The sequence below is a fragment of the Chryseobacterium sp. JM1 genome (genome assembly GCF_000737715.1).
Classification (GTDB): domain Bacteria; phylum Bacteroidota; class Bacteroidia; order Flavobacteriales; family Weeksellaceae; genus Chryseobacterium.
This window is the reverse complement of sequence record NZ_JPRN01000023.1, coordinates 1-46,976: the sequence shown is the minus strand read 5'-3', so window position 1 is coordinate 46,976 and position 46,976 is coordinate 1. Positions and strand designations below refer to the sequence as shown.

Genomic DNA, 46,976 nt, shown 5'->3' with positions numbered 1-46,976 from the left:
ATAAGCAATAAGCAATAAGCAATGAGTAATGAGGGAGCAGAAACTACTACTACTACTACTACTACTACTACTACTACTACCACAGAATATCAATCATCTTTCATCAATCATCATTTATCTTTACCATAAGCCATAAGCGATAAGCCATAAGCTATGGGCAATAAACGGGTCGTTGATCCACTTCATCATTTATAGCCCATACCTAAATACTCATAACTTACTGGTTTAGCTTTTGTCCTAAATCTGTAAACTGATCTCCGATATTTTTCCTATAATATTCAATAGGAGCGGGTTTTAGCCCGCTTGCATTGTATATCCATTGCAAAGGCTTTAGCCCAAACCTAGACACCAGGATTTTCCATCTGTTCTCTTTCCACAATTAAAAGGTATCCGCTCAATCTGAAAGATCTGCGTGAGACATTTCACTGTAATTAAAAAAAATATACAGAATGTACATCCTTTTAATTGGGGCCTATGGTGAAAACGAGTTGAGAGCTATATGACGTGGCAGGAATAACTACAGAAACACCGGTTATCTGCAACTGCACATTTATTCCAGAGTAGGATACACTGTTACCCAACCCTAAAATTCCGGAAAAATTGATGGTACAAAATGCTGTATCAGTAGCCTGAAGGATTTCTAGATAAGTTGTTCCGCCATTGACAGTAGCGGTACAGCCAAGACAAAGCCCACTAATAGTAGCCGTTCCACCACTTCTTTTTGCATAGAGATGCAGCGCATTATTCCATGCCGTGGGGGTATAACGTACGCTTATTCTGGCTGCTCCATTAGAGAGAAGATTAAGAAAAGATCCTGGCATTGTCCCTGATAATATAATTGCATTAGTGGCACTTGCATAAGTTCCTGCATAGTTGTTCCCTGCTTCGGTAATAGCAGGCACACTTACAGTCCAGCCACTTCCGCTGGGAACCACTGTTTGAGCCTGCAGGCAACTACCCATTATTAATGGAAAGAGATAAAGATATCTTTTTAAAAGTATATTCCTGAGAAGGCGACTATTGATTTTCATTTTCCAATTTTATTCTGTGATGGTATAGGTGATGATAACAGGGGTGTTGGTACGGGCTGAAAGATTAGCATAAGAACTTACCGAAAGACTGATCGTAAGCATATGTCCGTTATTTGCACCATTTCCGGTAAATGCACCTCCTATTCCTGTAATAATAGTAGCAGCTGTTGTACTGAGAGTAACAAGGCCTGATGACGTTCCTAATGTTCCCCCGCCAGCTCCCGAAGCAGCAGCAGCCTGCACCCTTATATTAACTCCGGCAATGGGTGTATTGATAGAAGCCGTAATTCTTCTTGTCAGTCCTCCAGGTGCAATTGCCGATGTATAATTGACCCACTTTGTTGTATTGGCTGCCGGAAGACTTAAAGCCTGTCCGGCTTCTGTAGGAGCTGTAAAATTCAACGTAAAGTTTCCTGCAGGTTCTATATCCATCAGAGTGACTACAGGAAGGGTCATCGGGACTGTGGTTTGTGAAAATGTTGTTCCGGATATGAGACCAAAAACCAAGTATAAGATATGTTGCTTCAGTTTCATTTTTTCTTTTTTAATTCATTATATCCAACTTTGATCATTTCCTGCTGGTATTTGATTTCACTCTGCTGTTTTACAATATGAATCGCTACATTCTGTGTTTCCGATGGTTTAAGGCTAAATTGAAAAGAATCCGTTGCTATTTTATACCGTTTGTCAAGACCATTTCTGTACAGTTTAATTTTCCATTCTCCGGGACGCAGATACATGAAATCAAAAGTTTCACCGATGAATGCTATTTTCCGGTAGGTCTGTTCGCCGTTGGATGCTTCGATGATGATGCTTTGTCTTTTCTTCTTTTCTGTTTTTGGCTGATAATGAGCGAAACTGTATTGGTCCTTATCATCATTTTCAGCAAGTTCGATACTTCCTTTAATAGTGGATGCTGTAGTTAATCCGAAATTGAACGTATTCTCTTTGCCGGTAAGATGTAATGAAGCCGGTAAAGAAATATTGGTAATATCATTAATGCCGGCGGTCGACCGGTCTATCTCCAGAAAATAGTCGCCGGGAACAATATTTTTAAATTGATAATTCCCATCCTTGTCCGTAATAGATAAATGGTTGCCGAGCATCAACCTGATACCTTCTGTCTTTTTTACACCCAAATTACTTATGTTTCCTGATAATGAAGTGTACTCCGCGGTTTTCTGCACAGGAACATTTAGGCGAAGTGTGTAGCGTAAAGAAAATATAAAATCCTTATTACCCAGCTCACCGCGTTGTAAAGAATATCTTCCCGACAGATCAAGTTCGCTGCCGGGAAATAGTTGCTGATGGAACAAAACCTCAAAAAGATTCCGGTCTCTGAAATATTCCTCAGGCATATAATTATTCTGATAAAAAAGACTCAGACTGGTCTTATCCGAAAACCTGCTGAAGATTCTCGCTCCGTAATACACCTGTTTATCATTCTGAAGCTGATACCGTGATGTAATGGCATAACTGGCATAAACATTAAACGAAGTTTTAAATTTTTCAAAAGATATATTCGTCGTATAGAAACTGGAATTTCCGTTAAATCCACTCAGGTAGTTATTGGTTTTTCCAAACTGTCCCTGAAGATTCACCTGAAACATTCCGATCTGCTGATCAATACTGACTTTAAAATACTTTTCATAATAATCAAACTGTTTCGGTTCCAGACGGTCCTGGTACTTCTGAAATCCATTATACAAAGTAATCAGGCCACTCGGAATATATTTGTACTGAATTCCATACTGCAAAAAACTTCTGTAAGGAGCTGCATAGAACAATGTATCCCGCTGGAAATTCTTGGCATCCTGGATATAATTTCCAAATACATTCAGCTTTTTAGAGAGTCTGTATTGAATACTTCCGTTAAATGTGCTGGTATTGGTGAAATATCCCGCAAATTTTGGACTTGCACGCATATACATCAGATTTCCATTAAACCGCTCAAAAGTGGCCTGCGCCTGCGCCATATAAGCCGTTCCTTCCATCTGCTCAGTCTTACTGAACGCAGCCTCTCCCGAAAGAACTATATTTTTTGAAATCCTGAATTTTCCTGTCGTGTAAGGAAGATGAGCCTCAGAATCCAGCCTGATATTGCCGAAATTCATTTCTCCTTTTCTCGGAATTTTATAAAGATATCCCGCAGTGATTTCTGACTCTTTTCTGATTTTAAACGTTGAATAGATATTAAATTCATCTTTAATATCCCTGAAGAACCGGGGATGATTGTAAAAACCACCCAAACTGATTTTCTTGAAATCATAGCGGATTTCTGCTCCACGGCCATATCGTGCAAACTCCGTTAAATAAGAAGCAGAATAGGTTTTATCACCGAGATGAACAAAGAAATTCTCTCTTTTATAATTAATGAAATACTCTTCGTATTGAGTGAAAGAATTGAATTCAACAGGGTTTTTTGATACTGCATGGAATTCAATCTGATTTTTATTGTTTTTGTCCAAAGTTCCTTTACCGTATACTTCCCCCTGAAATCCGTCCTGATAAACACCCATATTCTTCATTCCTATAAAAGACAGGGATGCCGAAACAGGAAGCCGGTGATAAATATCGTCTTCCACAGGTTTTACCGATATAATTTTTACACTTACATAAGCCGTTTGATTTTCTTTTGGATTATCCTGAGAATATACAGACAGGTTTAGATTCTGAAATTCATTCTGGCCTAGTTCAGCATTGGTAACTTTATAAATGCCGATCACTTTAGATTCGTTCGGACCTAATGTGATGGAAGCATCGTGATCTACCACGGCATTTTTACTTTCCAAAATAAGTGTTTCGGTAACATTTCCATTATTTTTTAAAAGAAAAGAAGCCTGGATAGTTTCGCCAGCCCGGATAAACTCCGGTGAATTTAATGACGTAAGGCTGAGTTTTCTGCTTCCGGAAATAATCACCTTCGAAGTTTTGGTGAAAGTCGTACCGTCATAACGGTCGGTTCCATGCAGGATGACAGAATAAAGTCCCTGTGCTGCTTCCGCTGAAATACGGATGGGAACAAGATAAACTGTTTTCTCGTGCGCAGAAATTTTAAACTCTGCTTTTGCTAAAATAGGGGTAAGAAAAGGACTTGAAGCTGTAACGGTAAGATGATAGGTTTTATTTTCATCCGAATTATTTTCCAGCGCAAAGGAAATAGAAGTAGACATTCCCGGCATTAGACTATCTTTTTTACTGGCCAATGGACCTGGCTGCTGTTGAGAAAAAATAAGTACCGGGAATAGTGATAATAGGACGATATATAAAATCCAAGTTTTAATCATTCTTTACTTCTAATTCCACATTGAGCGCAAAGGCATTTTCTTCTTCATCCGTGGCTATAATGACCGCTTTGTACTGATCTGCCGGAACTTTGCTGATATCAATGTAGAATGATTTGGAGGTCTGTGGTAATAATCCCATCGCAATGCTCGTATAGCTTCCGATGCGTTGTCCGGTTTTCCGGTTGTAGATTTCTATAGAGGCTGTAGGTTTACAATACAGATTGCCGTTGTTGGCGATGGCTATTTTTGCGATCTGTTTGCCTTCTTCTTTCTCTATTTTTACACTTTCAAATTTAAGGTCCGGTTTTGCTTTTTCCGTTGCATAATCAGTGATGACCTGAATAGCATACCGTACAATAGAAGTGATGTTCACTCCCGCTTTATCATCGCTTGGTTTTATATCCTCTACAGGCTCAACAATAATCACACTCCAATAACTTCCCGGGTCTACCGGTTGATTGGGAACTGTGATTTCATAGAAGACTTCGGTCTTTTCTTTACCTTTGAGGGTGATCAGGTTTGTATTCAGTTTGATCCAGTCACCATTGGTTCTGTTATTCGTACGGATCGCCGTATAATTGATTGAACCATCCGCGTGATAGGTAAAGTCCTGTAAAAATAATTTTACATTCTGAGGTTTGCTTCCTGTATTTTCAATCTCTACTTTCCCTTTGTATACTTTTCCGTTTTCTACTTTATAGGCATGGGTAAGACCGTTCAGAACGACAATACCGGCATATAAAAAGCTAAACTGCAGCATCAAAAACATCAAAAGGAACATACGCTTCATCATAATCATGTAAAGTTTGAAATTAAATCACAGGCCATATACAACCTGGAAGAAACTGACGGGCGGTTTCTTCTTATAATATTTAAAATTGAGAATTAAGACTAGTTATCCGAGATCGTGTAGGTAACCGTTGCCACCGTAGTCGCTGTTGCCTGTAAATCTGCATAAGCTGCTACACCTCCGGGGCCGCTTCCTGCTGCCAGAGCATACGTAAGATTGTGTCCGTTGTTCGCTCCGTTGCCGGTATAAGCACTTCCGATCCCTGAAATAATGGTTTGATCCGCTGCACTTAAGGTAATCTGAGCTGCTGGTGTACCCAATGTACCGGCCCCACTTCCTGTAGCCGCCGCTGCCGTTACGTGAATATCAATTCCGGGAATAAGCGCACCTACTTTTACAGAGACATTACGGGTAGGATCTGCTACAGATTTGATGGACGAATAATTCAGCCAAAGTGTATTGTTGGACGCACTCGCTGTCACAGGGTTACCTGCTTCTGTAGGTGCCGTAAATCCTAATGTGATGTTTTTGGTTGCAGCAGGTTCAATATCTACCAGTGCAACTTCGGGAATAGAAATGGTGATGGTGTGATTGTCAGTATTCGTATCCTGTGCTTGTAATCCTCCGGAAAATGCGGCGGAAAGAAAGCATACTGCAAGGCTAAGGTTTAATTTTTTCATGATGTTTGTTAATTAGTTACGTGAATTTAATAAAAATCAACATATAATAGTAAAAAAATCTTCTTTTTTACATATTATTAACTATTCGTTTACAATATTGCATTATGGGTTGTGATATTTACATGTGAATTCTGTAAAATCTGCGTATTGATGCATGATTGGCACCCTATATAAAAAGCCTCGCATAATACTATGCAAGGCTTTGGTTTTTAATGTTTTCCGGGTTATCATACCCAGTGCGGATCTGAAATGGAAACTTTTCCGGTTTCCACTCTTCCTGCAAAATGCCAGATATGACCGTCCAGGCTTACTTTTATATCATACCAGCCCTTATTTTTACTGAGATCAAGTTTTATTTTTTCTTCAGATTGATGCAAAGAAACGGTCTTCTTCGTTTTATCATAGAGATCTTCTACAATAACCGAAACGTTGCCTTTTTTCTTTTTGAAAACCAGTTCTGCTTCATTTTTTTTGCCGTCGTTCATCAGCTGCACGTCTATTTCAGGTGTATTATTTCCACTGAATTTGCGGAAGAAACCATTAGGCCCGAAAACTTCATGATCATAGGTTCCGGGATTCACTGTATGCGACAGTTCCTGCTTTGAGTAGAGAGCATATGAAAAGTGATAATCATTACCGTTGAATTTTGTTCTGTCATAGACTAATAAAGGAACTCCGGCTTCTTTTACATTCGTCATTCTGATCTTTCCGTTGTCCAGATTGACATGGAAATGATAAGGAAGCGGGTTGGAAGGCTTACTTCCTCTCTCCTGAATTTCAAGCAGACCGTCATTGATCTCACTTTCAGCATACCATTTCAAATTGGGAACAGGTTTGCTTTTGGCAGCATTAATAGTCTTCGTATACTCTTTCTGATTCAGATAATCCATTTGGGGAGCTTTGGTAGGAGAAGAATTAAAGGCAGAAGTAAGATCTCCGCAAACCGCTCTTCGCCAGTCACTGATGTTGTCAACCTTGACGTCTTTACTGAATTTTTTCTGAATAAATTTCTCCAGGAACTGCAGCACGGAAGTATGGTCCGAAACTTCAGAATTCACAAAACCTCCCTTCGTCCAGGGCGATGCAATGATCATCGGAACTCTGTAGCCTAAGCCTACTGTTCCTTCTATTCTTTCATAGTCTTTCAATGAAGGCTGGGACATATATTCCTGCGATTGATCTACGTATTCCACTCCATCTTTACCGTTCATATCAACCGGCTGGCTTGGATTAACGGGTGGAGCAAACGGAAGAACATGATCGAAATAACCATCGTTCTCATCATAATTAATAATGAAAATGGTTTTCTTCCAGGTTTCCGGATCTTTGGTCAGAATATTTAAGACCTCTGAAATATACCATGCCCCATACCACGGCGATCCCGGATGATCTGAAAAATGTTCAGGAGCCACGAGCCATGAAACCAGCGGAAGTTTTTTCTCTTCCACATCTTTCCGGAACTGGAAAAGGACATCGCCCTTAGGAACAACTAATTTTTCTCCGTTTTCATCCTGCCCGATTTCAAGATTCCAATAGTCGGGATCATTGATATTGGTGGTGAATGCTTTTTCGTGAAGATTTTTTTCCTTCTGCGAAAGTTTCGCGTAATTTTCAGGCGAATATAGGATCTGATCTTCTTCAAGTTCAGCGATCAGCGTTTCAAACCTTTTCTTCTGATCCGGTTTTTTGGCCATCTCTTCTTTCAGATAAGCAATGATCTTAGGAATATTCTGATGATAACCTTTTGAAAATTTCACATTGAATTTGGAGAACCATTCAATAGGATTATCGGTAAAATTGCTCAGCCAGGCTTCCTGTTCACCGGACATTCCCTTTGGAAGACTGATTTCGTTCTGATACATCTTCCAGGATACGTTCTGTTCTTCTAAAATTTCAGGAAAACTTTTCCAATGGGCCTGTTTTGCTTTGTCGTAGTCAATATTTTCATTGTAAACATTGGCTTTTACTTTTCCGTTTTGCTGTTCTCTTAACGTTCCGGACCAATGGAAAAGTCTGTTCGGAGTTGTTCCTGTCAGTGATGAGCAAAAGTATTGATCAAAAATAGTGAACGCATCCGCCAGCTGGTAATAAAAAGGAAGATCTTCTCTGTTGTAGTAGCCCAATGTGAGCGGAATATTTTTATAGTCTTTGTTTCCGGAGGCCTTAAACTGAAGCCACTGATCATATTTTCTTTTGTTTAAAGCTTTCTGCTGATCAGACCATGAATGAGGCAGAGAACTCATCCACGTGGATTTCGTATTTCTTAGATCCAGTCGGGCAGGTGAAGCATATTTTCCGGCATTATCTTTTTGAAAGAAAACCGAATGTCCGTCCTGTTTCACGAAAGCTCTTTGGTCTAAAAATCCCCTTACGCCTTTTAATGCTCCGAAAGCATGGTCAAAAGAACGGTTTTCCTGCATCAGGATCACGACATGTTCTGCATCATAAAAAGTAGACAGTGCTGCAGGCTCTATCGCCAGTGCTTTTAAAATAGCAGGATGAAGGACACTTGAAGTTCCCAGTCCGGCCAGCAAAAGGCTTGATTTTTCTAAAAATTCTCTTCTGTTCATGTTCAATCAAAATAAGAAATAAACCGCAAGTTAAAAAGGATTTTCCTGCGGTTTATCTGTTTTTTTATATAAATTTCAATTTCTTACTGAAGCCACCATGGTTTGGAACGGATGTCATCATTTCCTCCGTACTGGGCTGCCAGTGCTGCTTTCAGGTTGGAGCTGTTATAGTTGTACTCAGCTTGTGGGTATCTGAACCTGAATGGTGCAGAAACTCCGTCTTTCAGCGGATACTGAGGATATCCTGTTCTCAGATAATCATAATACGAAGTCCACTGGCTCTGGTGAAACATCGTCATATATTTCTGAGTCATGATTTTTTCCAGACGTTTTTCCAGCAGATCAGAATCACTGTAAACTACCAGCGGCGATGCAAGATATTGATTCACATCAAATCCTGAAAAATACTGTCCCGGATTTTTTACATACGTCTGATAAAAGCTGAAACTGGCTTTAATGGCATTGTCATAATGCGTTTTTGCAGATCCGGAAATCCATCCTCTGCTGGCCGCTTCTGCAAGAATAAACTCAAGTTCCGGATAGCTTAAGATGGAAGAAGGTTCATTGGTAGGATCTTTATAGAAACGGTCGTTGACTTTTGAAATATTTTTTGCCGTGATCAAAGCGGCATTATCCAAATAAGAAGAATTAGGATCTCCTCCATTATAACCTGTAAAATCGGTAACAGGTTTTCCCGCTTCTTTGGCACCTGTAGTCTGCGCTGCAAAAGTGAAAAGACGAGGATCCTGTCTCAGTTTAAACAGATTGATAAAATAATTCGCCATATATAAACTCGACCCGTAACCGCTGTTGTTGAACATGGTATATCGGCTGTCCGCAGCATCGGCAAACTTAAGTTCTCCGTTATCTGAAATGGAAGTCATTAAAGGTTGGTTATTGGCAATAGAAGCAAATTCAGAAGTTACGCTATAACTTCCTAATGTCATTTTTTTAGACATGGTGATCAAAATCTTGAGTCTAAAAGAATTGATAAGCTTTTTCCATTTGGCAGCATCCCCGTTGAAAACGATATCTCCTTCAATTTTATCTGTGGTATTGATCAGATCATTGGCGTCTTTCAGTTCTGATAAAATTCCGGCCATTACCGTTTCCTGGCTATCATATTTAGGCTGGGTAATTCCTGATTCACCTTTTACAGCTTCTGTGTAAGGAATGCTTCCGAATTTTAAACTTAAATTAAAAAAATGATACGCTCTGTAGAATTTACCGATGGCCTGATAGTTCTTATTGTTGATCTTTGCGGCTTCGTCCATCATTTTTCCTACATTGAGAAGATTCTTGGTATAGGCTTCAAAAGAGGCATCATTCCATTTCATGTACTGATAGGAATTTTCACCGTCTGTCCCGATCATCATTCTGGAAGCATACATATTGTCACCATTGACCTGGAAGGTGTTTTTAGATACGTACGTTAAAAGAACTTTAGGATCTACGCTGGCCTGATCATTAGGATTTTCATTGATTTTGTCGAGATCAGTTTCACATGAAGCCAACAGCATGAGGCCTGCAAAAGCAACCGATTTTATGCTGAATCTTCTGAGCCATTTTGCCGTTGTACCATTCTGAGATTTCGATATAGTATTGATGTTGTTTTTCATTGTTCAGGATACTTATTGATTAAAATTTAAGATTAAATCCGATTCCGATCCATCTGCTGGAAGGATCCTGGATGTCATTCACATCTTTTGAACCGATCTGATAATCGGGATCAGAATACAGATTCTTAGACTTTTTCCACATGGCCAGATTGTAAGCTGAAATATTGGCAGTGAAATTTTTGATCATTCCTTTCGGATTAAGAAGATAAGAGAAGTCATATTCCAGTACCACAGACCTCAGTTTGATGAAAGTCCTGTCGAAAACATTCGCAAACAATTCGCTTTCGTCCTGTGTTACCCTGGCCTGATACGGATAATTCTGTGCCCATTCCTGGAAGTTGATTGGTTTTGTATGAGGAGTGTAGGTTCCTGTAGATGCGTTGTAATTCACCCCGTCCGGTACAAAATAATAAGTTCCCGGATTGGCATATTCAAGATCTCTGTACTCCGTTGAGTTCGGATGTTTTCCGCCCCACCACATTTTTTCTACCACCTGGGATCTCATGACACCGCCTATGCTTCCGTCTATTCCGATATTCAGGGTGAATTTTTTATATTTGAATGTGTTGTTGAAGCCAAACGTCCAGTCCGGATTGAAATGACCCAGATTGCTTGGTGCATCTGCTCTGGTCGGCATTCCTGTTTTGGCATCCAGAATGACCTTTCCGTCCGGAGATTTCTTCCAGGTATAATCATAGAAGCTGTCCATTCTTTCACCGAGCTTGATGTTGTTGTAGTTCGGCATATTGTCGTAGATCGAAGTCAGTTTCTGTTCGTAAGTACTCCAGTTGATTAAAGATTTCCACGTGAAATTGGCTGTTTTTACGGGAACCAGACCCAGGGAAATCTCCAGACCTTTCGTTGTATACTCGTTGCCGTTTACATATTGAGACGTAAAACCTGATGATGATGCAGTCGGAAACTGAAGAATATTATTATAGTCGAGTGTTCTGAAATAAGTAACATCCAAAGTAAGCCTGTTCTTAAATAATCCCGCACTCATTCCAAGTTCATAAGATTTGGTCTGTTCAGGTTTTAAAGAGTTTTCAATATTCAGGATCGTAGGATAATTGAACATCGGGTTTCCGTTGAAAGTAGCGCCCTCATTGTTAAAGTAATAGTTTCTGGTTGAATACGGCTTAAAATCATAAGCTACCTTAGCCCACGAAGCTGAAAGTTTTAAAAGACTTACCGCTTCCGGCATTTTTACCAGATTTGAAATCACTGCACTTACTGATGCAGAAGGATAGAAGTAAGATCTGTTGGCTTTCGGAAGGGTGGAAGACCAGTCATTACGTCCGGAGACGTTGATGAAAAAGGCATTATACAAACCGATATCAATTGTTGAGTACGCACTGTAGATCAGTTTTTCTTTAAGGTAATCAAAGTATTTTACGGCACCTGTAGAGTTTTCTAGTGAATACAGCTCAGGAATCTTCAATCCGTCTGTTGAAGCATTGTCTACGTTGTTTTTATAGTAAAAGGTAGAACCTCCTGCATTGATGGTAAAATCGAAATTATCAGAAATCTTTTTCTTGTAGGTAGCCAGTACATCGGAATTCAGATTCCAGGTTTTGGTGTCATTCAGAAGATAACCGCCGCTTCTTGGAGCACTGTAATTGAAGTAAGAATATGGACTGAAAATTTCCTGCTTATTGTGATTTTCCACTAGGGAGATCTTACCTTTTACAGAGAAATCTTCCGTGGCTTTATATTCCAGACCGGTCTGTGCATTGATGACATTGGTTCTGTTCTTATTTTTATAATACTCAGCTCCGAACCATGGGTTATTGTACCATGCATAATTCCAGTTGGCCTGTGCAGTGCCCTGTTTTCCCGGAACCCACATATGGTTTTTAAGATCTCTTCCGTCTACATCTGCTCCCATCCAGATCAGAATGGTGTACATATGTCCGCTTGGATTGTAGTCATAGTTGGGAATATTGGGTGTAAAGGTTTGATTAAAATTGAATTTGGTTTCAAAAGTCAGCTTTTCACCTAAATGATTCTCAGAAGAGAAATTGACCCCATAACGCTGAAGATAAGATCCGGGAACCCTGTCATCATAATTCATGAAGTTTCCGGAAACCCTGTAGATATCTTTGTTGTTTTTATAACTGATCGCAAAACTGTTGTTGTTAATGACAGCCGGCTTTAAAAATGTATTTAAGTTATCGTGGTATTTCCAGTCGATTGGAACTCTTTCGTATCTTGACTTATCATTGTACTGCGTTCCGGTTACCGCACCATACCAAGGCGTTACCTGTCCTGTCAACTTATCTCTGATCGGGCTGTTCCACTGGGCAATTTGCCGTCCCGGAATAAATTTTGGTCCCCAGATCATATCACCGTCATTCACACCACCGTCAGCCCCGTCCCAGAATTCATATTTTCCCTGTGAACCGTTTCCGTATTCAGTCTGGGTTTTGGGAAGGTTGGTAAATCCTGTGGTCACCATTGTATTTTGAGAGAACTCTACCGAGAAACCATTCTTTTTAGCACTTTTTGTGGTGATCAAAACAGCTCCGTATCTTCCTCTTGATCCGTATAATGCAGAAGCGGTTGCTCCCTTCAAAACGTTGATATTAGCAATATTATTAGGATCCAGATTCTGGAAAACTTCTTTTTCTACAATCACCCCGTCGATAACGAAAACCAGATTGGAATTTCCTCTCAATGTAAACTGGGGAGCCTGCTGCATTCCGGTAGGGTTGGAAACATTCAGACCCGCCACCTGTCCTGAGAATAAGTTTCCTATACTCGGTGTGGTGATGGTTTCAAACTGCTTTGTACCCACTTCCTGTGTAGAATACCCGATTTTTTCTTTCTTCTTGGCAATACCCAAAGCTGTAATGACAACACCTTCAATCTGTTTTTCATTGGCTTTGGTCAAAACAACAGAATATTGTCTTTTAGTAGAAACTTCCACCGTATACATGGAAAAATCAGGAGCATAAAACTCAAGGATGTCTTTGGGATTGGCAGAGATGGTAAAATTACCACTTTCGTCGGTCACCGTGGTTTTTCCGGTGTTTTTGTCGGTAATACTTACGCCGGAGACACTGGAGCCGTTTTCGGATTTTACATTTCCGGTAATGTTAATTTCCTGGGCAGTAAGATAAAGGGGGAGTAAAAAAACAGCAAAAGTAGCTAAAGTCTTCTTCATTTTTTTTGAGAACAAATTTAGCGGGGCAGTGTTACCAGTATTTTAATGTGGTATTAAAATAAAAATACGATTTTAATATTTTTTAACAGAAACATTTAACATAATAATAAAACGGAAAAAGCTCTCATGTCTTAAGATTTGCTTTTATTTTACTATGTATTATATTCTCCAAAAACCTGAATTTTTATCGATGAATGAACAAACTTTTTTAAACACAAAGTTTTAAGAATACAAAGAAGAAAATCAATTCGATGAAGCGTACGGATAAAACGTCTGCTTATTCAGTGGCGCAGCCACATCTCTTTGCCCACCTTGAAACTAAGGTACATAGTATTAAAACTTTGCGTTAAAATAAACGTTATCAGGCTTGTATATAAGTTAAAAAAATAATAAAGAAAATTTCCCCTAGAATCTACTCAGGATACCCCAGTGAATCTTAATATCATTAAATTTAAAAGGATTCCCAAACTCATTACCATTAGAAAGCTGGAAACTCATCAGCCCGATCGGGATGAAGAAGTTAAAACCAAGTCCAACACTATAAAGCTTAGGCTTGACATTTAACGATTTATTATTAAGCTGGCCGTATTGCCCAAAGAAGTCAAAGAATGCTTGGTTACCAATGAGATAACGGTATTCCAGACCTGCGTAGTAATAAAAATCAGCGGCAAGAGATTTCTCATTGAAACCCCGCATGGAATTCCATCCTCCGAACCGGTACAATTCATTCGCGGAGAACTCAACCTTGGAATCCATCATCGCACCTTCCGCTTTTATATTGAGGAAATGATTGCCGGAAATATGATAATTATGTTCCCCGAAGAAATAGAACTGGTTCTGATTGGCTTTAATATTATCTTTACTATAAGTCGTTGTAAGGTAGTCGTAGCCGGCATTGATCCTGGTTTTGTAAAGGAAAAGGTCAATATCTGTCGGATCCGTCATTTCAAACCAGATTCCGAGACCTTTTTTGTTATAATCTTTCCCCTGAACATACAGCGTATCAATGATGCTCGATGTTTCCAGAGTTCCTCTAAGTCCGATTTTATTACGGTTGTTGATGTGATAATAGAAAGCCGGAAGGAATTTTACATTGGCGAAAGTGGAATCCTGTCTGAAAATATTGACTTTGAGATTCATTCCGACATTGGATTTAAGCAGGTACGGAATATCGGTCTGAAGATCGAAAGTCTGTCCTTTATCCGGGTTTCTCTGCCAGTAGAGATTGACTGTTTCAAAACCATTGAACATATTCCTGAAATTCACGTTCAGGGTTCCGTTCAGGGTAAATTTTTCCGTTTTATCGTTTCCAAAACCAATTACCCCATCGAAAGTATTCGTTTTTTTCTTCTCCATAAACAGGTAAATGCTTGTGGAATCTTTGGTGAATAAGGTTTGTGGAGGTCGCTCCAGCGTAACGAAAGCATGGCTCTGGAAGTTTTTGCTGATGGCCAGAAGGTTTTTTTCGTCGTACGTTTTTCCTTTGAATTCCTTTTCCAGATTTTTCATAAACCTTCTCGGAACCCTTTCGTAGCCTTTAACGACAAAACCATTGATCGTACGTTTGTCATTTTTGTTGATATCCAGTTCTATCACCGGATAGCCGTTTTTCTGACCTTTGTATTTAGATTTAAGCCGGCTGAAAGAATAACCGTCATCAATATATTTTTTGTTGATGCTTTTCTTTGTTGAATCTAAATTTTTTGTGAAAAAATCTTTCTGAATTTTTAGTTTCTGTGTAATGGAATCCGAAAGTTCCACATACGTTTCATTGAAATTTTTTCCTTTGTCGTAGAAAATTTCTGTGCTGTCCCCTTTTGCTTTTACGTCCTTCAGTTTGGTGAAGAAATAATTGCTTTGAGATAGAGAATCAAGAAATTTAGCTGCAGAAACGGAATCTTTTACTTTTTTTCTGACTTTAGTTTCCGTGTCGATGAGCCAATATTGTTTCTTCTGCGCTTTAAAAAAAGAGCAAAAACAAAGGAATAATATGAAATATAAGCGAATCAAATAAAGGGGTTCAAAGGTTATTTGCTTTTATGTTCTTTTCCAGCCTCATCGATGTAAAACTCTTCTCCATCACGCTCTACCACCATCATTCCGTTTGAAAAGGTATTTAAAACTTTGTCGTATGTTTTATCGTTGATATATTTCTGATACGTTAAATTATATATTTTTATTTTTCTGTTTTTACCCGAAACCTTAACAAAACTTCCACTCATAGATGCTACAGAAAAAGGAGAATAACTTTCAATAAGAAACTTTCCATCCCGTAAGTAATATCTGTCAGGTAGCGGTTTCAAATTAACTCCTACAAAATATAAATCATATTTGCCTGCTGTAGTGGTTTCATACACATGTCCTTCTATAAAATCATTAACCAGAGGAACAATGATTCTTCCTGTATTGTCGATGATACCGCTCTTCTCATTATTTTTAACCAAAAATAAAAGTGAACTATTTTGAAACGCTTCTATTTTTTGATATTTATTCCGGATATCCTGAGGAATCTGGCTGATGCTCTCAAGATTTTTATCATCAGTTCTTTTACGTTGTTTTGTATAGTCATCTTGAGAAATTTCATAAAAGGAAGTTTCAATGGATGTCGACAGATCTTCTAAACTTGCACAATTTATTTCAGTGTTGTCCTCCAAAATACATTTAGACTTTTTTTCGAGCTTTACATTGGCAGACATTACATTTTTGTATGTTTTTTGCTGAGAATCGTAAATTTTATATTCTACAAATGGGCTGGCAAAATCATACTGAGGAGCGATGATAAATTTTTGTTTTTCGTCCGCAAACCCCCATTTATCTCCTTTTTTTAATGGGAAAAGCGTTGCTTTCTGGGCTAAAACAAAACAAGATGCAAATAAGAATAAATATTTTACCATGATATAATCTATTAAACTTAAATCATTTCAAATTATTATACTTCTTCATCAGATTTTCATACGTTCCCTGAGGAAGAATCCATTTCAACGGTACTCCGATCTTCTGCCCGAATTTACCAAAATAATAATGGGCCTTCCATTTATTCTTATTCAAAAGATTTTCAACGTAAGCAGCTACCTCAAGAGGTTCGGTTCCGTCGCCCACATGAGAATTCATTAAAGCATAGACTTTATCGAATACACTTTTATAGGGTGCGGAAACTTCAGTTCTTACCCTGTTCTCTGCAATATTCGTTTTAATGTCACCAAGGTGTAGCGAGCAAACATCGATATTCCATGGATAGACTTCATACCTCATCGCTTCCGTTACTTTGTCCAGTGCCGATTTTGATGCAGAATAAAAGCCGCGGAACGGAAGTCCCATTTCGCTTCCGATACTCGAAACATTGATGATTTTTCCGAATTTATTTTCACGCATTTTTGGAAGAACGGCGCTCATCATCTGCACAGAGCCTACAAGATTCAGGTTGAAGAGTTTTAAAATATCTTCCTTGGTAGAATCTTCCACAGCGCCCACCATTCCCATTCCGGCATTGTTGATCAGGACATCAATCCTCGATTCTGTTTTTAAAACTTCTGCGATGGCATTCTGAACGGCAACATTGTCGGTAACATCCGTCGGGATAGACCTGAAATACTGGCTATCCGTATGTTTTCGGCTTAAACCGTATACTTTATGGCCTTTCTTTCCAAAATATTCTGCCAGTACAAAACCTATTCCTGATGAGGTTCCAGTGATGATGATCGTCATTGAATTGTTTATAATTTTTTAGACTTTTTAATTTTTGTTCCGGATGCCGGTGAACCGTTTTTTACCAAGTGTCACAACGTAAACCGTATTTCCAGCAAATGTAAAAAAAGAAAAGTGAACTCTCTTATTTATTTACAGCTTAAAATCAGTCAGTGTGAATATTATAGAATATCGTCTCTCTAAATGAAGATGAATGATAAAATGGAATGATAAAGGTGGTATTTTTTTAAACTAAATTATTAGTTTTATAATGATAGGTCTTACAATCAGATGATTATATTTTCCTTCTAATAAATGCAGATTACGATACTGTTTTTTAATAAAAAGATAAGAAAACCTTAATGAAGCGGGCTGAGTAGCTTTCCTAATTTTGCCCGAACATATGATTACATTATCAAAAAACATAGCAGCGGTACTGGCTTTTGGTCTGTTTACCCAAAATCAGGCTCAGAATTATCTGAAATATACTGTGGGAAATGCCCATTCACATAATGATTATCGGCAGGAAATTCCTTTCTGGCAGGCGTATTATGCCAATTTTGGATCTGTTGAGGCGGATGTTTTCCTTGTAAAAGGAAAGTTGTGGGTAGCACATACTGAAAAAGAATTGTTACCAGAGCGAACATTGGAAAGTCTGTACCTTGATCCGATATCGAAACAGATCAAATTGAACAAAGGAAATATTTATTCTGATGCTATTAAAAAGCTGCAGCTGCTCATCGATATCAAACAGGATTATAAAACATCTCTCAGTGCCTTGGTGAGTATTTTGAAGAAATATCCTGAAATTACAGGCTGTCCGGGAGTTAAAATTGTGATCACTGGCGGAAGACCTCAGCCGGGTGATTTTAGAAACTATCCAAATTATCTCTGGTTTGACGGGAATCTTGATACAAACTATACCGCAGATCAGTTGAAAAGAGTCGGTTTGTTCAGTGCAGACTTTCAGGAACTGGTTAAATGGAACGGAAAAGGGATTCCAAGAGATGAAGAAACAGAAAAGATCCGACAGTCTGTAGCAAAAGCCCATGCTCAGCAAAAGCCTGTCCGATTCTATGGAGCCCCTGATTTTACGAATGCCTGGGTGAATCTGATGGATCTTGATGTGGATTATATCAATACAGACCATATTCCTGATCTAAAAAAGTTCATCAATACCATTCCTAAGAATTTTTATAAGAATACAAAGGAGTATGAGGTCTACCAACCAACGTACAAAACAGATAAAACCGATAAGAAGGTTAAAAACGTTATTCTTCTGATTCCGGACGGAACTTCTCTTCCTCAATACTATGCTGCTTTTACGGCTAATAAAGGAAAGCTGAATGTTTTTAATATGAAATCCACCGGATTATCCAAAACCAATTCATCGAATGCCTACATTACAGATTCCGCGCCGGGATCAACCGCATTTGCTACAGGCGTTAAAACCAAAAATACATTTGTAGGGGTAGATGACCAAGGAAAAGCTCTGGCTCAGATTCCGGATATCATTGCTGCTAAAGGAATGGTTTCGGGATTGATTTCCACGGGAGATGTGACGGATGCAACACCTGCAGATTTCTATGCCCATTCAGACAACAGGAACAGCTCGGAGTCTATCCTTAAAGATTTTGTCAGTTCTAAAACGAAAATTTTAATAGGAGGACCTACAAACGGATTGAGTCAGGAGAATGTGCAAAAGATCAAAGATGCCAAGATTGATTTCTACCAGGATCTGAAATCAGTCAGTAGAATAAATAACCGAACATTGATCATTGATCCTTTGGCTTCACAGAGAATAAGTAATAGAAGAGGAAACTGGCTGGCTGATGCTTTTGATCTTACCTTAAATGATTTAAAGGAAAACAAAAAAGGTTTCTTTATGATGATAGAAGCTTCGCAGACAGATGGCGGCGGGCACAGCAATAATCTGGAACAGCTGGTCACTGAATTACTGGATTTTGATCATGTGGTAGGAAAAGCGATGAAATTTGCAGATGAAAATAAAGAAACACTGGTTGTCGTCGTAGGAGACCATGAAACCGGAGGTCTGACACTTTTGGACGGAAGCCTTAAAGAAGGTTGGGTTTTCGGGAATTTCAGTACAAATGATCATACCTCAATTCCATCCAGTGTATTTGCTTACGGTCCGCATTCTCAGGAATTCACAGGACTGTTTGAAAATACAGAGATCTTTCATAAAATACTGGAAGCCTACGGAATCCGTAAGTAAAAAGTTGTTCATGAATTGTGGATAACTCTGTGGATAAGTAGGTGGATAATGTAAAAAATAAATGAGCAGGATTTTCATTTTGCTCATTTATGTTGTTGATAATCAATAATAAATTTCTCTTTTTAAACCTGAGATTTTAAATTTGTTTTCCCCAATCCTGAAATTGTTCATTTTGATCAGAGTCTTAAAAGGATGGATCAGTTCTTTGTGAATATCTTTGGGGATAATTCTTTCATCCTCATCGCAGGAACCGTGTTCTTCATCAATAATCACTTTTCCTGTTGAGAAATTGATCTCGTTCAGATTATTAAAATCACAGGTGTCTTCAAATCTGTCATGAGATCCGATGAGGTAAAAATCACCGTTCTGAAATCTGAAAGTATGTGTATAAGTTTGCGTATGCCTTGAATTCGTATTGAATATTTGGGTAATAGAAAGACTGTTATTTTTGATGGATATTTCAGGAGCAGCATTGCTTTCCGGATAAAATCCCATTCCACTGGAAAAAAGTACTGAGTTGTTCTCCTTCCATATTTTCAGCTGGCCGTCTATATCTTTTAAGATGAAAAATGATCTCAGGAAATCATCGCGATCATCCAGATTGGTTTTTTTATCCGTATTGAAAATAAGTATGGTTTCATCTTTTCCGTCTTTGTCCAGATCTCCTTTCGCTTCGGCAATTTTTTGATAGCCCTTCGGAACCGCAAAGTTTTTCAGATTCTGGGCATGAAATCCTATGACAAACAAAGAAGTGGCGAGAGAGAAAAGCTGTTTCATTTTAAGAGATTAAATTATGAACCAAAATCATCTTTCTTTACCTCTGTGTCTTCCAGATTACACAGGCATCCTTTGATGGTTTTGTAAACTCCTGTAATCTCAGTTTCTTTTCCCTTGCTGTCTGTAACGGTAATTCCTGTGGAAAATGATTCATCTTCCGCGGAATAAGTTCTGAACAGTTGATATTTATAGTTATTATTGGTAAAGGTCAGATAGTTGAGGTCCATACCTGCATTTTGTTTTCCGCCTCCTCTGTGGTAAGAACTGTAGGTGAACTGCTTCCAGCTTTCTTTGGTCCTTGTGGATGGAAATTTCATGTCTACATGGTCTTTACTCCCGAATCTATACTGAATATAACCGTTCTTTTTATCTTTCACCAAAGCCATTTTCTTTCCGTTTTTGGTGTCAAATGAGAAAACAGTTTCCTCATTAGGCAAAAGATATTGCGCCGAAAATACCATCGGAATCATGACCGCAAAAAGCAGAAAAAAGTTTCTCATAAAATCTGTATATTTTCAAATTACCCCATCACCGCATCATCACATCATCACATCATCAAATTACTGTATCAATGAACCATCACATCATCCAGGTCTTTCCAGAACATCGGGTAAGATTTCTCCACTACATCTTCCTCTTCAATATTGAGTTCTCTGATCAGGCAGAACGGAGCAAAACTCATTGCCATTCTATGATCCTGATACGTTTTGATGGAAATATTTTCTTCCGGTTCTCCAAAGCTTAGAGATTTGATGGTAAGATCTGTGATCTCTGTCTCGGTTCCCAGTTTTTTCAGTTCATTATATAAAGCCTGAAGTCTGTCTGTTTCTTTCACCCTCAAAGTTCCCAGTCCGGAAATTTCGAACGGAATTTTTAAGGCTGCTGCTGTTACGCAAAGTGTCTGGGCGATATCCGGGCAGTTGTTCATATCCAGAACAATTTTTTCCGGGAAAGAGAAATTGGGTTCAGGTATCAGCGTCAGTTTATGTTCGTCTTCTGTGAATATCGTTTTAATACCGAAAAAGTCTTCATAGATCTTAGCAATGGCAGAATCTCCCTGGGTAGACTCTTTGTAAAAACTTTTCAAATGAATGGTTTCTCTCCCCAGTGCACAGATCGAGTAGAAGTACGAAGCCGAGCTCCAGTCACTTTCTACTTCATAATTCACTGTTGACAATTCACTGTTCTCGTCAAAAGGTTCTACTTTAATGGTATTTCCTTCAAAGCTGTTTTTAATTCCGAATTTGGTCAGAATATCCAGCGTCATTTCGATATATGATCTTGAAGTGACCTCTCCAACCAGATTAATTTCCAGTCCGTTTTCCAGTTTCCCAGCAATCAGAAGGAGCGAAGTGATGAACTGGCTGGATATATTAGCCGGAACGTTCACCTGCTTTTGAGTGATTTTTTTTCCTGTAATTTTTAAAGGCGGGTAACCTTCATTCTCCAAATACTCGATTTCTGCCCCTAAGTCTTTCAGGGCACTTACAAGGTTTTTGATCGGTCTTTCCTTCATCCTTTTGGATCCGGTAAGAATTGTCGTTTTTCCTTCAAAGATTGAATAGTAGGATGCAAGAAAACGCATGGCGGTTCCTGCATGGTGGATATCTACGGTTTCCGTATTTTCAGACAGTGCTTTTTTCAGTAGCTGTGTATCCTGAGAATTGGATAAATTCCCGATATGTATGTTTTTAAATAAACTTTCCAAAATCAACAAACGATTCGAAATACTTTTCGAACCGCTGATCTGAACTGTTTTATCTGCTGATAATTTTGATTTTTCTAACTTCATTGTTTCTTCAAATTAGAGACATCAGATGACAGACATCAGATATCAGATTGTTTAACGTCTGATATCTGGTGTCTCATATCTGAAATCTATTTCTATTTTAACTTTTCATTATTCTGATGCCGTTCTTTGTCACGGTCAGTTTTGATCTTCATCTTTTTATCGAAAGCTTCCTGCAGATTCACTCCGGTTTGATTGGCTAGACATAATGTTACAAACAGCACATCTGCCAGTTCTTCGCCGAGGTCTTTGCTTTTATCGCTTTCTTTTTCGCTCTGCTCGCCATATCGTCTGGCTATGATTCTGGCTACTTCGCCTACCTCTTCGGTGAGCATCGCCATATTGGTCAGTTCATTGAAATAGCGGACACCGATGGTTTTGATCCATTCGTCTACCTGCTGCTGCAATTGTGTTATTTCCATTATTGATAAGCGCCAAGTGTAGGGTTAGTGGTTCTCGATACATTCACAATGTCAAGAGGTACGGTTCCCGCTACGGTTAAGTTTCCTTTTCCTCTGGCCGGAGATGTTGTTTTTACTCTTAAATTCATCTTAGCCGCAAAATAGTTAAGGAATTGTGGTTCCTGATTTTTGATGCTTTGGATGACATTAGCACTGGTGTCAAAATTAAATCCTGCTTCAGGTACGCCTGAATATTTGATTAATGAGTTCTGGATCAGGAATTCAAACTGCTGACCCGGAGTCTGTTCAAAATTCACAGAATTGTCTCTGTCTGAGTACACAATACTATTCTTGATGTCAAGACGCTGAAGAGCTCCCTGTTCTGTAGTTCCTGCAGCATTTTTCCATTCATTGGCAGCCGTAATTCCGTTTCTATTGAATGTTCCCATTGTTTTGGAATAATTGGCAATGGTAGCGTGCGTATAGCTGTGATTTCCTCCTCTGAAGATCCCTATGCAAGACTCGCCACAGTTATTCATGACTAAGTTTTTAGCAGTAACTGTTGAGCCAACGGCATAAATACCATATTCAAAAAAATTATAGATGAATGAATTGCTGATATTGGCAATATTCTGTTTCATATCCAGTCCTCTGGTTCCTCCGAAAAGTCTCGCGAAATTCATATTAAGATTAGAATTGGCTTCCATACGGATGGAGTTCCAGTTTTTAGGAAGGGTATCGTGATCCAAGTCATTACGGTCACCACGGAGAATAACTTCATCATTTAGTGCTCCATTAATATTTAAAGTAGCACCAGTGGAAACTTTCATCCCACTGTTGGTGTGGAAATATACTTTTGTTCCGGGTTGAATATCCAGTGTTATATTAGGATTGATGGTAAGGTCACCATAAATAATCTTCGCTTTATTTTTATTCCAGACTGTATGGGTAGCGATCTGATTAGGATTGGTAGGAGTTTGAATGAAGAATTCCGCATCCTGTACTACTGAGAATAAAGTAACATGCTGCTGTCCTGCACCGCTGCTGAATAGAATTTTGTCTTCAGCGATAGCCTCAGGTCCGGTGGCTTGTGGTGCAATTTCAACGAAAATATACATACTGTCTTTCTTTCTCAAAGGAACATCTTTAAAATCGTAGCCCGGTTTTCCGTCTACATTGATTCTATATAATGATGCACTTCCTTTTTCCAGATTGATTCTTGGGATAAGAACGTCTTTGTCTTCATTATTATATACCTTTACCAAATACGTTTCAGAACGTACCTGATGATAAACGGTGTCACAAAATACCGTATCCTTTGAAAAACGTAACTGCTGTGAAGGGGCATCAAAAGTAATATCGTCTTTATTACATGATACCGCTACAAGAAGCATCCAGAAAGAAAAAGCTAGTAATAGTTTGAATTTCATCGAAATTAAAGTTTAATAGATTCCAAATTTAACGAAAATACTTTGAATTTCTTATCAATAAAAAAAATTGAATGGAGTATTTGGATATTTAAAAAAATGTTGTATTTTTGCAGCCTAAAATTAGCAGAGAAATACCATTACTATTTCGAAAGCAAACTTTAATTTTTTAAAAATTGTATTATGAAAAAAGGAATCCACCCAGAAAATTATAGACTTGTTGTTTTCAAAGATATGAGTAACGACGACGTGTTTCTTTGTAAGTCTACTGCAGAAACAAAAGATAGTATCGAATTCGAAGGACAAGAGTACCCATTGATCAAAATGGAAATCTCTTCAACTTCTCACCCTTTCTACACTGGTAAAGTGAAGTTAGTTGATACTGCAGGTAGAGTTGATAAGTTTATGAACAAATACAAAAAATTCGCTAAGTAATTTTTTGTTATCAAACATACTGAAGTCTTCCAATATATTGGGAGACTTTTTTTTTGATATAGATGTTAGAAGCTAGAGATTAGAAGTTAGATGGGTGTATTTTGTACTTGTCTTTATAGGAAGTAATTGTATTCTTTTTAAATAAAAGGAAAGATATTCTTACTATGAGAATCATTAACTAACTTCTAATCCCTAATCCCTAATCCCTAATCCCTAATCCCTAATCCCTAATCCCTAATCCCTAATCCCTAATCTCTAACATCTAATTTCTCCATTCCCGCTATTTTCGTATTTTTGTTCAGAACAGAAGTCAGATGCCTTAAATGATTTGTGAAGCAGAATACTTCCATCTCGAGCATCTAATTTCTAATCTCTAACTTCTAACTTCTATACAATGCAATTAGTATTTTCAGATGCCCAGTATTGGGAAGATTTTCTTCCGCTTACCTTTACCCGTCCTGTTGCCGCCATGCGATGTGGAATCCTTACTTTTTCTGAGCGATGGCAAAAAATCCTGGGAAATACCGAAGTTTCCTATTTTACCGAAAATTATCTTCAGAATAAATTTAAAGCCCCAGAAGATAAGGAAAGTCTTTTCCTTGTGACCAATTTCCTGCCGACTGAAACTGTTATTCAGCAGATTAAAGATCTTAAGCAGGGTGAAGCTTTGGTTTATGAAGATGAGCTGGTGGCTGCGAGAATTAATATGAAGGGTTTTTCTCTGAATCAGATCGAAAAGATGACGGATATCAAAGAGAAACTGACTTTCTTTAAAAAGCCGTCAGACCTGTTTACTTATAATCACCTTGCAATTGATTTTGATTTTAACCTGATTACTGAAGGGAGAACTTCTCAGGAACTGTCTTCTACCAATGGACTTTTAGGAGATAAAAAAGACCTGTTCATTGAAGAAGGAGCACAGATAGAATTTTCTACGATCAATACGAAAACGGGAAAGATTTATATCGGGAAAAATGCTGAGGTGATGGAAGGTTGTAATCTTCGCGGGCCTATATCATTGGGAGAAGATTCCAAATTTAATTTAGGTTCCAAAATTTACGGAGCTACCACGGTAGGGCCACATTGTAAAGTAGGAGGTGAAGTGAATAACATTATTATCTTCGGCTATTCAAGTAAAGGGCATGAAGGATTTGTAGGGAATTCTGTGATTGGGGAATGGTGTAATTTCGGAGCGGATACGAACTCTTCCAACCTTAAAAATAATTACAGCCAGGTCAAACTGTGGAATTACAGAACAAAAGCTTTTGAAGATACAGGACTTCAGTTTGCCGGTCTGATTATGGGAGACCATTCTAAAACAGCTATTAATACGCAGTTAAATACAGGAACGGTAATTGGAGTGGCTTCCAATATATTTAAACCGGGTTTTCCACCTAACCTTGTGGAGAACTTTTCATGGGGCGGATGTAAGGATGATGAAAGGTTTAAATTGGATAAAGCCTATGAAGTGGCAGAACGGGCTATGGCCAGAAGAAAAGTGCCATTAACGGATAATGATAAAGCTATTTTAAAACATATTTTTGATACCTATTAATATTGAAAGCCTCCATTCCGGAGGCTTTTTTTTGCCACAAATGTACGATTGAGAACATTGGCACTTTGTCCATATAAAAATCTTAGATTTTTGCAAAAATTATGTGTTCTTCTATGTAGTTGTATGATCAACTTCAATTAACTAAAGTGTTAAAAAAACTTTGAATCTCTTGTGGCTAATATTTATTGACCACGGATTACACAGGTTTTCACAGATGATTGCGTGTGTTTTTATTCTTTTAAATGGGTGAAATATTTTTGAAAATGATCTTAGAGATCCGCGTAATCAGCGAAATCTGTGGGAGATTATATTTTTAACCACTGATTACACAGATTTTCATGGATGATTACGTTTCTAAAGCTTTGGTAAGCAAAAAAATGGCGTGTGAGTTTTCTATTTCTTTGTGAAATTTCAAATTTATTATAGAGAAAAATAGCAGAAAACTTAAGATTTTCATTTTATCTTCCAGAAAAGAAAAAAAATAGGTATTTTTAGAAACATCATAAAAAGTCTCTTGCAGAAGGGTTTTATGAGTATGAAGCGGAAACAGAATGCAAAAAACAGCAATTATTTTATAATGTAGTGTAATAGAATTAAGATTTTAATTGTCTTACTAATAGAAACAAAACTCATGACCCAAGAAACTTTCAAGAATACGGTGTTTATTCTCAAAGACGAGATGTATCGTTTTGCGAAAAGATTTGTTATGAGCAGTGATGAAGCAGAGGACGTGGTGCAGGACCTGATGATGAAGTTCTGGCAGAAGAGGGAGGAACTGGGGCAATTTGGAAATTTGAAATCCTATGCTTTAAAGTCCGTCCGGAACGAATGCCTGAACCGTCTGAAACACCACGATGTGAAGTTAGGATTTGCAGATTTGCAGCTTCACCGCTCAGAACTATACAGCATGGATATCAATAATCTGAAGGAGTATATCATAGGTTTTATCAACCAGCTCCCGGAAAAACAGAAAATGGTTATCCATCTGAAAGATGTAGAAGAATATGAAGTCTCGGAAATTTCCGAAATGCTGGAGATGGAAGAAAACGCAGTAAGAGTCAATCTGATGCGGGCGAGACAAAAAGTAAAAGAACAAATATCACAACTGATGAGCTATGAACAAAGATCAATCTCAGAATAAATACGACGAAATCTTCCGGGATATAAAGGAAGAGAAAATGGACTGGAGCTTTGAAGACTTTCTTCAGAAAACAGAAGAAGCAGCTCCCGGTATGGAAACAAACGATGCTCCCATCATCCCGCTTCAGAAGAATAAACCTTCTTTCCCGAAATGGTTCTGGATGGCAGCCGGAATAGTGCTTGTTTTCAGTGTAGGTTTTTTCTTTAATGATTACCGCACAGGGGTTATTGAAAAGGAACAGTTTGTAAAAAATGAAGTTTTAAAGCAGAAATCAAAATTTATAGAAGAGAATAACGACCACCAGGAGCAGGTAGCGGTAAACCACACCGATTCTATTTCCGGGGCGAAGAAGGATTCTATATTTCAGGAGAATTCGGTAGCGGAAAAAGATGTACTGGATGAGATTCTGCCCAAAAGAGGAAGACTTAAAAAAGAAACAAGGCCGAGATTTGTAAACAATGCCTCTTTTAAAAACAATAAGGCTTTAAAAGATTCTACAGGCTATAAAAATTCTTACGTTATTGTCAACGGTAAAAGAATCGATAATGTAGAAGAAGCCATCAATGTGACTAAATATTCATTCCAGATATTTGCAAATAACGTTAGTGAAAAGTTAGTACAGCCTACCGTCGTAGACGACGATTATTAACAAAAATAGATTATGCACCTGATCAGGCAAAAATAATCAGCTTTAAAAGAAATAAAAATTGACTCATGAAAAAAATATTCATAATATTCGCACTTGCCTTTTCCCACTTCTTTACGGTGTATGGGCAGGGTGACAAGTTCGACAGGCTTTTTGAAAAATATCAGGAAGTGGAAGGTGTAACCTCTATTAAAATTGCTAAACCCATGTTCGGCATGCTCAGCAGTCTTAATATTGATGATTCGCAGCTGGATCAGATCAAGCCGCTGTTGTCTAAAATTAACGGATTAAAGATTCTTATTACCGAAAATCCGGAGAAAGCCAATTCTAAAGAAGGTATTCAGGTGCAGACCCATCTGTCTCAGTTAAATAAAGATGTAGCTTCTTATTTAAAAACGCTCAATTATAGCGAAATCATGTCTGTAAATAGCTCCGGATCGAAGATTAAATTTCTTTCCGCCGAAGCAAAAGACGGAATCCTGGATGACCTGCTGTTAAGCATCGATGGAGGAAAAGGAGAAAATATCCTGGTGATGCTGGATGGGAAACTTTCCATGGATGATGTGAACAAGATCATCAATTCCAGCGAAACCAAAACCAAAACAAGTTCGGTAACCACTACCAGAAGCAGCCTTACCGCTGAAAGTAATTCCTCTTATATTAACGGGGAAGCAAGAAATGTCGGTGAATTTTCAGGAATTCAGGTGAGTACAGGCGTTAATGTGGTTTTCAAGCAGGAAAGTCCAACCAGTGTAAAGGTCATTGCCGATGCAGATAAACTTCAGTATGTGATCACGAAGGTGGAAAACGGAGTTTTGAAAGTATATATAGACAATAAAGGAACGAAGAATTTAAGATTTAGAAACTTAAGCGTTAATATTTCTTCCCCAAGAATGGATAATATCAAAGCTTCTTCAGGATCTAACTTCAATGTGGTGAATTCAATAAGAGAAAATAATCTTACGATTGATGCATCATCCGGAGCTAATGTACATGGAGATTTTAAAATTTCAAATTCAGTGGATATCGGGATTTCTTCAGGTTCAAATATCAGAGCGGGAATTACAGCGGGAACCATTATGGTAAAAGCTTCCAGCGGATCCAATGCAGCAATTGAAGGAAAAGCGAATTCAGGGATCATTGACATCAGCAGCGGAGCGCTCGTTAAAGCAGATGAACTAAAACTGGACAGCCTTGAGGCAGAAGCGACATCCGGGGCCAACCTGTCTGTAAATGTTTCAAGCAAACTGAAAGTAAGAGCCTCTTCAGGAGGATTGGTAAAATACAAAGGAAGACCTGAAATAGAAGCTAACATCAGCAAAACATCGGGAGGTACTCTGAAACCTATCGACTAAAAAATAACGGCCATGAAAACTTTAATAAACGTCTTTGTAGGAATCTTCGCAGTACTTATGCTTCAGTCATGTATAGCGTCTCGCAGACCCAATATCGATTTCTTTAAACAGTCGGGGTACGATTATAAAGGAGCCAAATTTGCAAGCTTCAATGTTCCGTTGTTTCTCGCTAAACCTTTTATCAAGAAGGCATTAAGAGAAGACGGCGAAAGTGAAGAAGTGATTGCCCTGATCAAAAAAGTATCGAAGATCAGAGTCATGACGGTAGATAACGGCAGCAAAGCCATGCTGAACGACTACTCCAAGTATTTGAATGACAATGATTTTGAAGACTGGGCTACCATAAAACACGACGGAGAAAACGTCAATGTTAGAGTAAAACAGAACGGAGAAACCATTAAAAATATGATGATCACCGTCAACTCAGATAAAGAACTGGTTTTTGTGGATGTGAGAGGGAACTTTACTGCAGACGATATTTCAAAAGTGATCAATGCCGCTACAGATAAATAAAAATCCCTGCTGCTATGGAAAAACTGATAAGAGAAGTACGTATCCTTAAAATATATGCAGTCTCATTAACGATTGTCTGTATCCTGTTTTTCATTCTTGCCTTTAAAGATAAAACATCACGTCAGCGTTTTGAAGAAATAGATGTGGAACGCATCAACATCATTGAAAAAGATGGTACCCTGAAAATGACGATCAGTAATAAAAAACGTCAGCATCCCGGAATGTTCAATAATAAGGATTTAAAGCCCAGAGAAAGAGAAGCCGGATTAATTTTCTTTAATGAATTAGGTGATGAATGCGGAGGCCTGGTATACGGTGCCGATGAAAAAGAATCGGGAATGGTGTATTCCTTTGATCAGAGACATACAGATCAGATCATGCAGCTTCAGTATCTGGAAGATGCTGGTGATAAAAAATCCAGAACGTACGGATTGAAGCTTTGGGACAGACCTGATAATTTTCCAATGGAAGAGATGATGAAATTTGAGGACTCTTTGAAACGTCTCAATGATCCGGTAGCCTCTAAAAAAGCATACGCCAAATTAAGACAGGAAGGAAAATTAACCAGTGAGCGCTTCTTTGCGGGAAAAACAGCAGCCGGAGATGTAGGTCTTTTTATCAGAGATACCAACGGAAAGGTGCGTCTTCGGGTCTATATTGATAAAAATAACCAAACCCATATGGATAAATTAGATGAAAACGGAAACGTGATTCAATAACAAAATCATCCTTCCGTAAAAGATATAACAAGTAGTTTCATACTATACTAATTATTTTGTACAGAAAGACCGTTCTTAATAAGAGCGGTTTTTTGATTTAAGTTATTGATTATTAATTTTTATTTAAACTATTGAAAAGGATTTTCATATCTCGTATAAATAACCTAATTTTGCAAAGAAAGTAAAGATGTCTATTCATAACAAAATTGTAGAGACAGCCATCACTTTCGATGACGTTCTTCTAGTCCCTTCTTATTCAGAAGTTTTACCTAACCAGGTATCATTAAAATCAAGACTTACCGACAAAATCACGCTGAATGTTCCGATAGTTTCTGCTGCGATGGACACAGTTACTGAAGGAGATCTGGCCATTGCTCTGGCAAGAGTGGGAGGTTTAGGTTTCATTCACAAAAACATGACGATCGCTGAGCAGGCTGCACAGGTAAACCGTGTAAAGCGTTCAGAAAACGGAATGATCTCTGATCCTGTTACCCTTTCTAAAGACCATACTTTGGCTCAGGCTAAAGAAACCATGGCGAAGTATAAAATCTCAGGCCTTCCGGTAGTAGATGCAGATAATGTGCTGATCGGGATTATTACCAACAGAGATGTAAAATATCAGGAAAACCTTGATATGAAGGTAGAAGAGATCATGACCAAAGAAAATCTGATCACTTCTGATAAAAATACCAACCTTGAAAAAGCAAAAGAAATTCTTCTGAAGAGCAGAGTTGAAAAGCTTCCGATCGTAGATAAAGACAATAAACTTGTAGGATTAATTACCATCAAGGATATCGACAATCAGTTGGAATACCCGAATTCGAATAAAGATCACAAAGGTCGTCTTATCGTAGGCGCAGGTGTTGGAGTTGGAGAAGATACGATGGACAGAATTGCAGCATTAGTGAACGCTGGTGTTGATATTGTGGCTATTGATTCAGCTCACGGTCATTCCAAAGGAGTTTTGGATAAAATCTCCGAAATCAGAAGAACGTACCCGGATTTAGACATCGTAGGAGGAAACATTGTAACGGCTGAAGCAGCGAAAGATCTTATTGAAGCTGGTGCCAACGTTCTTAAAGTAGGGGTGGGACCAGGTTCTATCTGTACAACAAGAGTAGTGGCAGGAGTTGGGGTTCCTCAGTTATCCGCTATTTATAATGTATACGAATACGCTGCATCTAAAAACGTAGCAGTAATTGCTGATGGAGGAATCAAACTTTCAGGAGATATCGTAAAAGCGATTGCGAGTGGAGCAGGAGCAGTAATGCTGGGTTCACTTTTAGCAGGAACAGATGAGGCTCCGGGAGAAGAAATTATCTTCCAGGGAAGAAAATTCAAATCTTATCAGGGAATGGGAAGCCTTTCCGCAATGAAGAGAGGAGGAAAAGAGAGATATTTCCAGAGTGAGGCTAAAAAATTCGTTCCGGAAGGAATTGAAGGAAGAGTACCACATAAAGGGAAGTTAGAAGATGTGATCTTCCAGCTTACCGGAGGTTTAAGAGCCGGTATGGGATACTGTGGAGCTAAAGATATTGAAGCTTTACAGAAAGACACCAAAATGGTGATGATCACCGGAAGTGGATTGAAAGAATCTCACCCGCACGATGTAATCATTACTCAGGAAGCTCCGAATTATTCTTTTTAGAATTATTTAAAATATATTCAAAAAATACCAATGCTTGATGTGTTGGTATTTTTTTATTTTTTTAATAATAAATAAGCTTTTTAGTTTATTTTTTCAATATAAATATCTAAAACAGGTTATTTTTAGATTTAATAGTTTTGTATGACTAATACAATGCAAAATTATGATGACAAAAATTACTTCTCTTGTTCTGCTGTTTTTCATGGTGTTGGGCTATCAGGCACAGCTTAGTGAAATCAACAATATAAAAACCAGGTATACGAATTGGTTGACCGATAATACAATATCCTCATATACACCGGGAATGGTATCCCTGCTTAACAGATATACCAATGGTTGTACCAATGCAGAAAATTATGTCAATACAAATATTAATTTTACGGCTCCGGGACCAGTCTGGAATATGACCAATTCTACAGACAATGGTGCTGCAATAAGTTTAGTACGTAATCAGCTTTTTTATCTGGTGATGGGGTATCATCTAAAAGGTCCTCTTGTGAATGGGCAGCCATCCAATACGAAATACCATAACCCCAATCTGAAGCAGCTTATCTTAAAGGTTTTTAAGTATATGAAGGATAAGGGAATCAGTAGCACAACAAATTTTAATTTTATCGAAAATCCACAGCAGGAATTATTGTATACCTATAATTCAGGTTTTGGGCTTCGGGCTCATATATATGGAGCCTGTGTGTTCTTAATGAAAAATGAACTTGTTGAGGCTGGTGAATTTTCTCATCATCAGGGAGTTTTGGCTAAACTAACTAATTTCATTAATCCTAATAATCCAAATTTTCATTTTACCTTTCCCGGATTTAATGCGGATGTAATCCGAGCTTTGATTGAGACCCGCCTCTGTTATGTTCTGGGCCAGGAGGATTCTGAATCCGGTAAATTGGCCAATATGGAATTCCTGAAAAATTTCAGTAATCATTCACTTTCCGTAAGCAATGGTTGGGCTGGAACTATAAAACCAGATTTTATGACATTTCACCATATGACTGCTTATCCCAACAGTTATGGAATGGATGCTCTTAACAGTATGGCTATTATGAATTATATTCTGGAAGAATCAGCTTATAAACTCAATGCCACGGCAAAGGCTAATCTTAAGGCTGCTTTGTTTGCTTACCCGAAATTTTGTGCAGATTATGAAATTCCCAGAGCGCTTACAGGACGCTTTCCGAACTCAACAGGACTTGGCAGAACTTCTTTTGCACTGCTTTATGCTACAGACCCGGTAAGTAATTTAGATGCCGGTAAGTTTTATAGAAGGATGCCGGATAATGGAAGCCCAGCTCCGTTAATGGGAACATTTATGCAAATGAAAATAGCTGCAGAAATCAATAATGCTGTAACCCCTGATACTCCCATCGTACAAGGTCATTTTGGATTTCCTTACGGTGGAATAAATATTCACAAATATAACGGCTATCATGTCGCTGTAAAAGGAACTAGTAATCAGATATGGAGTTATGAGAACAGTGCTTTTGAGAATATTTTTGGAAGGTATAATTCTGCAGGGAGCATGGAAATATTCTCAGCGGGAACGCCTAAAACAAGGCTGTCAAACGGGCTTGGTGTGGCAGGAACTAATGGTGCCGTGACGGATAACGGCTGGGACTGGGCGCATCTTCCGGGGGTAACAGGTGCTCTTGTTCCGTATACTGTGATGGCAGCCGGAACTCACCGTTTATTCAGTGGCAGAAGCTTTCTGGTGCATGCATCCCTGGATGACAATGAGGTGTTTGCTTTAGATTTTAAAGATGCTCATTCTGCAACCCCAATGTCTGCTCTGAAAACAGTATTTTTCTTTAAAGATAAAATGCTGTGTCTGGGGTCAGATATTAAAGATCAGGGAGGGACGTATCCGGTTCATACCACGCTTTTTCAGACAGGGCTGGCTGCTGTTACTACACCTACTTATATTGACGGAAATCAGCAAAGTGGTCTGGATGTCAACTTTTCTCAGTCTTCCGGAGCTCATTGGGCGACTGATGCGGTAGGCAATGGATTTGTCATTCCCACAGGTGACCTGAATGGGACACTGAATATTAAAAGGGGCACTCAACAGTCCCGAAACCAGGCTAACACAGCAGATACCCAGGGGAATTATGCTATTGCCTATATTGACCATGGTATCGCACCTTCTTCGGGAAGCTATCGCTATGGAGTCCTGTTACAGGGAGGTTCTTCCGGAACACAGGCTTTTGCCCAGAATTTTGCCAACTATTTTAATATAATACAGCAGAATTCGTCTGCACATGTGGTGAAATTCGTGGAGGATAATATCTATAATTATGTCGTTTTCAATCCTTCCTCTGTTTTTCAGGCAGATGCGGTGATCTCCCTGGATAAACCCGCTGTAGTGATGACCCAGAAAACCAATGCAGGGGAAAAAATAAAAGTGAGTCTTACCAATCCTTTGAACCTGCTGGCGGCCAATGAAAATTATAATTTCGGGCAATTAGCAAATGGTCTTAATCCTTATCGCACATCACCGGTCACTCCGGTGAAACTTACCCTTGCGGGAAACTGGCAGCTGGAAAACCCGGCAAACAATGTGACGACGATCTCCTCAGGCGGCAATACAGTGGTGACCTTTAATACCAAAGATGGCAAAACCATTCAGGCGACTCTTGTTAAAGCTGTTGTTTTAGGAACATCAGAAACAGAAAATAAGAATGAAATGTTTACGGTATATCCCAATCCGTCTGAAAATATCGTCCATATTGCTCTGCGTAATGATTCGAAAGAAAATCTGAAGATGTACAGTATGGCAGGAACAGATGTTACTTCCGGGATTTCTGTTCTTAAAAGACAAAGCAAAAAATTAGAGCTCAATATATCAAAGCTTATTCCGGGGGGGTATACCCTTTGTTTAGGAAATGAATGTAAAAAAATAATCAAAAAATAATTAAAGGAAATAGAGATAGAAAAAGCTGTACGGACGTGTACAGATTTTTTATTTCATTGGAGAAGAAGAAATTTACGTCCGATAGGTAGGTGTTATCTGTAAGTTTTCAGATACTGCCAGAAGTCAATATTTAATCCAAACTGAAATTAAATATGAATGTTACTGTATAATTTAAAAAATAAATTAATTCTAATATTTGGTTTAATTAATGAATTTTATTCAATTTATTTTTTATTTTAATTTGTATTTTTTGTTTTAACACTGTGGATTTCAGTTTAAAAAATTGTTTTTTTTACGGGATATTTGGTAAACACTTAAATATTTGTAACAAAAATGAATTTTTACTACTAATGGGGAATGTATTTATAGCTACCTGCTAGGGAGTAGTGAAAAATTCAATATAATTTATAATTAAAATATTTGAAGCATGAAGAAAATTTTCCTTTATGGAGTGATGTTGTTTTCTCTTTCATTATCAGCACAGCAAAAAAAAGATTGGTGTGATTTTGATACTGAACAGAGAGGACATGAAAAAGAGAATCATGAAATCGATGACGCAATCCGTAAAATCAGAAACCAGATTCTGAGTACTAATAAAAAAGGGGGTGCACAAAACGGGACTGGTTTTAAAACCGTTAATGGAGTTTACGAAATTCCGGTTGTGGTACACGTAATTGTACCTACAGGTTCTGCTATCGGAACTGCTTATAATAAGAGTGATGAGCAGATTCAGGCTTGGCTGGATCATTGCAACCAGATGTATGCCGGAACGTATCAGTGGGCTCAGGGAGTACCTGCAGATTTTGGAACGGCAGCAACAATGCCAATAAAATTGGTATTGGCTAAAAGAGACCCGAGTTGTAATGCGACCACAGGTATTGTACGATACAATGGGGGAACTCTTACAGGATACGATGCCAATGGGGTGAATCGTCAGGGTACTGCCGGTGTTACTACTGCACAGGTTAAAACCATTGCTCCACACTGGCCGGAAGCATCTTACTTCAATATTTACATCATGAATAAAGTAGATGGCGGAGGTGGTTACGGAATCATGGGATGGGCAGGATTGCCTCAGAATATTGATTCAGCGTATGAATCATTTATGAAATCGTTTGTGGTTACCCTACAGGATGATATTACTCTTGCGCATGAATTCGGACACAGTATGGGACTTCTTCATACGTTTGGGAACGCCAATGCAGAACCTCCGGCAGGAACTACAGCCACCACCTATTGTCCTGTACAAACAAATAATGACTGTACTAGAGATGATGATGGGGTATGTGATACGGAAAGATCAAGAAGTTTATTAAGTGACTTCCCTACACCTACCAATAATGATATGAACTATTGTACAGGCGCAAATTATCAGGGAGTTCAGTACAATATGATGAACTATACAAATCCTACAGCCTTCAAATTTACCAATGGACAGCATGATAAAGCCGCAACTTCTTTCTTTTTATTTAGAGGTTCTTTAAGTACTTCCCTTGGAGCTACAGCTCCTGGAGCATCTGCAACAGCTGTCGGGGCACCTATTGCAGCGTGTACACCTAGCGGTTTGGCGAATGCAGCTTCCAATAACTATTTTGTAGGACCTACTTTGGTTAAATTGGGAAATATTAATAATGCAAGTACGGGAGTTTGGCAAAATGCAACGAGTTATTACGTAGACTATACAGGTGCAAGCTGCTTGAGAGCAACTTCTACTCAGCTTTTGGTAAGCCAGCCTCAAAATCTTCAGGTTAATGTGTCCGGTAGTGAGAATGATGTAAGAGCATGGATTGATTTTAACAACAACGGAACATTTGAAGCCGCTGAATTGGTAGCATCAGGAGATAATATTGCCGCAGATCCCAGCACTCTAATTGGTACTTTCAATGCGACTTTTACAGCTCCGGCCTCTACAGTACTTAACACTCCGTTGAGAATGAGGGTAATTGTAGACGATGAGAATACCAACATGACACCTTGTGGACAGTTGAAATACGGACAGGCAGAAGATTACACGGTTAAATTTGTTACTGTTTTAGGAACAAGTGAAGTAAAAGCAGAAAACAATGATCTTGCTATTTATCCTAACCCGGTTGCGACAGGTGACAACGTATTTATCAAAGCTAAAAACGGAAAGAATTTAAAAGTTTCAATTTCTGATATGTCAGGAAGGCTTATTGCAAGCCCTTCTGTAAAAGAACAAGGAAATGGAATTTATAAAATCGACCAGCAACTTGAAAAAGGAGTGTATATGGTTCAGATTTCCAACGGAAAAGAAAGTAAAACTTCTAAACTGATCATTAAATAATCTTCAGATCATATAAAAAATGAATGCCTCCGGAAATGGGGGCATTTTTTTATTAGAGGTTGGTCAGCTCACCCTGATGTATTTAAACCTCCGCCTGATCACGGAATTCAGAAACCTCCCTTTTGATCTGGCTTCCCTGAATTTTTCAGAAATAGATAAAGGTGCTTTCAGATAGTCATACACAGCGCCGGACTGATAGATAATTCTCAACACTTCAGCCTCCGGAAAATAAATATATGAGTTCACAACACTTGATGGCATATCATACAGGAAGCAAAAATTATTCCTCACAAAAAATAGCCTCCGGAAAGGTCCAAAGGCTATATCAATAATCAATTAATGCTATAAAACATTATATCTCTATTTCTTCACGAATTTAAATTCATGAGATTCGAAATTTTTGGTAGTAATTCTTAAAACATAAACTCCAGCGGAAAGAGTAGAAACATCAATTTTCTGATCGAATGTATCTGTTTTTACCAACCTTCCGTCTACGTTATAAATCTGGATCGTCTGTCCGTTATCAATTCCTGAGATACGGATGACATCCGCAACAGGATTCGGGAAGATCTGGATTTTGGTCTTCGCCACATCCGTTGTTGCCAGTGAAGTGCTGTGTACATCACCTGTCATTGTAGAATTGGTTCCAGTAAGATTTCCTCCACACTGTCCGGCCGTACCGGTCGGTACTGCGTTTTCTATCCATGTTCCAAAGGTATTACTCGGAGGTCTTGGACTGGAGATGTTTCCGGTAGAATTGTAATAGATCAGCGTAGGAGTGGTAAAAGTTCCGTTCCCTTCATCTGCAAGGAATTCCCATCTTGTAAGAGCGTTGTTCCATTTGATTTTGAACTCACATGTTCCAAGTCCGCCACAAGGTTGTCCATCCACCGGTGTCGTGATGTAAATATTTTTATTATTGGCATCAACCCCGGTTTTCGAGAAAATAAAATTCTGGTTGTCGAACAGGTTATGACATCCATTGAAAGTGATGGTCTGTGCAGCCACCGAACTTCCAAGAACTATAGCTAATAAGTACAGAGTTTTCATGACTTATTAATTAAAAGATGGATAAATACCCTGTGTTGCAATGATGCATCTCAGCGTTACATAAGGCTGTCTGTTTTCATGAGCCTGGTTGCCTCCCGTAGGATTTACCATAGTGACCTTCATGGTGGTATTGGCATTGGCATCAGAATATTCTTTGTCTAAAAGCTTAGTGTCTGCAGGAAGGTTTCCTGTAGGGGTATTCTGGTTTCCTTCTGCGGTTACTGCATTTACGGTATGGCTGTGAGCTGGCATTTGCTGTTGGGTCAAAGTAACGCTTTCACTTCCTCCCATTTCCCCGATCAGATAGTTTTGGCTAATACCTGGGCCTTGTCCCTGAGATAGAGGCACTCTTCCTCTCATATCCGGCAAAGCGAAGGTCGTGGTTCCGTTTCCGCCATAGGTAGTTCCTAACAGGGAAAAAAGAGCTGTGTTTTGTGCGATAGACATGATCTGCCCGTTGCAGTCTGCCCATCCTACAGGTGTTCTGTTGTAAGGAACGAAAATGATCTGTCCAAGATAAGGTTCGATTTGTGCTTTTAAAGCAGATGAAAATGCGCTGCTAACAAGCAGTATGCATAATAGAATCAAGTTTTTCATGATGATTAGTTTTGTTGGTGTAAAATTATAAAATATTTTCAATAAAATAATTATGAAAAGAAAAAACCTTTCAGAATTAGCTGAAAGGTAAGATTATATTAATGTAAACTTGTGGTATGTTAGATTTTTCCTCTATTGGCCAAGCATTTTATGATACTCTGCAATATGAAGGTAGCCTTCTTCCTTTATGCTTACATCAAGGTGATGTTTTCTGGCTGTCTCATGGATTTCCTTAGGCAGCATGCTTCCTTTTTTGCTGAGCTCAATACTCATATCTTTCAGAAGATCCAAATGAAGAATAAGGTCTTCTCTCGTCTTTTTGGCCAGATCCTGCATCAGTTTCTCTATTTTTTTATCGGTAATATGATGCTGCATGCGGTGAGGATATTCTTCAAAACTGTAGACAGCCTGGTACTCTTCATCAAATCCGTATTTTCTGATATAATCGGAGGCCAGTATGGTTGCCTGCTCTCTGTCGTGGCTTCTTCCTATGCTTGCATTGTTTTCGCCAAATATAATTTCTTCGGCAATTCCTCCTGCGAGATAAATTTTGACTCTGTCCAGAAGGCTTTCCTTAGTATCATGGATCTGATGGGGGAAAGTAAATCCGGCGGCATAACTGCTGGCCACCTTGCTCTTCAGCTGCAATGGAGCAAAACCGGTATACAGCATATAACAGACAGCGTGTCCGCATTCGTGAACGCTGATGTTGGCCACGGCATCTTGTTGATTAGACTGGCGGATACTGTCGATTCTTCCAGTATAAGGGATATCAATGATTCTTCCGCCTACTTTTCCGGAAATCTTTTTCTCTTTGACATGATAATCGATTTCGATGGTTTTGTCATCATTGGTGATGGCTTCAAAAAGAAATTTGCTGAGGTTCGTATCCAGAATGTCCACAACGCTGCTGAATACAGGACGTACACCCTGAACTGGGAAAACTCCGTTTCTGTAAATCAGCTCATTGATGTTATTAGTGATTTTTAAACTGATCCCGAACTTTGATTTTGTCTTTGTCTTAAGATTATTGATTTCCCTTTGAACCAGATGCTGAAAATCTTCCGTCTTTAATGAAAAATAGATCAAATGAATGTTTCCGAATCTGGCTACCTGCTCAGGACGAAATTTCCTTGATAGTGCATTCTTTATATCAACCACGGTGATTTTCTTTGTAAAGGCGTGATAAATATTAGCATCAATGTCTGCTTCGCTCGTCTCGCGGGACATCTGAAAAGCCTCATCCAGATTTCCGCTGATGATGATCAGCATTTTGCTGTAGTCTACCGGCTCATAGATTTTTTTCTCTTTCTGCTTTTTAAGGATCAGCTTGATCATATCCTCCTCTTTCATATCAATGATGCTCATCACATCATCTTCCATGCTGAGGTATTTCTTAAGTTCTTTGGCATCCCAGAGATTCAGATACGGATTTTCATCCATTTCCGTTTCGCCGTTCTTTTTGCGTCTGTCATTTTCTTTTTTACGCAGAAGATAAGAGAATAGATAATGCTCAAGATCATCGCGTTCCTTTTTACTTAGTTTCCCGTCACTCAGAAGTTCCCAGAAATCAGTGAACTTAGTCTGTGGTACCGGAGTGCCGTCAGGATCTATAGTATTAAAGCGCTGGATCTCATCAAAGAGAACGATGCTCGGCTTTTCGTCATTGAGGCGGTTGCTCTGCAAAATATCGGAAACACTTTTGCTCCATGTGGTTTCATCGCTGTTGCTTAGTTCTATCTCTGCAAAACGGTTCTGAAATTCCAGAAACCGAACGGTTTTTCGCACCAGATCCGTCTTTCCTACGCCTGTCATTCCCCATAGATTGATCACCACAGGTCGTGTCAGGATTTCCGGCATCAGGTACCAGATCTGGATGTACTCCATTAAATCATCAATAATCTTATCAATTCCGATGAATTCTTTTTTCAGAAATGCTTTGCAGTCGTCCAGCTTCTTCTTTTTCTTCTGGATCTCTTCTTTATCAATAATCATGCGTGAAAAATACGCTATTTTTTTAAATTATCCTTAAAATCATCAATTCTGAAATCAGTCAGGGCATTTCCTTTCTCTATTTTTTCTTTGGAATAAAGCCTGAAATCGTTTTCCGTCTTTTCTAAAAGATGATCATAAGGACCTACATGGGAAATCAATTTAACCAAAACCGGAGAAATTTCAAGGCATATAAAAAGCCCCATAATGAAAGCTGCTGCCAGTCCTATAATTGCGGAATTCTTCCCAAGTTCATCCAATGCCTGCAGTCTGGCTGCAAACCCGTTGAATTTATCTTCAAAGGTTTCCGAAGATTTTCTTTCCGTTTCCAGATTGGTATAGACTTTGGAAATTTCTTTATCTAAATATTCCACTCTTGGGGCATTTTGTTTCTGAAAATTTTCCAGATCCAGACGGCGTTGTTCCTTCAGTTCCTGCTTACGTTTTGCATTAGGACCATAACCTTCCTTTCCACTGGTCAGCCCGGATTGTTTCCCAAGAATTTCTTTTTCAAGTTCTACAGCAGCAGAGTCATAAGCCTTCTGATACTGAATGGTTTTTTCAGCTATCTGATTTTTTTCTGTTTCAAACGGACCGCTCTGCTTCAGGATTCTGCCACTCATTTCACCCTCAAGCTGTTTTTTGTTTCTCTGAATAATGGTATTCAGCTGTTTGTTTACCTCTTTTTCAAAAATTTTAAGTTCCAAAGGTTTCGAAATAATAATTCCCAGGAAAGTAGCCAAAATCAGACGCGGAATCGCCATCAGAATCTGATTCCACCATGTTCCTGTTTTTTTGATGGAAGAAACGATATATCTGTCCAGATTAAAGATCATTAATCCCCACAGGATTCCAAATCCTACAGAAGTCCATACATTGTCAAATACCGTATACATGGCATAGCCGGCAGACAGGGTAGCAAACACTGCGGTGAACAATACAATCCCTCCAATTCCGGAAAATTTATTCCATTCACTGGGGGTCTTTCTTAAAATATGAATGTTTCCTCCGGAGCATACCATCAGAAACTTCTGGAACCAGTTTATTTTATGATTCGCTTGATTTATAGTTTGTTGGTTTGTTTTCATTAGTGAAAATTTATACAAATGTAATACTAAAAATCATACCAATGTAAAAGATAGTATTATGTTTTGCCAAGTAATTAAATCAAAACATTTAATTACTTGATTTACATTGTTTTATTTTGACCGTTAATGTTATTTAAAAATACGTCAGTTTCTGTCGTGTTGCAGGCTAATTTTGTTAGCCAAATAGATGATTGTAATTGAAAATATATTAGATAAAGACAACTTATATTAAATCTCGCTGAGGGGATTTGATTGGGTGTTAAAAAGAGTTAAATTTATCGCATTATTATAAAACTAACTTAAAACACAAACAATGAAGAGATTCTACTCTTGTGCATTTACTTTATGCACGCTTTTGGGGCTGTCTGCCCAGGAAGTATTGTGGCAGAAAGACATCAGGTCTTCTACACAGAATTTTCTAAGCCAGGTGACCACGACTATTGATCAGCAATATCTTGTTTTGGGAAGTTCAATTCAGGGAGGTTCCCTTCGAGAGCCTCAGGGAACAGGAAAGAAGAACAATGGTTACGATTTTCACTTAATCAAACTGAACCAACAAGGTGAGCAGGTCTGGGAAAAATATTTTTCAGGACAAAACCATGATTATCTGTCAGCTTCCGTAGCTACTCAGGAAGGAGGGTTCCTTTTGGCCGGAACTTCCTATTCCGGGAAAGGACTGGATAAAAAAGAAGATTGCAAAGGCGGATCTGATATCTGGCTGATCAGAATCAATGAATTCGGAGATGAGCTTTGGCAGAAAACATTGGGAAGTTCTTCTGATGAGGAAGCGCGATCTGTTATTCAAAGTACCGATCTTGGATTTTTTGTGGCAGGAAATGTTCAAAACTCATCTAAAGGGTATGGATCAAAAGATGTTTGGATTTCCAGATTGGATAAAACCGGAAAAATACTTTCTGAAACTGTTCTGGGCGGAAAAGGTTTGGATGAGGTTGAGAAAATGATTCCTACGAGGGATGGTGGAGCGTTGTTGGGAATTTACTCGAGAAGTTCCGGGATCCGGGTTTCGGGTTCCACGGATAAGTCGTCTTCGGCAACCTCGTATCCCGTATCCCGAACCGCTAAGTCTACAGAAAATTTTGGTGAGGGAGATTATTGGATCGTGAAGCTCGACAAAACCGGGAAATTAGAATGGGAAAAGAACTTTGGAGGAAAAGGGGATGACCATATCAGAACATTGGCCTTAACATCGGCTGGATATGTAATAGGTGGAGAATCCAAATCTGAGAGGTCAGGGAATAAAACCGTAGGCATTGAAGAAGGAACTGATCTGTGGCTAATCTCGCTTAACGAAAGAGGAGAAGAGATCTGGCAGAAGTCTTACAATTTTGGGAACCGCGATATTCTAATGGGAATGAGTGTGATTAATCAGAGTCAAGATTCAAGAGCCAAGAACCAAGACCTTACCATGGGAATTCTTTTAGGAGGCTACACTCAGGCAGAAGGCCCTTCAACAGGCTCCCATGATGAAACGTTCTGGATGCTGTATCTGAATCAGGACGGAAATGAGCAGTGGAGAAAATATGTGACAGGAGAATCCAGAAAGAAAGAAGAAAGGCTTTCGGATATAAAACTGAACAGAGATGGCTCCATCATTCTGGCAGGGACCAGCGCAGAGGAGCTAGGAAAAGAGAACTGGAAGATTGTGAAACTGGCAGACAGCCAGATCAATACATTAATTGAAAAACAGGATATTAAAATCTATCCGAATCCGGTATCCGATTATGCTTATGTAGAAATAGGCTTTGAGCCTTCGACAGGCTCAGGGCAAGGTTTTAAGGAAGCAGATATTATCCTGTATGATATGGGTGGAAGACAGCTTCAGAGCCTGAAGACAAAGAATAAAGTAACCAAGATCAATACCCAGAATCTGATTCAGGGGGCATATCTGGTGACAGTCAAGACAGATAATAATAAAACAGCAAGTGCAAAACTGATTAAGAAATAAACTAAGATGAAAAAAATAATATTAACTATTACGAGTCTTTCGTATTTAGTTTGCTTTGGACAAAATTATAGCAATACTACAGATGCTCCCTATAATGTAATTCCTCCGGCGCCTGAATCATTTTATAAATCCCAGTTTGGAAATACGGATATCAACGACTTCAGAGGTGAGCCAATGGTGAATATTCCTCTGTTTTCAATCAATCATGGAGGTATTCCTTTCGGTTTGGATCTAAAATACATTAAAGCGGGAGTAAAAGTGAATGATATTCCTAACAGTACCGGAATTAACTGGGTTTTGAATACGGGAGGCATTATTACAAGAACAATCAATGATATTGCAGATGAAAAAGTCGTAAGAGAACTATTTCCTCAGCTTCCCAGCATCAATATGTCTACTCCCGGAGAATGGGGAGCCTATATTTTGCAGAATAAAGATCATCAGACAGATCTGTTTAATTTTACGGTAGGAAACTATTCAGGCAGCTTTTTTCTGGATCAAAACTTTCAGCCTGTAATTCTAACAAAAGATAACAACTGTAAGGTAGAAGTTGTAGGCTCGTTCAGCCAGAGTTATCAGTTTAAAATAACGACCAATGACGGAACGGTCTACCATTTTGGCGGAACCGGATTTACAGAAAAGACTTTCAATAAGGAACAGGCATCAACAGCCGGCGTAACATCATTTTATTTAAAAGAAATCACCAGTAGCAGGACCAGCGAAACCATCAAATTTGAATACGAAGATGTAGGTGTTTTAAGATCCGTGCCGACAGATATAGTGGAAAGCTATAATTCAGCTATTACTGTCGTTGAAGAACCTAGCTGCGGGGGACACCCAACTCCTTCCAGCGATATTCAGCAGACCAATGTTTTCTTGAAAATTTCTGATCCCAAACGACTAAAAAAAATTCTTCTGGATGATAAAATTCTTTCTTTTGATTATTCTGATGACTATGTCCTGTATAATAAGCTGAACAGCATTAATGTTAAAATTAATAATACGCTGGTCAAGAAATTCGGTTTCAGTTATCTGGATAAACTCAATTTTAACAATACTAAGGTACTGAGGTATTTTTTGACAGGGATTAAATTTTATGAAAACAATGACCCAAATGTAACGCAGGAGTACCGCATGGAATATAACAATCCTTTGGAAATGCCTGACAGAATGTCTAAAGAAATTGATTATCTGGGATATTATAACGGGAAAACTAATTCCCTGCAAACACTTATTCCTAATACCAATCTTTTTGATAATACCAATGTTCCTGCATTTAATACTTTTGCAGACCGAAGACCTTTTTCCGAGCTGGCAAAATACGGATCTCTTACCTCCATTACTTATCCTACGAAAGGGAAGACTTTATTTGAGTACGAGCCCATTGCAGAAGCTCCTAAAAATGATGTAATTACAGTGTCCATAGATGCGATCCATAGAACTGATACTAAAGATTTATTTCCGTATCAATATTTAGGAGGAGGTGTCCAGTATAATTTTGTTCTGTACTCTATGGATCAAAATATAAGCAATCCAGTTATGAAGGCCAGGGCAGTATTTAAAGTTCTTGATGAACTTAATAATGTGGTATACACTTCTCAGAAACTGACAATTAGTAAGGCAACTGTTGATTTACATGCAAACATTGAAGGAAGCCTTACACTTGATCCTACTAAAAAATATAAATTTTTATTGGAAATTTTGGATAATTTATGCAGCAATTGCGAGGGATATGTAGATATAAAACTGAAAAAGCTGGACGCAGAAAACGGGCCGGGAGTGCGTCTGAAAAGACAATATGATATTAATGAAAATGGTATCGTAAACGTTAAAAGGGTGTATTACACAAGCTATGCTGATATTCCGGATATAAGAAAGAATAATAGATTTTTTGTTCCGGATTTTAAAAGCTATTTTCTTATGCAGTCATTGACGCCTAACCCTAATACAGCTACTAATTGCAATAATGGAACCGTAAGTTACTCAGGATCTTCCTCTATGGTGGAAAACATTAAATCTACCCCTTATTTGACTTCAATGGAAAATTTGGGAGTGCTCAATCCGGATGACGATGATAATAGTTATTTTAACCTGAGTGACCCTATGTATTCCAACATTACTTTAAGTTTTGGAGGAGATAATTTTGAAAAAGGAGGTGAAGAAAAGAAATATTACATAAAGAAAAGATCGGGAATTGAATTTGATCTTTTTGTTCCTCATTTTACTCAACTGGGAACTGATCAGGCATTTATTAAAACTGAAGGAAATTTATCTGCATTAAGTGAATCGGTGAAGAAAAGGTTTCACAGGTCTTATTCCTTTTCAAATGTAGATGGAAAGCTTCTGAGTGACAAAATATTTAAAGTCCAGAATAATGCAGTCAGCTATCTGAAAACTACCGAAAACAAATACAGTTTTAATGAAGTAAAAAAAATACATAATATTTTAGGATCAGATATTTTCCCCACAAGCGCAGGAGGGCCATATCAGCTTAAAAATAAACTGATCTCATCATATCCTATGATGGTTGATGAGGTTTTATTATCTGAAACAATAGCTACTGATTTTCCAAACCCAAGCAATCCGGCTACTACTATTGTTAAAACCATTAAAAATTTATATTTAAATCCCAATAATCAGCTTAGTAAACAGACTGTAGAATTACCGGGAGGCAATATTATAGAAACTTCCTATCAATATGCCTATGAAAAGAATAATCAGAAACTGATAGAAGCCAACATGATCAGTATTCCATTGGAAACTAAAGTTATAGAGAAAATCAGCAGCACAGATGCAGGGAAAATGATTTCCAGATCAGAGACTATTTATCCGGATCAGAGTAATTATCCTACAGCGCAGGCCAGATATCTTTTGTTGCCACTTTCCGCAGTTGCTTATAATGTGAAGGATAATAGTCCGTCCACAGAAATGACTTATGACTGGTATGATGAAAAAGGAAATGTATTACAGTATACTACTAAAGATGGTGTTCCAGTAACGATTATCTGGGGATACAATAAAACCCAGCCTATTCTGAAAATTGAAGGTGTTGATTACAGAAAATCACTTGGTTTTCCAGGACTTGCTGACCTTATTTCCGCTTCTGACAAGGATGCAGATCCTGCAAAGTTTAATCTATCCCCTGAAAATACTGAATCCACACTCATCACAAAACTTGATCAGTTTCGAAATAATGCAGAGTTGGCCGGTTATATGGTAACTGCTTACACTTATGATCCATTAATCGGTGTGAGAAGCATAACCCCATCATCCGGTATCAGAGAAATTTATAAATACGACACCTCCAACAGGATTGAAAAAGTAATTGATGTGAATGGAAAAGTGCTGAAAGAATACCAATATAACTATAAAAACTACACACAACCATGAAAAAAATAATCATTCCCATCGGGGCTTTGCTGATGGCTCATTCCGTGAATGCCCAGCTTACCCAGGGAGAAAACTATGTGTATTCTAAATCTTATCTTGATTATAATGCAGGCGGCCAACCGACAAAAACTTCAGAAACCGTTCAGTATATAGATGGTCTTGGAAGACCTAAACAGGTGGTGAACATAAAAGCTTCTCCTTT

35 protein-coding genes are annotated in these 46,976 nt (G+C 38.5%); 14 read left to right on the top strand and 21 right to left on the bottom strand.

The genetic code is table 11. The features are described 5' to 3' along the window. Window positions 1-461 precede the first annotated feature (461 nt). The 11 genes from IW22_RS22620 to IW22_RS22570 all read right to left on the bottom strand — a co-directional run bounded on the left by IW22_RS22620 (window position 462) and on the right by IW22_RS22570 (window position 16,848). Window positions 462-1,031 carry a hypothetical protein gene (locus IW22_RS22620; protein WP_034731706.1) on the bottom strand — a complete coding sequence of 190 codons (570 nt, stop codon included), beginning with the start codon at window positions 1,029-1,031 and terminating at the stop codon, window positions 462-464. A 9-nt stretch (window positions 1,032-1,040) separates the two neighbouring features. Continuing rightward, entirely contained in the window at window positions 1,041-1,565 is a 525-nt protein-coding gene (locus IW22_RS22615) for a hypothetical protein (protein ID WP_034731705.1), read from the bottom strand. Further along, the gene (locus tag IW22_RS22610) at window positions 1,562-4,318 is read right to left on the bottom strand and encodes a hypothetical protein (RefSeq protein ID WP_034731702.1); all 2,757 of its coding nucleotides are present in this window, start codon (window positions 4,316-4,318) and stop codon (window positions 1,562-1,564) included. Before IW22_RS22610 ends, IW22_RS22615 begins: the two co-directional genes overlap by 4 nt. Next, a complete protein-coding gene (locus IW22_RS22605; protein ID WP_034731717.1) occupies window positions 4,311-5,111 on the bottom strand; it encodes a WxL protein host-binding domain-containing protein in 801 nt (266 codons plus the stop codon). The genes IW22_RS22610 and IW22_RS22605 overlap by 8 nt, the downstream gene beginning before the upstream one ends. Before the next feature lie 98 nt (window positions 5,112-5,209). Continuing rightward, window positions 5,210-5,788, bottom strand: a complete 579-nt coding sequence (locus IW22_RS22600) for a hypothetical protein (RefSeq protein WP_034731700.1) — start codon at window positions 5,786-5,788, stop codon at window positions 5,210-5,212. A gap of 227 nt (window positions 5,789-6,015) precedes the next feature. Beyond that, on the bottom strand, window positions 6,016-8,358 hold the full coding sequence (locus IW22_RS22595; protein ID WP_034731697.1) for a phosphocholine-specific phospholipase C: 2,343 nt from the start codon (window positions 8,356-8,358) through the stop codon (window positions 6,016-6,018). Between the two features lie 83 nt (window positions 8,359-8,441). Next, window positions 8,442-9,977 carry a SusD/RagB family nutrient-binding outer membrane lipoprotein gene (locus tag IW22_RS22590; RefSeq protein WP_051891358.1) on the bottom strand — a complete coding sequence of 512 codons (1,536 nt, stop codon included), beginning with the start codon at window positions 9,975-9,977 and terminating at the stop codon, window positions 8,442-8,444. Window positions 9,978-9,996: 19 nt separating this feature from the next. Continuing rightward, on the bottom strand, window positions 9,997-13,143 hold the full coding sequence (locus IW22_RS22585; RefSeq protein WP_034731694.1) for a SusC/RagA family TonB-linked outer membrane protein: 3,147 nt from the start codon (window positions 13,141-13,143) through the stop codon (window positions 9,997-9,999). A 405-nt stretch (window positions 13,144-13,548) separates the two neighbouring features. Continuing rightward, a complete protein-coding gene (locus IW22_RS22580) occupies window positions 13,549-15,153 on the bottom strand; it encodes a hypothetical protein (RefSeq protein ID WP_034731692.1) in 1,605 nt (534 codons plus the stop codon). Between the two features lie 17 nt (window positions 15,154-15,170). Then, window positions 15,171-16,037 (bottom strand): WG repeat-containing protein, encoded by an 867-nt coding sequence (locus IW22_RS22575; RefSeq protein ID WP_034731689.1) that lies wholly within the window; start codon window positions 16,035-16,037, stop codon window positions 15,171-15,173. Between the two features lie 22 nt (window positions 16,038-16,059). After that, a complete protein-coding gene (locus IW22_RS22570) occupies window positions 16,060-16,848 on the bottom strand; it encodes an SDR family oxidoreductase (RefSeq protein ID WP_034731687.1) in 789 nt (262 codons plus the stop codon). Between the two features lie 382 nt (window positions 16,849-17,230). On the opposite strand from IW22_RS22570, the gene IW22_RS22565 reads away from it, so the two are divergent. Further along, complete coding sequence (locus tag IW22_RS22565) at window positions 17,231-19,063, top strand: alkaline phosphatase (RefSeq protein WP_034731686.1); 1,833 nt, start codon at window positions 17,231-17,233, stop codon at window positions 19,061-19,063. A gap of 102 nt (window positions 19,064-19,165) precedes the next feature. On the opposite strand, the gene IW22_RS22560 is transcribed toward IW22_RS22565, so the two are convergent. The 5 genes from IW22_RS22560 to IW22_RS22540 form a co-directional block, all read right to left on the bottom strand. Next, on the bottom strand, window positions 19,166-19,840 hold the full coding sequence (locus IW22_RS22560; RefSeq protein ID WP_034731682.1) for a hypothetical protein: 675 nt from the start codon (window positions 19,838-19,840) through the stop codon (window positions 19,166-19,168). Between the two features lie 14 nt (window positions 19,841-19,854). Continuing rightward, complete coding sequence (locus tag IW22_RS22555) at window positions 19,855-20,340, bottom strand: hypothetical protein (protein ID WP_034731678.1); 486 nt, start codon at window positions 20,338-20,340, stop codon at window positions 19,855-19,857. Between the two features lie 68 nt (window positions 20,341-20,408). Further along, window positions 20,409-21,632 carry a 3-phosphoshikimate 1-carboxyvinyltransferase gene (locus IW22_RS22550; RefSeq protein ID WP_034731674.1) on the bottom strand — a complete coding sequence of 408 codons (1,224 nt, stop codon included), beginning with the start codon at window positions 21,630-21,632 and terminating at the stop codon, window positions 20,409-20,411. Window positions 21,633-21,724: 92 nt separating this feature from the next. Further along, on the bottom strand, window positions 21,725-22,051 hold the full coding sequence (locus tag IW22_RS22545) for a nucleotide pyrophosphohydrolase (RefSeq protein ID WP_034731670.1): 327 nt from the start codon (window positions 22,049-22,051) through the stop codon (window positions 21,725-21,727). Next, the gene (locus IW22_RS22540; protein WP_034731667.1) at window positions 22,051-23,460 is read right to left on the bottom strand and encodes a hypothetical protein; all 1,410 of its coding nucleotides are present in this window, start codon (window positions 23,458-23,460) and stop codon (window positions 22,051-22,053) included. Before IW22_RS22540 ends, IW22_RS22545 begins: the two co-directional genes overlap by 1 nt. A 180-nt stretch (window positions 23,461-23,640) precedes the next feature. Between IW22_RS22540 and IW22_RS22535 the strand changes: the two genes are divergently transcribed. The 10 genes from IW22_RS22535 (at window position 23,641) to IW22_RS22490 (ending at window position 36,691) form a co-directional block, all read left to right on the top strand. Then, window positions 23,641-23,892, top strand: coding sequence for a type B 50S ribosomal protein L31 (locus IW22_RS22535; RefSeq protein ID WP_034731665.1), 252 nt, complete (start codon window positions 23,641-23,643; stop codon window positions 23,890-23,892). 394 nt (window positions 23,893-24,286) lie between these two features. Next, window positions 24,287-25,447 carry a GlmU family protein gene (locus tag IW22_RS22530; RefSeq protein WP_034731662.1) on the top strand — a complete coding sequence of 387 codons (1,161 nt, stop codon included), beginning with the start codon at window positions 24,287-24,289 and terminating at the stop codon, window positions 25,445-25,447. A 631-nt stretch (window positions 25,448-26,078) separates the two neighbouring features. Beyond that, window positions 26,079-26,588: an RNA polymerase sigma factor gene (locus tag IW22_RS22525; protein WP_034731659.1), complete on the top strand. Its 510-nt coding sequence runs from the start codon at window positions 26,079-26,081 to the stop codon at window positions 26,586-26,588. Beyond that, a complete protein-coding gene (locus tag IW22_RS22520; protein WP_185113587.1) occupies window positions 26,563-27,237 on the top strand; it encodes a hypothetical protein in 675 nt (224 codons plus the stop codon). The genes IW22_RS22525 and IW22_RS22520 overlap by 26 nt, the downstream gene beginning before the upstream one ends. 65 nt (window positions 27,238-27,302) lie before the next feature. Continuing rightward, on the top strand, window positions 27,303-28,589 hold the full coding sequence (locus IW22_RS22515) for a DUF4252 domain-containing protein (protein ID WP_034731656.1): 1,287 nt from the start codon (window positions 27,303-27,305) through the stop codon (window positions 28,587-28,589). A 12-nt stretch (window positions 28,590-28,601) separates the two neighbouring features. Further along, window positions 28,602-29,102 (top strand): DUF4252 domain-containing protein, encoded by a 501-nt coding sequence (locus tag IW22_RS22510; RefSeq protein WP_034731654.1) that lies wholly within the window; start codon window positions 28,602-28,604, stop codon window positions 29,100-29,102. Between the two features lie 14 nt (window positions 29,103-29,116). Then, window positions 29,117-29,821 carry a hypothetical protein gene (locus IW22_RS22505; RefSeq protein WP_034731650.1) on the top strand — a complete coding sequence of 235 codons (705 nt, stop codon included), beginning with the start codon at window positions 29,117-29,119 and terminating at the stop codon, window positions 29,819-29,821. A 187-nt stretch (window positions 29,822-30,008) separates the two neighbouring features. Further along, complete coding sequence (gene guaB / locus IW22_RS22500; RefSeq protein ID WP_034731645.1) at window positions 30,009-31,469, top strand: IMP dehydrogenase; 1,461 nt, start codon at window positions 30,009-30,011, stop codon at window positions 31,467-31,469. A gap of 163 nt (window positions 31,470-31,632) precedes the next feature. Then, a complete protein-coding gene (locus tag IW22_RS22495) occupies window positions 31,633-34,386 on the top strand; it encodes a chondroitinase family polysaccharide lyase (RefSeq protein ID WP_051891357.1) in 2,754 nt (917 codons plus the stop codon). 427 nt (window positions 34,387-34,813) lie between these two features. Further along, complete coding sequence (locus IW22_RS22490) at window positions 34,814-36,691, top strand: GEVED domain-containing protein (protein ID WP_034731643.1); 1,878 nt, start codon at window positions 34,814-34,816, stop codon at window positions 36,689-36,691. Between the two features lie 63 nt (window positions 36,692-36,754). Here the strand turns inward: IW22_RS22490 and IW22_RS24075 are convergent, their stop codons facing one another. The 5 genes from IW22_RS24075 to IW22_RS22470 all read right to left on the bottom strand — a co-directional run bounded on the left by IW22_RS24075 (window position 36,755) and on the right by IW22_RS22470 (window position 41,418). Continuing rightward, a complete protein-coding gene (locus IW22_RS24075) occupies window positions 36,755-36,952 on the bottom strand; it encodes a KTSC domain-containing protein (protein WP_081874013.1) in 198 nt (65 codons plus the stop codon). Between the two features lie 99 nt (window positions 36,953-37,051). Then, entirely contained in the window at window positions 37,052-37,741 is a 690-nt protein-coding gene (locus IW22_RS22485; RefSeq protein ID WP_034731640.1) for a T9SS type A sorting domain-containing protein, read from the bottom strand. A gap of 6 nt (window positions 37,742-37,747) precedes the next feature. Then, the gene (locus IW22_RS22480; protein ID WP_081874012.1) at window positions 37,748-38,338 is read right to left on the bottom strand and encodes a phage tail protein; all 591 of its coding nucleotides are present in this window, start codon (window positions 38,336-38,338) and stop codon (window positions 37,748-37,750) included. A 132-nt stretch (window positions 38,339-38,470) separates the two neighbouring features. Beyond that, window positions 38,471-40,333, bottom strand: a complete 1,863-nt coding sequence (locus tag IW22_RS22475) for an AAA family ATPase (RefSeq protein WP_034731636.1) — start codon at window positions 40,331-40,333, stop codon at window positions 38,471-38,473. 14 nt (window positions 40,334-40,347) lie between these two features. After that, the gene (locus tag IW22_RS22470; protein ID WP_034731633.1) at window positions 40,348-41,418 is read right to left on the bottom strand and encodes a DUF4407 domain-containing protein; all 1,071 of its coding nucleotides are present in this window, start codon (window positions 41,416-41,418) and stop codon (window positions 40,348-40,350) included. Between the two features lie 313 nt (window positions 41,419-41,731). On the opposite strand from IW22_RS22470, the gene IW22_RS22465 reads away from it, so the two are divergent. From IW22_RS22465 to IW22_RS22455, 3 genes are all read left to right on the top strand, one after another. Beyond that, a complete protein-coding gene (locus tag IW22_RS22465; RefSeq protein ID WP_034731626.1) occupies window positions 41,732-43,384 on the top strand; it encodes a T9SS type A sorting domain-containing protein in 1,653 nt (550 codons plus the stop codon). 6 nt (window positions 43,385-43,390) lie between these two features. Beyond that, window positions 43,391-46,774 (top strand): hypothetical protein, encoded by a 3,384-nt coding sequence (locus IW22_RS22460; protein ID WP_034731623.1) that lies wholly within the window; start codon window positions 43,391-43,393, stop codon window positions 46,772-46,774. Beyond that, the coding region (locus IW22_RS22455; protein WP_034731619.1) for a hypothetical protein at window positions 46,771-46,976 on the top strand (206 nt) is incomplete at its 3' end. The genes IW22_RS22460 and IW22_RS22455, both read left to right, overlap by 4 nt.

What these genes read in the sequence shown, in the direction of transcription:
- IW22_RS22620 (WP_034731706.1), bottom strand. Translation starts at nt 1,031, where the DNA reads ATGAAAATCAATAGTCGCCTTCTCAGGAATATACTTTTAAAAAGATAT.
- IW22_RS22615 (WP_034731705.1), bottom strand. Translation starts at nt 1,565, where the DNA reads ATGAAACTGAAGCAACATATCTTATACTTGGTTTTTGGTCTCATATCC.
- IW22_RS22610 (WP_034731702.1), bottom strand. Translation starts at nt 4,318, where the DNA reads ATGATTAAAACTTGGATTTTATATATCGTCCTATTATCACTATTCCCG.
- IW22_RS22605 (WP_034731717.1), bottom strand. Translation starts at nt 5,111, where the DNA reads ATGATGAAGCGTATGTTCCTTTTGATGTTTTTGATGCTGCAGTTTAGC.
- IW22_RS22600 (WP_034731700.1), bottom strand. Translation starts at nt 5,788, where the DNA reads ATGAAAAAATTAAACCTTAGCCTTGCAGTATGCTTTCTTTCCGCCGCA.
- IW22_RS22595 (WP_034731697.1), bottom strand. Translation starts at nt 8,358, where the DNA reads ATGAACAGAAGAGAATTTTTAGAAAAATCAAGCCTTTTGCTGGCCGGA.
- IW22_RS22590 (WP_051891358.1), bottom strand. Translation starts at nt 9,977, where the DNA reads ATGAAAAACAACATCAATACTATATCGAAATCTCAGAATGGTACAACG.
- IW22_RS22585 (WP_034731694.1), bottom strand. Translation starts at nt 13,143, where the DNA reads ATGAAGAAGACTTTAGCTACTTTTGCTGTTTTTTTACTCCCCCTTTAT.
- IW22_RS22575 (WP_034731689.1), bottom strand. Translation starts at nt 16,037, where the DNA reads ATGGTAAAATATTTATTCTTATTTGCATCTTGTTTTGTTTTAGCCCAG.
- IW22_RS22570 (WP_034731687.1), bottom strand. Translation starts at nt 16,848, where the DNA reads ATGACGATCATCATCACTGGAACCTCATCAGGAATAGGTTTTGTACTG.
- IW22_RS22565 (WP_034731686.1), top strand. Translation starts at nt 17,231, where the DNA reads ATGATTACATTATCAAAAAACATAGCAGCGGTACTGGCTTTTGGTCTG.
- IW22_RS22560 (WP_034731682.1), bottom strand. Translation starts at nt 19,840, where the DNA reads ATGAAACAGCTTTTCTCTCTCGCCACTTCTTTGTTTGTCATAGGATTT.
- IW22_RS22555 (WP_034731678.1), bottom strand. Translation starts at nt 20,340, where the DNA reads ATGAGAAACTTTTTTCTGCTTTTTGCGGTCATGATTCCGATGGTATTT.
- IW22_RS22550 (WP_034731674.1), bottom strand. Translation starts at nt 21,632, where the DNA reads ATGAAGTTAGAAAAATCAAAATTATCAGCAGATAAAACAGTTCAGATC.
- IW22_RS22545 (WP_034731670.1), bottom strand. Translation starts at nt 22,051, where the DNA reads ATGGAAATAACACAATTGCAGCAGCAGGTAGACGAATGGATCAAAACC.
- IW22_RS22540 (WP_034731667.1), bottom strand. Translation starts at nt 23,460, where the DNA reads ATGAAATTCAAACTATTACTAGCTTTTTCTTTCTGGATGCTTCTTGTA.
- IW22_RS22535 (WP_034731665.1), top strand. Translation starts at nt 23,641, where the DNA reads ATGAAAAAAGGAATCCACCCAGAAAATTATAGACTTGTTGTTTTCAAA.
- IW22_RS22530 (WP_034731662.1), top strand. Translation starts at nt 24,287, where the DNA reads ATGCAATTAGTATTTTCAGATGCCCAGTATTGGGAAGATTTTCTTCCG.
- IW22_RS22525 (WP_034731659.1), top strand. Translation starts at nt 26,079, where the DNA reads ATGACCCAAGAAACTTTCAAGAATACGGTGTTTATTCTCAAAGACGAG.
- IW22_RS22520 (WP_185113587.1), top strand. Translation starts at nt 26,563, where the DNA reads ATGAACAAAGATCAATCTCAGAATAAATACGACGAAATCTTCCGGGAT.
- IW22_RS22515 (WP_034731656.1), top strand. Translation starts at nt 27,303, where the DNA reads ATGAAAAAAATATTCATAATATTCGCACTTGCCTTTTCCCACTTCTTT.
- IW22_RS22510 (WP_034731654.1), top strand. Translation starts at nt 28,602, where the DNA reads ATGAAAACTTTAATAAACGTCTTTGTAGGAATCTTCGCAGTACTTATG.
- IW22_RS22505 (WP_034731650.1), top strand. Translation starts at nt 29,117, where the DNA reads ATGGAAAAACTGATAAGAGAAGTACGTATCCTTAAAATATATGCAGTC.
- guaB (WP_034731645.1), top strand. Translation starts at nt 30,009, where the DNA reads ATGTCTATTCATAACAAAATTGTAGAGACAGCCATCACTTTCGATGAC.
- IW22_RS22495 (WP_051891357.1), top strand. Translation starts at nt 31,633, where the DNA reads ATGATGACAAAAATTACTTCTCTTGTTCTGCTGTTTTTCATGGTGTTG.
- IW22_RS22490 (WP_034731643.1), top strand. Translation starts at nt 34,814, where the DNA reads ATGAAGAAAATTTTCCTTTATGGAGTGATGTTGTTTTCTCTTTCATTA.
- IW22_RS24075 (WP_081874013.1), bottom strand. Translation starts at nt 36,952, where the DNA reads ATGCCATCAAGTGTTGTGAACTCATATATTTATTTTCCGGAGGCTGAA.
- IW22_RS22485 (WP_034731640.1), bottom strand. Translation starts at nt 37,741, where the DNA reads ATGAAAACTCTGTACTTATTAGCTATAGTTCTTGGAAGTTCGGTGGCT.
- IW22_RS22480 (WP_081874012.1), bottom strand. Translation starts at nt 38,338, where the DNA reads ATGAAAAACTTGATTCTATTATGCATACTGCTTGTTAGCAGCGCATTT.
- IW22_RS22475 (WP_034731636.1), bottom strand. Translation starts at nt 40,333, where the DNA reads ATGATTATTGATAAAGAAGAGATCCAGAAGAAAAAGAAGAAGCTGGAC.
- IW22_RS22470 (WP_034731633.1), bottom strand. Translation starts at nt 41,418, where the DNA reads ATGAAAACAAACCAACAAACTATAAATCAAGCGAATCATAAAATAAAC.
- IW22_RS22465 (WP_034731626.1), top strand. Translation starts at nt 41,732, where the DNA reads ATGAAGAGATTCTACTCTTGTGCATTTACTTTATGCACGCTTTTGGGG.
- IW22_RS22460 (WP_034731623.1), top strand. Translation starts at nt 43,391, where the DNA reads ATGAAAAAAATAATATTAACTATTACGAGTCTTTCGTATTTAGTTTGC.